The following is a 46,329-nucleotide window of genomic DNA, read 5'->3' as shown; positions in this document are numbered from 1 at the left end:
CGGCGGAATCATTCAATGCAAAAATAAAAGCTTTTAGAGCGCAATTCAGAGGAGTCAAAAACGTAGAATTCTTCCTTTATAGATTGACCACAATATTTGCATAAACACAACAATTGTTCTTGATCCGTACTTTTCGTAAAAGTAGGATAATATTGGACATAAAAAAAACGGATTGGGAGGACCCGATCCGTTGATTTTATTGGCCTTTCGGCTTAGTAGCGGGAACTGGACTCGAACCAGTGACCTTCGGGTTATGAGCCCGACGAGCTACCTACTGCTCTATCCCGCGATGTGCGTTTCCAAAACAATCAACTTGGCTTTTAACCTTCAGTTCATAATGCTGACTGAATTATTTCGGACTGCAAAGATACATCCTTTTTATGATTTCCCAAATCTATTTTAAATTAAATATTAAAAATGAGCATAAATTTTTATCAAATATTTAAAAATGCCCAGTTGTAGTCTTCCTTGTCCAAAATCTTTCTATTTTGTATCGATTTTAATTAAAATCCGTCACCTTTAATTCGCCCGTTCATTTATGGATAACTATGGTTTTCTCTCAATCTTACCGCCTATCATTGCTATTGTATTGGCACTCAGAACAAAACAAGTTTATATAGCCTTACTATTTGGAATATGGTTTTCATGGGTCATCATCAATGACTGGAATTTTCTTACCGGTACTCTAGCGGCCATAGAGGGGATGGTAAATGTTTTTAAATCCCCAGGTAATACAAGGACCATTATGTTTAGTGCTCTTGTGGGGGCTTTGCTGCTGTTTATTCAATACTCCAAAGGGGTGGAGGGATTTATAAACCAGATCAATAAGGTCATAATCTATTTTGAGAAAAAACAGAGTGGCTATAGTAGGGTAGTGGTGCAGCTTATGGCTTTGCTTACTGGAATTTTACTCTTTGTGGAGACCAGTATTAGTTCCTTAACCGTAGGTACTCTTTATCGGCCAGTTTTTGATAAACTAAAGATTCCGAGGGAAAAACTGGCCTATATCGCCGATTCCAGTTCTGCCCCTTCCTCCATTTTAATACCCTTTAATGCCTGGGGGGCATTTATAATGGGATTATTGCTTACACAGGGAATAGAAAATCCGTTTGGAACCATGCTGGCTTCCATAGCTTATAATTTTTATCCCATCCTGGCTATAGTTATTGTATTCGTGGTAATTATTAGCAAAAAGGATATAGGTCCTATGGGGAAGGCCGAAAAACGTACCAGGGAAACAGGGAAATTGTTAAGTGATACTGCCAAACCCATGTTGTCCAGTGAGGTGACCTCTTTTGCGTCCAAAGAAGGGATTGAGGCCAAGGCCTATAATATGATTGTGCCCTTGGCGACCATGGTATTCATGATGCCCATTAATTTGGCATATACAGGTTGGGATGCTGTGGAGGACGCCACTTCATTTTCGGATCATCTTTTTAAGGCTATAGGCAATGGCTCTGGCTCTTCATCCGTGCTATATGCAGTACTCACAGCAATTTTAGTCGCCATGGTATTGTATAGGTCGCAGAAAATTATGAAAACCAAGGAAATGATCGATCTCACCCTGAAGGGAATCAGCGAATTAATGCCCTTGGCTTTACTGATGTTATTGGCCTTTGCCATAGGGGATGCATGTAATGCCTTGGGAACAGGAGAGTTTGTGGCCAATTGGTCCAAAGGATGGTTATCGCCCGCTTTTTTACCGGCAGTTATTTTTGTTATCAGTTCCTTTATTGCGTTTTCGACGGGGACTTCATGGGGTACTTTTGCTATAATGATGGCGATTTCCATGCCCATGGCCGAAATCCATGGTGCACCACTACCTTTAATTGTTGCTGCTACCTTGGGTGGTGGGGTTTTTGGAGATCACTGTTCCCCCATTTCGGACACCTCCATTATCTCTTCCATGGCCTCCGCCAGTGATCATATAGATCATATAAATACACAGCTACCCTATGCCTTGATCGGTGGTTTGGTAACAGTGGTGCTATACATAATTTTAGGATTAATTATGATATAGATGGCTATATATAATTACCTTTGCCATTATAAAAGTTAAAAAGGGAAGATGTCGCATAAAGCCGGTTTTGTAAATATTATAGGAAATCCCAATGTGGGGAAATCCACGCTCATGAATGCCTTTGTAGGGGAAAAATTATCTATTATTACCTCGAAGGCTCAAACTACCCGGCACCGTATTTTGGGAATTGTCAATGGGGAAGATTTTCAAATGGTACTTTCCGACACTCCGGGTATTATAAAGCCCGCCTATGAATTGCAATCTTCTATGATGGACTTTGTGAAGTCCGCTTTTGAGGATGCCGATGTGTTGATTTATATGGTGGAGATAGGAGAAAAGGCCCTGAAAGACGAACGCTTTTTTGAAAAACTTAAAAATACCAAGATTCCGGTATTGCTCTTATTGAACAAAATTGATGTTTCTGAGCAGGGTATCTTGGAAGAACAGGTTCAGTATTGGCAGGAGCAATTGCCTACGGCCGAAATCCATCCTATATCAGCCTTACAGAATTTTAATGTGAAGGAGGTTTTTCTTCGCATTTTGGAATTGCTGCCCGAAGCACCACCTTATTATCCAAAGGACCAGTTGACAGACAAGCCGGAACGCTTTTTTGTAAACGAAACTATTCGGGAAAAAATTCTTCAATTCTACAAAAAGGAAATTCCATACTCTGTTGAGATAGATACTGAGGAATTTTTTGAAGATGAGGACATTATCCGCATGCGGTCCGTCATCATGGTGGAGCGCGATTCCCAAAAGGGGATTATCATTGGTCACAAAGGAAGCGCCCTTAAAAGAGTAGGTGTTGAAGCCCGTAAAGACCTGGAGAAATTCTTCGATAAACAAGTGCATTTGGAACTCTATGTAAAGGTCAACAAAAATTGGAGAAGCGATCCAAATCAATTGAAGCGCTTTGGTTACAATCAGGGTTAGATTCTTAACCGATTGTTCTTGAGGAGCTGCATTACCCTTAATTCCTTGGGTCTGCCACACTAAATGATAACGGCAAAGCAAGACCTCTCGACTGCGCTCGAGGTGACATTAGTACTGCACAAACATTATCCGGTAGAGCTTATGCCGATAGATTTCTTGAGAGACCTCAATAATATTCAATGAATTTTTTTCTTAGATGGAATATTAAATTTTTTCTTTCTACTGACTACTGCTAGTTTCCTTCTTTGGTATGCTTTAACATAAACTCATGCAATTGATGCATTTGGGGCTTGCCCTTTCTTTTTCCGATTCTTCCAAAGACATAAAGAACCACCCATGCAACTACCATTAAAGCCATTAATGCCAATTGGAGTCCAATCTCCTTGCCCAAGGCGTTATTGGAATAAGCCCAAACTCCAAAAAAGATGAACAATGTGGCCACTCCGAAATGCACGAACATAAAAAATGTCCATAGGGTAGGGTTGGGACCAAATAATCCATATATAATGCTATTTCCGTCCTCCTGGTCCACCACCTCGATCTGCAACTGAGGCGACCAAAAATGGGATTCCGATTTATTGAATTTTATAAAAACATGATGGTCGGATATCTTTACGATAAAATGTGAAGTGTCCGCATTTTGGAATAATTGCAATATGGATTTCGCAGGACCATTTAGATTAATTCGGAACCTTGGCCTTAGGATAATTTCGTTGGGTAATACTTTCAAACTAGATGGCTGATAATTAGGATAAAAGATACTGTTTTTTCTTCGAATATAAATAGTACTTTTGCAGCAAATTAAAAGTATGAGTGCTATTGTAGCCATTGTAGGAAGACCTAATGTAGGCAAATCAACCTTTTTCAATCGATTAATTCAGAGAAGAGAGGCTATTGTTGATGCCGTTAGTGGGGTTACCCGTGACCGTCATTATGGAAAGAGCGATTGGAACGGAGTGGAGTTTTCTTTGATCGATACCGGTGGATATGTATTGGGGAGCGATGATGTTTTTGAAAAAGAAATTGATAAGCAGGTAGAATTGGCCATAGACGAGGCCGATGCCATTATCTTTATGGTGGACGTGGAAGCCGGGGTTACAGGGATGGATGAGGATGTAGCCAATTTGTTGAGACGTGTAAATAAGCCTGTTTTCTTAGTAGTGAACAAGGTGGATAACGGTAAAAGAGCGGAAGATGCCGTGGAGTTTTATTCGTTGGGCTTAGGGGAGTATTATACCATTGCCAGTATAAATGGTAGTGGAACTGGCGACCTACTGGACGAATTGGTAAAGGTATTGCCGGAAAAGGAAAAGGAGAAGGACGACTTGCCTCGTTTTGCCGTGGTGGGAAGACCTAATGCAGGAAAATCATCATTTATCAATGCACTTATTGGGGAGGAAAGATATATAGTGACCGATATTGCGGGTACAACTAGAGATAGTATTGATACTAAATACAATAGATTTGGCTTTGAATTTAATCTGGTAGATACTGCCGGGATTCGTCGTAAGGCCAAGGTAAGGGAAGACCTGGAGTTCTATTCCGTAATGCGTTCGGTAAGGGCTATTGAGCATTCTGATGTCTGTATTCTTATGTTGGATGCTACCCGTGGTTTTGACGGACAGGTAGAAAATATTTTCTGGTTGGCTCAGCGCAACAACAAGGGAATCGTAATCTTGGTAAATAAATGGGATTTGATTGAAGACAAAGAGACCAATACCATTAAGCATTACACTCAGAAAATTAAAGAGGCCATATCACCCTTTACAGATGTGCCCATTCTTTTTATCTCCGTTTTAACAAAACAGCGAATTTTTAAGGCCATTGAAACTGCCGTTCAGGTGTATGAAAATAGGCAAAAAAAGGTGGTGACCAGAAAGCTGAACGACATCATGTTGCCTATTATTGAAAACTATCCTCCGCCGGCCTACAAGGATAAGTATGTAAAAATAAAATTCTGTACGCAATTGCCAACGCCTTATCCGCAGTTCGCATTTTTTTGTAACCTTCCACAATATGTCAGGGATCCTTATAAGCGATTTTTGGAGAATAAATTAAGGGAGCATTTCGATTTTACAGGGGTGCCTGTTTCGGTCTTTATGAGAAAAAAATAAGGAGCTCAATTTAAATTGGGTTATTTCTAAAGGCAGGGTCATAAAGTTCTGTTAACCATTTGGGTCGTAGTAGCTGTTGCTATATTTTTGGGGACTTACCAAATTACCAAGAATACAAGACACACTAACCAAATGCAGAAATTTTACTTTTCTCTCCTATTTTCCATTTTATTTTTTTGCCTTTCCTTTTCCCAAGATTTTGTTTTGAGTGGAAAAATTGTAGATGCTATTACCAAGGCTCCATTGGAGGCCTCCACTATTTATGCGGAGTCCTTAAAGGATAGTTCCTTGGTTTCCTATACTGTATCCGATCAAAAAGGGGTGTTTGAGCTGGAAGGCGATACCAGTCTTAAAGAAGTAAATGTTTTCTTCTCCTACAATGGCTATAAATCACATAAGGTAAAAGTTAAATTACAGCCCCAAGTAGATATGGGAAACGTGCAATTGGAAGAACAGGCCCAGGAACTGGACGGTGTTCTTATAGTGGGTGATCGCGTGCCGATTACCATTAAAAAGGATACGTTGGAATTTAATGCGGATTCCTTTAAAACAAAGCCGGATGCTACGGTGGAAGATGTCCTGAAAAAATTACCAGGGGTAGAGGTGGATAGTGATGGTAAGATCACCGTGAACGGTAAGGAGGTAAATCAGGTCCTGGTAAACGGGCAAGTGTTTTTTAGTAATGACCCCAAAGTAGCTACCAAAAGTTTACCTAAGGATATTATAAGTAAGATCCAAATTACCGATACCAAAACCAAGACCGAGGAGTTTACGGGTGAATCTGGCGATGGCGAAAATAAAACCATTAATTTAACCATAAAGGAAGATAAGAACAAGGGCTATTTGGGAAGATTGGCTGCCGGTTACGGTACCGATGAAAGATATCAATTAAACGGCTTGCTCAATTATTTTAGCGATAAGAAAAGGATAAGTTTTATTGCCAGCTCCAATAACATTAATAATTCAGGATTTTCCTTTGATGAGATCTATGATATGGTAGGAAATACTGATGGAGGTTATTCAGGGGCACGGGAATCTGGCCTAATCAATAATTTCGGCAATGGTATTACTACTTCCTCCAACCTTGGGACTAGTTACGCCAATTCTGAAAAGGGCGAGTATAAGATCGATGCCAATTACTTTTTTGGATATAGCGATTCCTATAATGACCAAAAGACAAGTAGGGAGAATATCTTGCCGGATAGTAGATATTTTACGGATAATATTTCCAATTTCGAGGGTTCTACGAATTCCAACCGTGGGGCGGCAAATATAGATTATGATGTAGATAAAACGCTTCGGGTTACGGTACAGCCTTCGTTGAGTATCAATAGGACCAATTCTGTAAATAGGAACAATAAGGTATCTACGGATGAGAGCGGAGATTTGATCAACAGTAATGAGCGTACCACCGTTAACGACGGATTTCAAAGAAATTTTTCCAATCGATTCGGTATTATGAAGAAACTGGATACCATTGGTAAAATGGTCAGTATTACCTTTTCCAATGACAATTCGGAAAACATAAATACATCCAACCTAAATTCGGTTCGGGAAATATTTGGGGATGATCCCAGCGTAGAAAACCTAAATCAACTGTCCGAAACCGACAATTCAAGAAATTCCTATGAATTGGAGGTAGATTATAGGCAGCCATTGACCAGTAAATTGTTTTTGGATTTTGGTTATGAATATAAAAATGATCAAACGGACAATGCCAAACAGGTAATGGATTTTGACCCTGGCAACAATGGCTACACCGATTTCAATACGGCTTTAAGTTCGGATTTTAACTTTAAAAACATTCAGCAGTCACCTTCCATTGGAATACGCAGTAATGGTGAGAAATTGAATTTCCGGGTCAACGCATCATATGTGATGACCGATCTTAAGAACCAAGATTTTCTTCAGAATACCTCATTTACCAATTCCTATGAGAATTTGTTGTTGAGGAGTAGTTTTCGATACAACATTGATAAAAACAAACGTGTGTACCTAAGGTATAATTCCAGGCTCAGCGTGCCTTCTGTAAATCAATTACAGCCGGTCCCTAACATTAATGATCCCTTAAACGTAGTTATTGGTAATCCCAATTTGTTGCCCAGTGTTAACCACGGCATAGATTTTAATTACAATAATTATGACTGGAAAAGTAGAACCGGGCTTTTTATATATGCGGGAATGGATATTCAAAAAGATAGGGTGTCCGCCATCTCTACCACGGATGACAATTTTTTAAGGACCACAAGATATACCAATATAGATGGGAATTATAGTGGTTACTCGGGAATAGGGTATTCCAAACAAATTAAAAAAGACAGTACCTATACCATTAAGTTTAATGTTAGGCCACGATTGAGTTTTGGGAGGCAGGTAAGTTTTACCAATGGCGTGGAGCTTAAAGCAAATAGTTTTGATGTTACCCCCTATTTCTCAACTACCTTTAATTATAAGGAAAAAATAGAAATCGAACCTGGCTATGGTATTGGGTTCAATAATACCACCTATAATTTGGATGGGTTGGATGATATTAAATTTACTTCGCAGAATGCCGAGTTAAAAGTGACTACCTATTGGCCGGAGAATTTAATATGGGGCAATGACTTGAGATACAGTTATAACGGTAATGTGGGTCCTGGGTTTAAAAAAGATGCCCTTTTTTGGAATATGAGTCTCGGACTTCAAATGCTGCAGGATAAAGGCACCTTTAAGGTCTTGGCCTATGATCTATTGGATCAAAACATAAATACCAGAAGAACCACTGGAGAAGATTATATACAGGATTTTCAAGGTACCGTACTCCAACAATATTTTATGGCCAGCTTTACCTATAAGTTTGACCAATTTGGAGGCAAAAAACCAAATGTTAGGGGCGGAAGACGTTATTACAATTAGTGCTTTTGTTTGAGTTGTTCCTGGTTTGAAGGGTTTCAAATCATCACCTTGCCTAATTGTTGAATTCTTTTGGATATTGCTCTTACGTCTTTTTTCTTTCTTCTAGTCTCTAGTTTAGAAGGGTTTCAGGTTTGAAGTATTTTCAAATTGACCAATCTTCAAATTAACACATTGGTACATTAACACATTGCTAGATTAGCACTACCACCCTCCAGAAGATCCGCCTCCTCCAAAGCCTCCACCGCCAAAACCGCCACCGAAACCTCCTCCGCCTAAGCCGCCTCCACTGCCGAAGCCACCACCGGATGACCCCGATCTATAACCGCCTCGCCCCATATTGCTAAGGATAATAATGTCCCATAGGTCCATTCCTTTACGGTTACCTCCCTTACCGCCCCCTCTTCTTCCCTTGTTGGAAAGAATGATTAGTATTACAATGAAAATGATGAAGGGCAATATGGTCTGAAATGGGAATCCTGGGGTTTTGTCAAAACTGCGGTCTTCTTTAAACTCCCCATTCAGGACATTAAAAATAGCATCCGCTCCTTTGTTGAGTCCGTCGTAATATTTATCCTGCTTAAATTCTGGGATGATTACTGTTTCTATAATCCGTTTGGATAGTGCATCTGTCAATAGTGGCTCAATGCCATAACCCGTATTAATGGCAATTTTACGGTCGTCCCTGGCCAATAAAATTAAAATACCATTGTCCTCCTTGGCTTGTCCAATACCCCAGGCATGTCCCCAATTGGCGCCTAAAAAGTTTATATTCTCCCCGTCAGTAGTTGAAATAATAGCCAACACAATCTGTGTGGAAGTACTATCCGAATAACGGATCAATTTTTGTTCCAGACTTTTAGTTTCCTGGGGAGAAAGTAGGTTTATATAATCATAAACACTTGTCTGTTCCTCAAGTTTTGGCTTTTCGGGAATTTTAAATTGGGCAACAGATATGGAGAAGCTGCATAATACCAGGAATAAGAGACTACCCTTTAGATACTTCATTGCTTAATTCATTGGGATTGTTATGCCGCCAGGGGAAATGGGTTTCCAATTCTTTGCCGGCCATGAGTATTCCTTCTATGATGCCTTGCTTAAAATGCCCTTTTTTAAAATGATTTTCCAAGGCCGTTTTGGTAGTGTCCCAAAAATTATCGGGGACCACTTTGTTTATTCCCTTGTCACCGTAAATCACAAATTTTTTGTCATTTACTGCGATGTATATAAGGACCCCGTTTTCTTCTTTGGTATTATCCATTTTTAGGTAGTGGAATACCTCTTGGGCACGTTCAAAATGGGGTTTTTTGGATTGCGGCTCAATATGCACCCTAATTTCCCCCGAAGTATTTTTTTCGGCCTCAACAATGGCATTCACTATTTCCAATTCCTCATCGGCCGTTAAAAAATCTTCTACTTTGGACATACAATTTTAATTGAATTCGAAATTCACATCAGGAGCCTGCTCTGCACCGGCTTCCGATTTAAAATATGCCAATTCATCAAAATTAAAAAGACCTGCCAATACAGAGTTGGGGAAGGTTTTTATATGATTGTTGTAGGGCAATACGCTTTCGTTAAATCGATTACGTTCTATGTTTATTCTGTTTTCCGTGCCTTCCAATTGTGACTGTAGTTCCAGGAAATTTTGATTTGCCTTCAGGTCCGGGTAACGTTCCACGGTGACCAAAAGACTTTTCAAAGCACCACTTAATCCTCCTTGTACCTCATTGAATTTTGCGAGTTGCTCCGGCGTAATATTGGTGGGGTCAATGCTTACCGAGGTAGCCTTGGCCCTTGCTTCTATAACCGCTGTAAGTGTTCCTTTTTCAAAGTCTGCTGCACCCTGTACTGTTTTAACAAGGTTGCCAATAAGATCGTTCCTCCTTTGGTAGGCGCTCTCCACATTGGCCCAAGTCTGGGTAGAGGCTTCTTTAAGTTTAACAGCGGTATTGTTGAAGCCTACAGCCCATTGGTATAGGCCAATGCCTAAAACGACAAGGATAATTACTGGAATTAACCATTTTTTCATGATCAGAGTATTTAGAGTTATTTATAGTTGATTTTTAATTTTGATCAGCTCGGCTTTAACCTTTTCCAATTTCTGGATAACATCAAAAGTTGACAAGGTCTTTAACTTATCTTCCTTTAAATGGATTTTGGCCCCTTCCAGGGTAAAACCGCGTTCTTTTACCAAATGGTAGATCAATTGGAGATTTTTAATGTCCTGGGGCGTAAACTTTCTATTGCCCTTGGCATTTTTTTTAGGCTTCAGGACATCGAACTCCTTCTCCCAAAAACGGATAAGGGAGGCGTTCACATCAAAAGCATCGGCGACTTCACCAATACCATAATATCGTTTTTCCGGAAGATCTATATGCATTAATCCAGGGATTGGTTTTCTTGGGTTGCGTATTTCAACATATTTTCGAATTCTTCCGCAGTTAAACTGCCGTAATAGAAGTTGATCGGGTTAATGCGTTCATCATCTTTCCATACCTCATAATGTAGGTGTGGTGCTTCGGAACGCCCAGTGCTACCCACGAAGCCAATAAGGTCGCCTCTTTTTACCTTTTGACGCGCTTTAACATTGTATTGACTTAAATGACCATATAAACTCATATATCCGTAGCCATGATCTATTCTTATATGTTTCCCGTAACCCGATGCGTTGTTGTCCGCACGAATAACTGTTCCGTCTCCAGACGCATAAATCGGAGTTCCCTTCGGTGAGGTAAAATCCATTCCCCAGTGCATTTTCCTTGCCTTGGTAAAGGGGTCGGAACGCCAACCGTAACCAGAGGCCATACGTGCAAGATCTTCGTTCTTTATGGGTTGTATTGCGGGAATTGCCGCTAATAATTTTTCTTTTTCTTCGGCCAGTTTCGTAATCTCATCCAAGGATTTGGATTGTATTACCATTTGTTTTTGGATAATATCCAGCCTTTTGGTAGTGCTAATGATCATTTCGGAATTGTTGAAGCCTTCCAGGGCTTTATATCTGTTAACCCCTCCAAATCCTGCTCTTCTCTGTTCTTCAGGAATGGGATTTGCTTCAAAATACAATCTATAGATATTGTTGTCCCGGTCTTCAATATTGGCCAATACATTTTCTATCTGCTCCATTTTTTTGCCCAACAATTCGAACTGAAGTTCATAATTTTTTACCTCCCTGGCCAAGGAAAGTTCCCGTGGGGTGTTTACCAAATTGGTATTTAAAAGTAAAATGAGACCTAAGAATCCAAAAAGAAAAGACCCTAGAAAAAATAGCGCTATATTTCTATATCTTCTGGATTTTCTGGGTTCTATCTTCCGATATGATAGAGTGTCCGGATCGTAATAGTATTTTACCTTAGACATGTATCTAATTTATTCTATTTTTGTGGTTGTGTTTATAGATAACTTGCAAAGTTGCAAAATGTTTTCTACCAACCGTTAAATATATAAAAAGCTTACCAATTTACATGAGATCCCAAGAAATTAGAGCCAAATTTTTAGAATTTTTTAAGGAAAAAAACCATAAAATTGTTCCATCTGCGCCTATGGTGATCAAAGATGATCCAACTTTGATGTTTACCAATGCAGGAATGAATCAGTTTAAAGAGTTCTTCCTGGGCAACTCTGTTCCAAAGTCCACACGGGTAGCCGATACCCAAAAATGCCTAAGGGTAAGCGGCAAGCACAACGACTTGGAAGAAGTAGGAAAGGATACCTATCACCACACCATGTTTGAAATGTTGGGAAACTGGAGTTTCGGTGATTATTTTAAAGCCGAGGCCATTGCTTGGGCCTGGGAGTTTTTAACCGATGTGTGCAAAATTGATAAGGATAGCCTTTATGTAACCGTTTTTGAGGGAAGTAAGGATGCAGATCAGTTGGAGCAGGATTCTGAAGCATTGGACCTATGGAGTAAAATAGTGGCCAAGGATAGAATTCTTTTTGGAAATAAGAAGGATAATTTTTGGGAAATGGGAGACCAAGGGCCCTGTGGACCTTGTTCCGAAATACATGTAGATATTCGTTCCGCTGAAGAAAAGGCAAAGGTTTCAGGTGCCTCTTTGGTAAACCAAGATCATCCCCAAGTGGTGGAGATATGGAACTTGGTTTTTATGCAGTACAACAGGAAGGCCAACGGACAATTGGAATCCTTGCCTGCCAAGCATGTGGATACCGGTATGGGCTTTGAGCGTTTATGTATGGTAATGCAAGGGGTGCAATCCAATTATGATACAGACGTGTTTACGCCTATTATCAGGGAGATAGAAACCATAACCAATTCCAAGTATGGAAAGGACGAGGAGATAAATATAGCCATTAGGGTAATTGCCGATCACATACGGGCAGTATCCTTTTCTATTGCGGACGGACAATTGCCCAGTAATACAGGTGCAGGCTACGTAATCCGTAGAATTTTGAGGAGGGCCATACGATACGGATTTACCTTTTTAAATACCAAGGAACCCTTTATGTTCCGTTTGGTGAAGGTCCTTTCCGATACCATGGGAAAATCCTTCCCAGAGCTTAAGGATCAACGTCAGTTAATAGAAAATGTAGTCAAGGAAGAGGAACATTCCTTTTTAAAGACCCTGGACCAAGGGTTATTATTGTTGGATAATATTGTTGGAGAAAACAAGGATAAAAAAATAGACGGTAGAAAGGCTTTTGAACTTTACGATACTTTCGGATTTCCGATAGACCTTACAGCTCTCATTCTAAGTGAAAGAGGTTATGAATTGGATGAAAAGGGTTTCGATATTGCCATGCAAGAGCAAAAAGATCGGTCACGATCGGCATCGGAAGTTTCCAAGGATGATTGGGTAATTTTATCCAATGATGAAGTAGAGGAATTTGTGGGATATGACGTCTTGGACACCACGGTAAAAATAGTAAAGTATAGAAAAGTAACTTCCAAAAAAGAGGGAGAGCAATATCAATTAGTGTTCAACCTTACCCCATTTTATCCTGAAGGGGGAGGTCAAGTAGGGGATAAGGGATATTTGGAAGCCCCTAATGGTGATGTGGTATATGTTTTGGATACCAAAAAAGAAAATAACGAGATTATCCATTTTGCAAAAAACCTACCAAAGGATACCGGAGAAAAATTTAAGGCTGTGGTCGATGCAAAACAGCGTAAAAGAACGGAATGTAACCATACAGCTACCCATTTGTTGCACCAGGCATTACGTGAAATTTTGGGAACCCATGTGGAACAAAAAGGTTCGGCGGTACACTCCAAATACCTGCGATTCGATTTTTCCCATTTTGCCAAACTGAGTGCAGATGAACTGAGGGCTATTGAAAGTTTTGTAAATGCTAGGATAAGTAATGGACTACCTTTGGAAGAACAGCGAAACGTGCCTATGGAAAAGGCTTTGGAGCAAGGAGCTATGGCCCTGTTTGGAGAAAAATATGGGGATGCGGTACGAACAATTCGCTTTGGGCAATCAATAGAACTTTGCGGTGGGACCCATGTGCAGAATACGGCAGATATCTGGCATTTTAAAATTAAGTCGGAAGGGGCAGTTGCTGCGGGAATCCGCCGAATAGAAGCTATAACTTCAGATGCAGTAAAGGACTTTTATTCCGAAAGCAATAACACCCTTTTGGAATTAAAAGAGCTTTTAAACAATCCCCAGGAGCCCGTTAAAGCATTAACGGCCTTGCAGGAGGAGAATGTAAGGTTGAAAAAAGAGGTGGAAAACCTGTTGAAGGACAAAGCCAAAAATTTGAAAGGTGAATTGTTGAATGAACTTACGGATGTAAACGGAATCCAATATTTGGCCAAAAAAGTTGATTTGGATGCCGCCGGAATTAAGGATATCTCATTTGAATTGGGCCAGAATAAGAAGGACCTATTTTTGTTATTTGCATCGGAAAAAGATGGGAAGGCAATTTTGTCCTGCTATATTTCCAAGGAATTGGCCAACGATAGAAAATTAAATGCAGGTACCATTGTGCGCGAACTTGGAAAATATATCCAAGGTGGTGGTGGGGGACAGCCCTTTTTCGCGACTGCCGGAGGTAAAAATCCAGCCGGAATCCCAGAAGCATTGGAAAAGGCCAAAAGTTATTTGATGTAGACCTTGTAGGTTTAATGTCAACTATGAAAAATGAAATTACAAACCCAAATATCCATATCGCGAGCCAGTGATTGCATAGACTACGATAGTCGATTGCTATTATTGGGGTCTTGTTTTGCGGAAAACATTGGGGATAAATTTGGGTATTACAAGTTTCAGTCGCTTGTAAATCCGGTTGGAATACTTTATCAATCCATGGCAATTCAAAATTTTACCAAGAAGGTGGTGTCCGGCCAAGGGTTTTTGGATGATCACATGGTATCATCAAGTGACCAATGGCAGTGCTTGGATGTTCATTCCGATTTGGGACGATCTTCAAAAAAAGAGACTTTGGAGGCTATTGAAAACGCCACCAAAAAGACGGATAATTGGCTACATGGGCTTACCCATGTAGTAATTACCTTGGGAACGGCCTGGGCCTACGAGTACAAATCTACCAACAGTATTGTTGCCAATTGCCATAAATTGCCCCAAAGTAACTTTAATAAAGTACTATTGGATCCGGTATCGATAGTGGCTTCACTTTTGGAGACTATATCGTTATTAAAAAAGAGGTCTCCAGAAGTGAAAGTTATTTTGACCATTTCCCCTGTTCGACATTTAAAGGACGGATTTTTGGAAAATCAGCGCAGTAAGGCCAACTTAATTACCGCTGTCCATAATGTGCTGGAAAAATCACCTGAGGTGGCCTATTTTCCGGCTTATGAAATCATGATGGATGAATTGCGCGACTATCGTTTTTATGATACGGATATGGTGCATCCCAATCAATTGGCCATAGATTATATCTGGGAAAAATTTACCTCTGTATGGATTGCTAAAGAATCAATGGCTGTTATGGATAAGGTGGTAGCCGTTCAGAATGGTTTAAACCATAGACCATTTAATCCTGAATCGCTAAAGCACCATGAATTCCTTAAGTCACTTGATCAAAAAATTACGTACCTTCAAAAGGAGTATCCTTTTATGAAATTTTAGTGCATGAAGAAAATATTGATCGGAGTAATCCTAACCTTGGCAGCGGTACTGATTTTTCGCTCCTGTGCGGAGGAGAAAGAAAAAAAGTCCATTTTAAAAGAGAATTCCATGCTCATTCAAGAGCAGATCAATAATGTTTCCAAACTTATAGTTACTGAGGGGCACTTTGCGGAAGTATACAATTATAAGGATTCCCAACAGTTGTTCGGGCCATTGATTACGGCCCATAAAAAGGCTTTGGTAGTAGTAAATGCTGAGGTAACGGTGGGTTACGATTTAAGTTTGATAAAATTTGAAATAGACGAGGCTACCAAGACCCTTCGAATAATTGATATCCCTGCACCGGAAATTAAGATAAACCCCGATTTTGAGTATTACGATGTTACTTCGGATTATCTGAACCAGTTCAATGCTGAAGACTACAACAAAATTAAGCGCAATGTTAATGCATCCCTTTTGAAAAAAATAGAAGCCTCCACTTTAAAATCCAATGCGGAAAACCGACTCTTAAGTGAGCTTTCCAAATTCCTGATGCTTACCAATTCTATGGGGTGGACACTGGTGTATGGGGATAGGAACATCGAAAATTTAGATGAGCTAAGGTTGTTGGATTAAATGTCTCTGGATTAGCCTAAATCTTCCACTATTTCACAAAGGCATTTGCCCATTTAATATAATTTTCCCAATCGTAATCAGTAACATCATGTTTGCCAGTTCTAATGTGATAGGCTACAGTGTTTTGGATGGGTTCGTTTACCTTGGGCATTTCCATGGTGCCTATACCTTTCTTGCCGTATAGTTCATAAACAGAAGATGCGTAATAAGAAGAAAGGAACTCGCCCTTGGGGTCGGCCCATTCATCCTCTTGGGCACTAGCTACATAAAGTGGTCTTGGCGCAATAAGGGCCAATAATTGGTGCTGATCTACCGGTAAGGCTTCTTCATTATCGCTGTACTGATCGAAATTGTCGCAAAACCAATGCGGGAAACTAGTATTGATGCGGCCTACGGTTTCACCAAATTTACGCTTGGAAAGGGCGGCACCCCCACATCCGGAGTTGTTTGAAATTACCCCGGCGAATCTTACATCGGTGGCCCCTGCCCATAGAGATGTCTTTCCCAAACGTGAATGGCCAAAAGATATGACCTTTGTGGCGTCAATTTCAGGATCTTTTTCAAAATAATCCAGAGCCCTCACCATACCCCAACTCCATGCCGCAATACTGCCCCATTCGTCCGGTTTTGGTTGCCTTTGGGTTTGTTGATACAATAGATTATGGACTCCGTCTGAAAAATCATTTTTATCCGGGTCAACCTCACCGTAATAAATAGTTGCCAATCCATAACCGGCATCCAATATTTTTTCCACGGCCCAGCGATGCGTTCTTTTGCCTCGGGATTCCTCGATTAATGTATGGTTTTCAATGCCAAAGTCCTCATTATTATTGGCCCAGGCTGTTGAGATTAAGACCGCTTTGTCCTCTGTAATGGTATGGTTTCCATAAAAATTATATCCCAAAAATACTGGTGCTTTGTCCAAATTCTTTGGAAGATAGAGTAAAATGGTAAAACTCAATATTTTGTCGTTATTCTTAAAAGTGAGTTGAACCTGTTTGCGTTTGGCTTTTCCATTGAGCGCATTGTTGTCCTGTTCCAAAATGGTATAAGAATCTATCTTTAGGGCTTTGGGTAGCTTTCCGTATACGTTGTTTTCAAAAAATTTAAGCAGCTCTGGTCTTCTTACTTTTTCCCATTTCCGAACGGAGTTTATTTTTTCACCACCAAAGGTCACCAAGGGATCAGGCACTTCAAAAGTGGGGACCTTACTTTCGTCATAAATGGTTTGGGATGTTACAATGGACATAGATAGCATTAAAAAAGAAAAAACGTAATAAGTAAATAATTTCATTTCAGGTCTATTAAAGGTAGTGCCATAAATATAGGGAATCCATTTGAAAATATGATGAAGGCTATATTACCAAGCTTTTATCTACCAAACCTAGGCCGTCGTCTATAAGATGACCTAATTGCGGTTTATGTTGTTTAAGGGTTTCCAGGTATGATTTTAAGTCTTTGGCAAAATGTTCATCTCCATTGTTTTTTGCCAATTCGTAAAGTTCAACAGCAAGTAACCAATCTTTTGGGTGATTGGCTTTTATTTCATGAAAAACCTTGTTTCTGGAAATAGTAACATTTTTACCTTCCCTAAATTCCCTTACTTGCTTGTACAACTGCTCTAATTGTTTTCTTTTTTGAGTTTTGGCCGATTTTATAGTGGTATCCGTAACCTTATGGGTCACCAAATCAAAACTTTTTAAATCCGCAGGACCATTGAAAACGGAAACGATATTTTCTCCAACCGCCATATGGTATAATCCCATATTGGGATGAAAGAGTATTTTTTCATTATGGGTAACCGTGCAATTGGCCAGTGTGATCAGTATTATTTCCCCTTTTAGGTTTCTAGTACCTGTAATAATTTCCCCGGAAACTTTTATGTCGCCGATAAATTCAAGGGACACAAATTCACCTTCATAAATATTATAGGCTTTCAGGTCACGGGGGCTCATATCCTCAATGGCTAGATTTATGCCCTTTAATTTTCCTATTGGCGATCCAAAGCCATTGGGGTGCTGTATAATTCCATGTCCGATCAATTCCTTTTCTCGATAGGCAAGCGCCGTATTTCCAATGGTCTGTAGATAGACCGGTTTTCCTTCATGGGAAATGACACTATCAAAATTACCGGATATTTGTAGGCCGGTACTTAGTTCCACGGTCCCCAATTCTTTAGAGTTTATAAGTTTCTCCAATCCACTTAATCCGCCCTTTCTAAGGGACATGGTATTGGCAAACTCCTCCAAAACTTGGTTGAGGTAGGCAAAATCCCGAGTAACAAACAGTTGTGGCTGTGGCTGTGTAATATCAAAGGAAGTATGTGCTGCTTCAATGGAATAGGGTATTTTTTTAACCTTGTCCGTCATGCACCAAGCACTTTCCCCAATGGAAGAAAGTAGGCCTGCCCCGTATATTTTAGGTTCGTCCAGAGTGCCGATTAGGCCATATTCAACGGTCCACCAATGAAGGTTCCTTATAAGTGCTATTTCACTGGGCTCCCCCATGTTCTCCTGTAAGTCCTCAATTTTCTTTCGGGCCTTATCTATATCAGCTTGCGGGGTGCCTTCGGCTTCCTTTATAATGGACAAATGTCTTACGGCTTCATAAAGTTCATAATCCTTGGCACTGGAAATGGCTTTGGATCCAATTTCCCCAAACCGCCGTAGGTATTCCGCGTATTCGGGATTGGCTATGATGGGAGCGTGGCCGGCCCCTTCATGTATTATATCTGGTGCAGGGGTATATTCAATATGTTCCAATTGTCGTATGTCCGATGCTATGACCAAGACATTGTAGGCCTGGAATTCCATAAAGGCCGATGGGGGAATAAAGCCGTCTACAGCTACGGCAGCCCACCCTATTTCCTTCAAAATTCGGTTCATGCCATACATATTGGGAATATGATCTATGGAAATGCCCGTTTTTTTTAATCCCTCCAGATAACTTTTATGGGCAACCTTGCTTAAATAATCCACATTTTTGCGCATTACATATCGCCACACCGCCTGATCGATCGGCGAGTAATCCTCATAATCTTGAGGTTTTATATACTGCTTCAAATGCTTGGGAAGCTTATCCAGTATGTAGTTGCTTTCGTAGGACATACAATGGGTTTTAATCCTCTTAAAGGTACAAAATGCCCTCATGTCCCCCAAGGAAGATGTTATATTATTGTGTGGGTATTTATCTTGCTCGGTAGCGTTGGAAAGTGGCTAAAGTTGTTGGTTTTTAACCATACTCGCTTAGTTTTAAGTAACTACCAATAAAAAATTCCCTTCCACAAAAAGGGGAAGGGAATCAAGGGTAATTTAATCCAATACATTGCTTTAGGGCCACTTAATTGTTTAATGACCAAAAGGTGTTGATGAGGGAGATTTTATTAGTTCACAACTGTCCCGGGAGGATAGGCTTCCAAAATTTCAGAAACAAACTCTTTTATCCTTGCTTCCTTCTTCTCCATATTTCGAATGTTGTTCAAGGTTCCAATACCTCGTCCCTGCCAGACCAATTCCTTGTTTTTGGCGTCGATGATGTCTATATACAAAGAGCCTTCGGTCCTTGTGCTAACATTGTTTCCACCGTAATAGGGAGATCCCCAGTAAAAAGGAGACCAGCCCCAGCCATAGTAGCCAGCGCCCCAATAGTTATTGTACACATCTACCTGTTGTTTCTCCTTGGTAAATATGCTCAATAAAATATCAGGATTTTCGGATTTCACAAAACCTCGAGAGCTCATCTCATCATCTATGGCATGTAATATTCTCTTTTTATCCAAATCCGATATTTGGGCCTTGTCTATACCAGTCTTGTAAAAAGCATAGGTTTTAAATGAATTAAAATTTGCTTCTTTATCATAATCTGATAATACGCGTACCGAAGTGCAGGAACTTGCGAAAAGCAGCACCAAGATCGGAACGACTAAAAATCTAATTTTTTTCATAGCTATTTTATTTGAATTAGTACTCATGATATTCCACTTAAATATTCGCAAAAATCATGCCGAAGACCTTAGTTGTGGCGCTGTGCATTCGTTTTTTGATTGTAACCGTAAGGACAATGTCTGCAGCCACTTTCACAACAATATCCCCTTTTTAGATGATATTGTTGGGTGAAAACTTTGTATCCCTCCTCTGAAAGGTAAAAATCCCCTTCCTCCAATGGTATAAATTTCTTCATTGATGTAAATTTATGGGATTTATACCAATTATTTTTAGGAGAGAAGCTTAGGGTGTTTATTTTAACAGAGTTTAGTATACTTTTTGCACTTTAACCTATTTTGTTCGTAGTAAGCCGATTATGGAAAATTTTTTTGATAATACCCTCTTATATTTGGTAAGCGCGTTATTTAGCCTAGTAAATGATAGTAGTATTTAAACATTTGTTTTATAAGAACTACGTTGGACTGTCTCTCTGGCCCTTCATTATTTTAAAGAACTCTTCTTTAAAAAAGGATGCTACGCTGCTTAATCACGAAAGAATACATTTAAGACAGCAGCAGGAATTATTAATAGTCCCTTTTTATTTCTTGTATTTATTGGAGGGTCTTATTCGGTTTCTAATTTATTTTGACGCCTATAAAGCATACCAAAATATAAGCTTTGAACGTGAGGCTTATGATAATGAATCCAATTTATATTATCTACAAGAAAGAAGGCCGTATAGCTTTATTAAATATCTTTGGGGCGAAAAGCCTTCAACGTGCAGGGAATAAATCAAAAAGTAGATCTTTCTATTTTAATTGAAAAACAAGTCGCTCTATCAGTGAAAAGAGAAGACCTGATTCATCCGTTCATCTCTGGCAATAAGTACCGAAAACTTAAGTACAATATATTGGAAGCAAAACAAAAGGGCTTGGACACCATTCTTACCTTCGGAGGTGCTTATTCCAATCATATTGCTGCTACGGCCTATGCCGGAAAATTAAACGGGATAAGAACCATTGGGGTAATTAGGGGTGAAGAGCTCAGTCGGAATTGGATGCATAACCCTACTCTGGCCCAGGCCCATGAGCATGGGATGAATTTTAAATTTGTTTCAAGAACGGCCTATAGGGAAAGGGCGGATAGGTCCTTTTTAGAGGTGTTGGAAAGGGAATTTGGTCAGTATTATTTGATCCCCGAAGGGGGTACAAATTTGTTGGCCGTTAAAGGTTGTGAGGAAATATTGACTCCGGAAGATAAGGGTTTTAACGTCATATGTTCTAGTGTTGGTACAGGTGGTACCTTGGCCGGAATTATCAATTCTTCACTTAATTATCAGAGAATTATAGGGTTTCCATCCTTAAAAGGTGATTTTCTAAAAAAAGATATTTGTAATTTTACGGCCAAAGAAAACTGGGAAATCAATTCCGATTATCATTTTGGGGGGTATGCAAAGGTTTCAGAAGAGCTTATAACATTTATTAATTATTTTAAGGAAAAGACCAATGTACCAACAGATCCTGTTTATACAGGAAAATTATTATTTGGTATTTTAGATTTGGTAAAGAATGATTATTTTAAACCGGGAACCAAAATTTTAGCAATACACAGTGGTGGTTTACAGGGAATTACAGGAATGAATTTAGTGTTAAAAAAGAAGAATCTTCCATTAATAAAAGTATGATAAAAAGAATAGCAATAACAATGTTTTTGGGTATCTTTCTAGTTAGCTGTGGTGTTAAAAAGAAAACTACCTATGCTAAAAAACCTAATGTTAGGACTACTACAGCCTCCACAAAGGCCGCACCCAAACCATTGGGCGAATCCAAAAATGAAGGAGCTTATGCCTTACCGGAGGACAATGGTAATTTTGTTAAATTTACAGTAAACTCCACAGAGGAATATATAGAAACATTTGCTGAAATTGCCCAATTTGAGATGAAGGCATATGGCATCCCGGCCAGCATTACCCTAGCCCAGGGCATTTTGGAAAGTGGTGCGGGCAGAGGGGTGCTAGGAGCCAAGACCAATAATCATTTTGGTATAAAGTGTCATACAGATTGGGATGGGGATTATGATTTTCATGATGATGATGCAAAAGGGGAATGTTTTAGGAAATATAATCATCCCATGTACTCTTTCAGGGACCACAGTGTATTTTTATCCTCTCGTGCACGCTATGCCTTTTTATTCGATTTGGAACATGACGATTATAAAGGATGGGCCTATGGCTTAAGGGAAGCCGGTTATGCAACGGACCGTAAATATCCCCATAAGTTGATTGCCCTTATAGAGCGCTATGAATTGGACAAATATGACAGGAAAGTAGTTGGGTCTGGTGCAATAGTCAAAAGAGAGCCAAAGCAGTACGATTACAAAATTCATGTAGTACAAAGGGGAGATACCTTATATTCCATTTCCAAACGGTATTTTGTTTCCATTCCGGAATTGATGAAGCTGAATAATATGACGAACAGTAATTTGGCAGAGGGCCAAAAATTGACCGTAAAATCCGAAAAAATTAGATAATTTATGATTTATAGAAGAAGCAGTGCTTTATTTGCTGAAGCACAGCGTTATATTCCTGGCGGGGTGAATTCTCCCGTAAGGGCGTTTAAGGCAGTTGGTGGTAATCCTATATTTGTGAAGGAAGCCAAAGGGGCTTATTTGTACGATGAGGATGGCAACCGTTTGATAGATTATATAGCATCATGGGGACCTTTAATTTTGGGGCATGCCCATGAGCCTGTGATCAATGCGGTTATTGAGAAGGCAAAAAAGGGTACGTCGTTCGGAATGCCTACGGAAATAGAAACCCAGCTGGCGAAATTAGCGGTTTCAATGGTTCCCAATATTGATAAGATACGTTTTGTAAATAGTGGTACCGAAGCCTGTATGAGTGCGGTTCGTTTGGCCAGGGGATTTACGGGAAAGGATAAATTAATAAAATTTGCGGGATGTTACCACGGTCATTCCGATTCATTTTTAATTCAAGCTGGTAGTGGAGCTGTTACTTTTGGCAGTCCCAACAGTCCAGGAGTTACCCAAGGAACGGCCAAGGATACCCTTTTGGCAGCCTATAACAACCTAGAAAGTGTAAAGGCTTTGGCTGCGGCCAACAAAGGTGAAATTGCGGCCATTATAATTGAGCCTGTAGCAGGAAATATGGGCTGTATTATACCTGAAGAAAGTTTTATTAAGGGACTTCGTGAACTTTGTGACCAAGAAGGTATCTTATTGATTTTTGATGAGGTGATGACCGGATTCAGATTGGCAAAAGGTGGTGCCCAAGAAGTATTGGGAATAAAGGCGGATATAGTAACTTTTGGAAAAGTAATTGGAGGAGGACTGCCCGTTGGTGCCTTTGCGGCAAGAGACGAAATTATGGGGTATTTAGCTCCGGATGGACCGGTTTACCAAGCAGGAACCCTGAGTGGAAATCCTTTGGCCATGAGTGCCGGTTTGGCAATGCTGACCGAATTGAACAATAATCCGGAAATTTTCAGGAGTTTGGCCGATAAGACCAAGTACTTGGGAGAGGGTTTGGCAAAAGTATTGAGCGATAACAATATTCCTTTTCAGATGAACAGGTTCGGTTCCATGATTTCCATTCATTTCACGGACCAACCGGTGACAGATTTTGAATCTTCAGCTAAAGGTAACAATGGCATATTTAAGAAATATTTCCACGGGATGCTTAGCCAAGGAATATACCTACCACCGAGTGCATTTGAGAGTTACTTTTTGAACGATGCCCTGAGTTATCAGGATTTGGATGAGACCATTTCGGCGCTCTCCAATATTGCTAAAGATCTGCAATAATAAAATTAAGAAGGCTAAATAGACATCACTTTGTCCATTTAGCCTTCCAAATTTATAGGGGGGAGGTATTTATTTGCCGTTAGCTCTTTCTTGGTGGCCTTTCATTCCTTTGCCTCTTCTATGGCCTTCTCTGTCCATTTTCATTTTCTCCCATTTTTCATACTGTTCATTATTCAGTATTTTATTCATCTTTTCCTTTTGTGCAATTTGACGGTCCAACATGGCCGTTTTCATGGCATAACGCTCTTCCGAAGTTAATTTTTTAGCCTCGCCGCTTTCCCTTTTAGCTTTCATTTCTTTCATTTTCTCTGCACGGTTCTTGGCATTATCCAGGTTTAAACTTTGAATTTGCTTTTGTTGGGCATCGGTAAGGTCCAGGGCCAAGGTCATCTGCTTCGTTTGTAGAGTGGCCATTTGTTCCGGGGTCATGTCTTTCATATCGCCCCTATGACCTCTTTCTCGCTCTGGTTTTTGTGCCATGGCGGTTATACCGGCCATTAATACTACTAATACAATTAATTGTTTCATCTGTTTATATTTATTTGTTATTAAAAGGTCATATGTAATTCGCCATTAAACATCTCAGCTCATTTCATCTTATTTATTATTTACTGTTATGTGTTTAGGACAATACAATGACAGATTAGTTTAAGGAGAATTGTGGATTTAGCGCAATTTTAACAGAATAGAATAAAGGAAAATGGGAAACAATAATCGGTACCCTTAGAGAAATTAACCAATAAAAAAGGGCATAAACCTAGGTTTATGCCCTTTTTCAAAACAAATTATTGGATTGTTATTGTATATTCAAGAATTGATTTCCTGAGTTGTCAGCCAAGGCTTCAATATTGACTTTTGATTTTTCAGTTGAGATTATTTCGTTTTCTGTTGTGGTATCATTGGATAGATTATTGTAAACCAGTGCTGATACTAAAAAACATATAAAATATAAAAGACTTTTTATTTTGTAGGACATAGATTTGGGGTTTTAATTATACCTCTAAGATAAATAATCTATGACCTCGAATTTGGGCAATGTTGTGAAACGCACCTAAAATTGTTGTAAAAGTCCAATTTAATGTGGTGGAAATTTTGATATAAAAGTGAATATCGTTTTATTCCAGTATTTTGTCCAGTTTTGCTATTTTAGAGTCTATATCCAAATTATTGGATTGTAGTTGAATGATTTCGGCAGAATTACGATTATTTTTGTTGTCAAATTCTGGCTCCATTGCGTAGTACAAAACAGCCGATGCTACAAAAGTGACAAAATACAATAAGCTTTTAATTTTATAAGACATAGATAAGGGGGGTGTTAAACAAGGCCTCAAAGTAGAAAAAATATTAAATAGCAAGAAATAAATTATGTTAAAATTTGCGTTTTATCGATGAAAGGCATCCATTCAACGGAAAAATCTTAGTTTGGGCCATGAAAAAAGGCTACCTGAAATAAGTAGCCCTGTTCAATGCATTCAATATGAACATTATATAATTTAAGATGGCCTTTTAAGTAATGTTCAATTTAACTATTTGGATCCAATATTAAATTTATACGTTCCACAGCATCCTGTAAATGATATTTGCTCATTGTATCGGTTGTTCTAGAAATGGCATTTTTTAGGTCCTTTCTGAGGATATTCAATTCCGCTCTTGCAATTGATCTAATATCCGATTGTCCTGTGTTAATTGGGGTGGATTTTCGGTATCCGCCTGAATTTTCCTTTTGAGTTTCGCTTTCAGCGGTCATCAAGTAGGCCAATCTTTCAATATGTGCTTTTTGAAGGTTTCTTCTATAGGTGTCAATTTTATTCCCATTCCGTGTTTCGGACCATAGGCCTTTTCTTAGATCGGTCATCATTTCCAGTATGGAATAGGCGTCCTTGCCGTTGGCAGTTTCGTTCTCAATTAATCTAGCCAGTTTGCCTAAACTCAAAATATTGTCCAAGGTTCTAACCTGCAGGCTTCTTATGCGCTCCACAGAACCTGAATATTCAATTTTATTAAATATGTCTGGGACAATCAACCATTCAGGAGTTTGGAATAATTGCTCCTGGACAAAAAGCAAGCAATTTTTTTGGTGCTCTTTGTCTACCGGGGTATAAACGGCCCCTTCTTGGTCATAGGTTTTATACAGCTCATATACCCCGCCTATGTTATTGCTTACATGGCCCATATAGCGGTTGAATTGAGAAATTACCTGACCGTAAAGGGTGTTTAGATCATCGTATTCCTTACCTTTTTCCGCGGTCCATTCTAGGAGCTTTGGGGTAATTCTTTTTAAATTTTCAATACCGTAGGCACTGGCCTTAATGGCATCGTCTCCCAAATCTTCGGTCTGGGAACTTGGATCAACTACATCTCCTACCTGCTGATGTCCAAAACGGTATAGCGGATCTCCTGAATGTTTTAAAATCCAACTATCCAAGGTTTCTTTTTCTTCTTTATCGGATTTGTCCAATATGGGACGGTAACCCCAGCTAATGGCGTATTTGTCGTATATCCCAATATCTGGCATTAGTGCAACGCCGTCGTCTTCTGGTTGGGCTATGTAGTTAAATCGGGCATAATCCATGATGGATGGTGCCGTGCCATATTTTTTGGTGAAGGAAGCGGAGCGAAGCGAATCCACTGGATAAGCCACACTGCTGCCCATATTGTGGGGCAGGCCAAGGGTGTGTCCAACTTCATGCGAAGATACAAATCTAATTAAGCGGCCCATTACTTCTTCCTTAAAGGCAACGCCCCTGGCCTCAGGATTGATGGCGGCCGTTTGCACAAAAAACCAGTTTCTTAACAAAGACATTACGTTGTGGTACCAGTTGATATCCGATTCCAATATTTCACCGGTTCTAGGGTCGCTAACATGAGGGCCGTTGGCATTTGGTATTGGTGATGCCAAATAACGAACTACGGAATAACGCACATCCTCAGGTGACCATTCCGGGTCCTCCTCGGGAGAAGGAGGGTCTTTGGCCAAAATGGCATTTTTAAAACCTGCAGCCTCAAAGGCTACCTGCCAATCCTCTATACCTTGCTTTATAAAGGGAACCCAACTTTTTGGTGTAGCCCTATCCACATAATAAACAATAGGCTTTTTGGGTTCTACAAGTTCTCCATTTTTAAATTTTTCAATATCCTCGTCCTTCACTTCCAGTCGCCAACGGTCAAGAAAACGCACAGTCTTACTTTCCTGGGCATCCAGACCATAATCTACCTGGCCACGGGCAAACCAACCAACACGCTTGTCAAAATACCGGCGTTTCATAGGTTCGTCCGGCAGTAATATCATGGAATTATTTATTTCAATGGAAATAGACCCCAAACTTTCATTGGAAGGAGCATTGCTGGCCACATAGGTCTTTACATGTCTTGCTTCTATATTTAGGGGGTAACTTTTAAGGGAGTTTATGTAACTTCTTGATTCATCCAGACGTGAAACCTTATATTCCTTCCTATAATATTCTGGCATTCCAAGAGCATTTACATCTTTCTCAAAAAGATCGTTGACTTGGATAACTGTTGCGGGCTTTAAGCTATCTTTTTTAAATGCCTTGATATCAAATGTATATAAGACCGGTTCAAAATTGGAATTTACCACGGCTTCACTTACTGGAAGCGAATCTGCGGCAACAATATCGTAGCTTACTACCCTTAGTAAAACCTTTTTTGGCAACTTTTCCCATTTAAGGACCTTGGTGTTTATTTTTCCCCCTCCAAATCCAATACCGGTAGCGGTTTTGGAAATTCGGCTTACCATTAGCATTTCCTTGTTGAATAGGGAGTCCGGTATTTCGTAATAGTGATTGTCGTCTACGACATGGACATCAAAAAGGCCTTTATCCGTTTTTGCTTCTTTAGTAATTACTTTTTCATAGGATTCTATTTTTCCTTTTTTGGATTTTTCTTTAGAATCGGTCTCTTCTGATTTTTTGTCCTTCTTTTTAAAGATTTGAGCTTCTGCAGTATGGAAGCTTCCTAATAATAAAAATGCAAATAACGCTTTCGCGAGTAAACTTTTAAACATATTTCACTCTTTTTTGATGAATTCATGGATTCTTTCAAAGAACTAAAAAATATTTAAATTTTGGAAGTGGATTGGCATTATTGCCCAATTGCAATATTATTAACGGAATTGTATGCCTTTGTGAATCTTAAGGGGGTAATTTTTGAATATATAGTGGGAAAGAATAAATTTTCCCAAATAATCTGTAACATTTTCACTTTTTAAAAGTCTATTTAGATAGAGAATTTCTTTTTATAGATTATTTGAATGAGGCAAGTGTAGAGCCTTTGTGATAGCAAAGGCTCTACTTTTGTTAGACCATTTCCAGCATGTATATTCTTTATTCAATTAATAAATTAGAAGAGTAGGGGAATTACGAATTGGAACAACAGGATCAACAGAACTACCGAGATTAGATTAAGAATTATTCCTACCCTTGCCATTTGATATACCTTTATATAACCACTTGCAAAAACTATGGCATTGGGAGGGGTGGCCATGGGCAGCATAAAGGCACAGCTACTGGCGATGGTAACGGGAATCAATAAATAAAGTATAGGAACTCCAAGTCCTATGGCTATTCCTGCCACCACTGGAGCCAGTACTGCGACCAAAGCAACATTACTCATCAATTCTGTCATGAAGAGCATTAATGTTATTAACAGGGCTACTGTAAAAAATATACTGATATCGCTGGTGGAAATCGTGTTTGCCACCATATCTACAATGCCGCTGGTAGACATACCTTCGGCCAAGGCCAGTCCGCCACCAAATAATATTAGGATTCCCCAGGCCAATTTTTCAGTATCGTTCCAACCAATTATAAAATCACCCTTTTTAAGATTAAAGGGAATCGCGAACAGGGCAATAGCAGCCACCATACTAATGATGGTATCCGATAATCCTAAAAGAGGAAATATTTCATTTATGAGCGTTCTAAAAATCCATAGGAAAACAGTAATACCGAAGATTACGAGTACCATTTTCTCTTTCCCACTGGTAGGGCCCAACTTTATTAATTCTTCCTGAATAATTTGTTTGGAGCCCGTAAATTTCAATTGTTTATTGGGAAATAACCATTTTACAAGGACCAGATAGCTAATGGTTACCATGACAATTGAAAATGGTAATCCAATAACCATCCATTTAAGAAAGGAGATTTCAATGTTGTATTCGTTTTCGAGCAAACCAATTAAAATTGAATTGGGTGGGGTACCGATAACAGTGGCTATACCTCCAGCATTGGCAGAAAAAGCAATCCCCAACATAACGTTTAGGGCAAAATTGCGATCATCTTTGGTAAAACCATCGGCATCATTCACCAATAATCCAATAACGGACATGGCAATCGGAAGCATAACAACCGTGCTGGCCGTATTACTGATCCACATACTCAAGGCCGCCGTTGCAATCATAAATCCCAATATCACTTTGTTCGGCGTTGTTCCCGTAATTTTTATAATGTTTAGGGCAATACGTTTATGTAAATTCACTTTTTCCAAGGCAAGAGCCATAACAAAACCACCAAAAAACAGAAAAATGATTGGGCTACCATAATTGGCACCTACCTCGCTGATCGGCATAATCTTAAGTAAGGGGAATAGAATTAGAGGCAATAGTGCAGCCACTGAGATGGAAACGGCTTCCGTTATCCACCAAACCACCATCCAAACCGCTACGGCTATTACGGCATCACCTTTTTCGGAAACTAGGGTAGTGGGTAAGTTTAAAAGAATAAAAAAGAATAGTGGACCTAATATTAGTCCCAATTTTTTGCTTAAATCCATACGGGAGGTTTATGGTCTTCTAAACTAGGTTATTTCCCGCAGTTATAAAAATCAAAATTAAAGAGTCACTTAAGGTTTTGTCACTACTATTCCAATTAATTAAAAATCGACTCCAAGGATATCAAATTTAAGTCTTTATCCACAGCGCCATATAAAATTTTCACAACGGATAAATCTCCTAAATTGACGATCTTATCCGTGGTTCGGTATCCAGCAACGAAGAAGAGATTATTATTTATTTCCAATAAATCCGGTATAAAATTTCCATTGTACTTCAGCTTTCCAATCTCTGTTCCGTTGGGGTCATATTTGCGTAAATAACCATCCCCGGTTGAGATTACAAAGGTATCTCCCAAAGAAATCATGGCCTGGATGTCATTATGGATACTAAAATAATGGGAGGTGATAAGCCCTCCATCGGGCTTTGAAACGGTTAGTTCCCCATTGCCATAAGTGGCTAAATTTCCATTGGACAGTTGTATTATGTGGTAAGCCCCATTTAAATGGTTGGCTTCAGTGATATGTGTGCCCAACACGGTATGGCCATATGCCACTGTTTTGGTGACGGCTAAATTAGTGTCAAAGAATATAAGTGTTGGACTGTAGTTTGTGATATGTGGTGTTGTAATATTCTTGTCGAACGTTCCTCCAAATGCCACATAGCCATTTTCAGTCTTTATCATATCGGCCAGCATGGCATTATTAGACCCTATAGTTTTGAATTGAACATCAAAGGCGTCACCATTGGCATTTCTTTTTTCAATTACGGCCTTATAAATCCCGTTATCCTTTTGTGTGCCATAAAATATAGAATTCACATCTTCTTTCAAGGTTCCGTAAAGATATTTGGTGGCAGAATTTACAGTGGACATTAATAGCCAGGTGCTCTTTAGGGTAATTTCTTGAGATCCGTATAATTCTGGTAAGGTTCGGGAAAAATGGATGTTCTTATTTCCATTGCCCAGAAAATTTATAAAGCCATGTCCAGAATTAAATTGCATATCTGCAATGTAATTGGTAGTAGGTATGAAATTATTATTTAACTCTTTGTAATAGAATTTAGGTAAAGTGAGGCCAACCAGGTCTTCAGACTTCTCCAAATAGTAAATATTACCATTGTGGGGGTTTATGCCTATCCCTATAGGTAGACCATTTAATCCATGAGAAATGTCAGGGAAGTGATAATAGGAATCTACAGGGGTCTCTACAAAAACGGTATGGCTAGAGGTTTCACTATGTCTTTGGTCGTCATATGTTACCAGGGTTATGGTGAAATTTCCTCCTTCCTTAAAGGTTATAGAGGGGCTTTCCTGATTACTGGTTTCATTATTGCCAAAATCATAGGAGTAAATCACAGCATCTTTTGAGCAATTGATCAATTGTAAGGATTCTCCAAGGGTTAAAGTATCCTTGCTTACAGAAAAACAAGCGGTTAAGTTTGTTTCAAGCTCGGGATCCATGCCATCGGCCTTTTCATCCTTGGTACAGGAAACCACAAAAATCAACATTAAAATAAGCGAGTATTTTTTTTCATACTATTAAGATTTGGGATCCTAATAGTCTTAACGTCCTACTGTTGCCGTTGTTTCAATATTTCGTTGTAATCAGGGGTTTAAACGGTGAAAACTACAAATTGATTGCCAAATCAATAAATAATTGAATCGGCCGCTATTTGGGGCAACTCATAACCCCCAAAATCAAAATACAATTCCCCAGGTTTTGGTCTGTCGATTTGATCAGGTTTCGAAATTGGGGTGTTGTACAAATATACGATCTGTAATTTTTTGAACCTTTTTAAATGTTCAAGGTGGGCCTCCTCAAAATTTGTCCCCACAAGATTCAGGTTTTTTAGGTATTCAAGCTTTTCCAAGCTTTCAATATTTTCACCCGTTATTTCGGTATTGTCCATTTTTAGAATGGTTAGGTTGGGAAGAGTACTTAATTTTTCAAAAATGCCATCCGTAATCTGGGTTTCCCCAAGATCTAGGTATACGATCTGATTCTTTACAGAGGACAGAAAGTTAAAATCCTTATCCGAAAAAGTGGGTTTATTGATACAGGACACCCGTATAAAATTACTGTTTTCACTTACCCGTTCTACATGGAAACCTTTTTTCTTTATGGCAGAGATAGTATCTTTTGGGACTTCGGCAACCTCTACATCAGGATAGGTATCATCTTTTTTCTTTGGAAAAAACGCATAGAACAATTCCTTTTTTAGGCCTAGTTCCCCTATGGTCTTATCAAAAGAATTCTTATTGGCTATCCATGTCTTAATAATTTCTATTTCCTCTATAGAGGGCTGTGTCTTATCTTTTGGGGGCATGTGGTCTTCATGTTCCAAAGGCAAAATTAATCTGGCATATAGGGCACTGTTTTCAGGGTCGTTAGCCTCTATCACTTCTCCGTCTTCCCCGCCCTTCAGTATTCCATTTTCTTCCTGCAATTGTAATTCGCCTTTTTCTTTTTTGGAATTATGGCAGCTGACACATCTAGTGTTCAGAATGGGTTGGACCAGATCTGTATAGAGAACGGCTTCTTCCCAATTATTTTCGTCCAAAGTAGGCATTTCGTATACTTCTGGACCAACACCTAATAATGTTTTTATGTTGTTAGGTAGGGGCTCAATGAGGTAATCGGACCCATGGGTGATATTCCCTCCAAGATGCCCGGTAAACGATATTAGAAAAAATAGAGAGAACGATAAAAGCACTATGGGCAATCGCTTTATAAAATCTATTCTTAAGGGTTCAGCCAATCGCAGATACATCAACAAAGAAAACAGGGCGGTAACAATGCCCATCCATAAATGAAATTTTATGGTGTCAAAGGAATAACCTTCGCTTTGATAAAGCAGGAAGCCGCTCACGCATGCTACTGTTGCGAAAATAAATCCCCATTTAAATATGATACCAATTATTTTGGACCATTCATTGTTCTTTCTGTCATACCATTGCAAAAGTAATCCTGCAATTATGAACCCTATCGGCAAATGCACTACAACGGGGTGCAAGCGCCCTATTAGTTGTTGAATAACTTCCATTAATTAACTATTTATTCAATGTTAGGCGTTCTTTTAAGACTTCCTTTATGGTAGGACCAGAAAACATCCTTAATTCCACACCGTCATAGCTTTGCGTGTTTGGCGGTTTGAAAAAGTTATCCCAAGTGAATTGGTTTCCCCAGTCTTTTTGAAAAAATAGGATTGCTAATTGGCAAAGGGAAAAGAGTAAAGATCCAAAAAGTATGATAAATAATAGCATTGTGTTGGTTTGGTTGGTTTCTTAGGCAAGTATTTCCTGTATTACATGTCCTTCTACATCGGTAAGGCGGAAGGGTCTTCCTTGAAAATCAAAAGTAAACTGTTCGTGGTCAAAGCCCATTAAGTGCATCATGGTGGCATGTACATCATGTACCGAGACCTGGCCCTCCAATGCCGAGAAGCCTATTTCATCGGTCAGCCCCCAGCTGGCACCTTTTTTTATGCCGCCGCCTGCCATCCACATGGTAAAGGCATCCCCATGATGGTCTCTCCCTTTAAATGCCATTTCCTGTCCTTCCCTGTTTTCCTGCATGGGAGTACGGCCGAACTCGCTTCCCCATACTACCAAGGTCTCTTCCAATAGCCCCCTTTGTTTTAGATCTAGGAGCAGGGCGGAAATGGGCCGGTCTATTTGGGTACACTTGTTTCTTAACCCTAGATCAACGGCATTTGCATGACTGTCACCATGGCTATCCCAACCCCAATCGAACAATTGTACAAAGCGTACCCCGTCCTCTACGAGCTTTCTGGCCAAAAGGCAATTGTTGGCAAAGGATTCCTTGCCCGGTTCCACCCCGTACATTTCCTTGATATGCTCGGGTTCATTATTGATGTTCATGACCTCTGGCACCGCGGTCTGCATGCGGTAGGCCATCTCGTACTGATTGATCCTCGCCAAAATCTCGGGATCCGAGTATTCGTTGAATTCCTCTTTATTGATGGTGTTTATAGCGTCAATCGTACTTTTCTTAAGATTCCGGGTTATGCCTTTGGGGTCTTCAATATATAGCACCGGATCACCTTTAGATCTGCACTGTACCCCTTGGTATACCGAGGGTAAGAAACCACTTCCCCAAACACTCTTTCCCGCATCCGGGGTTTTGCCGCCCGAGGTAAGTACCACAAAACCGGGCAAATTCTGATTTTCGGATCCCAAGCCATAGGTAACCCAAGACCCTATACTTGGTCTGCCCAACCTCGGGCTTCCGGTGTGCATTAACAATTGTGCCGGCCCATGATTGAATTGGTCCGTATTTACCGCTTTTAGGAAGGCCACTTCATCCACCACCTTGGAAAAGTGGGGCAGGAAGTTGGAGACCCAATTCCCGGATTCCCCATGTTGCTTAAATTCTGCCTGGGGCCCCAAAAGTTTGGGAACTCCCCTGATGAACGCAAATTTTTTCCCTTCCAATAAGGATTGGGGGCATGGCTGATTGTTCAGTTTATGCAGGGTAGGCTTGTAATCGAACATTTCCAATTGGGAGGGGGCACCGGCCATGTGCAGGTAAATAACCGATTTTACCTTCGCGGGAAAGGGAGGAGCCATGGAGGCCAATGGGTTGATGTCCCTTTCCGTTAGGGCAATCTTGGCTTTTTCGTTGTTGCCGAGAAAGGAATTACAGGACATAAAAAAAGAGCCCAGGGCCAAACCGCCCATTCCGGTAACGCAATCCTTGATGAAATGCCTTCGGGTCTTAGCCTGCAGCTCACGCTGTATCTTTTCTTTTATTAATCGGTCCAAACTGTTCATAACTACGATTTTGTTAAAAACTCATCCAAGTTCATTATGGCATTGGCCACTACGGTCAATGCGGCTAAATTGGCATTTGTATCGGTTTCAAAAGGAATGAATTCCTTAATGTTCTTAGGTTTATCCTCGAAATCAGCAACAGAAGTATTGTACAATTCTTTTAAAACCGCTAGTTTTCTCTCACTGATGTCTTCCAAGACAGCTTTCCTATACCCTTCCCGTATACTGGTGTCCACATTATTGCTTTTGCCCATAAATTTGGCCAAATGATAGGCGGTTTCCAGATAAACCGGATCGTTAAGGGTAACCAAGGCCTGTAATGGGGTATTGGTTACCGTTCGTCTTACCGTGGAAACTTCCCGACTTCCAGCGTCAAAAGTCAGGAAGGAGGGGTAGGGGCTGGTTCTTTTTAAATAAGTATAGATTGCTTTTCTATATTTGTCCTCCCCTTGGCTTTCCACCCAATTGCCACCGTTATATACGGTTTGCCATATGCCATCGGGTTGTGGCGGCATTACACTGGGGCCATACATTTTTGTGCTCAGCAGTCCAGAAACGGCCAAGGCCTGATCTCTAATTTGTTCTGCACCTAAGCGAATTCTAGGCCCTCGCGCATAGAGTCGGTTTTCCGGATCTAGATTGTACAATTTGGCGTTATTCTTGGAACTCTGCCTATAGGTGCCAGACATCACAATGTCTTTTACCAAAGCCTTTATGCTCCAATTGTGCTCGTTCATAAACCTTAGGGCCAGCCAGTCCAATAATTCCGGGTGAGAAGGCGGATCGGATTGAGACCCCATATCCTCCAGGGAGGCCACTATGCCACGGCCATAGATCTGCTGCCAGACCCTATTTACAAGGGTACGTGCCGTTAAGGGATTCTCTTTGCTCACCATCCACTTGGACAGCCCCAGCCTATTTTTTGGCCAGGCATCGTTCCATGCATTGAGGCTTTTGGGCGTTGCAGGTTCCACGGTATCTGTTTTCATTAACCAATTGCCTCTTTCAAAAACTTGGGTAGTCCTATTTCTATAATCGGGGTTTTCGACCATTATAGGTAGGGAAGGGGTATTGGTATTTAGTAATTGCAATATTGAGTCCTTGATGCCCATATATTCTGCTGAAGGATGTTCTGGTATATCCGGAAGAAATGCAAACCAGGTAAAATATCCCAGGGCAGATTTAGGCGAGATATTATTATTGTCAGCTTCGATATAAAGGTTTAGTTTTTCGTTAATTTTTTTAAATGGTATCTTTCTTACTATAGTGCTAGAGGTTTTATTGATGACAAATTGGGATAAAATTTCGCCATCAGCATCGTCTTTTTTTATCGTCATAGTGGTCCCGTCTATTCCGGAAGAATATTTTAAATACATATATCCAGCACCTTGGGTATATACATTATTTAAAAAGCAGAAACCATTATCCCTTAAGGAAAGTCTTCCTTCTACATTGCCATTTTCGAATTTTTTTATTAAATGTGAATGGTATATTGGCTCGGTGTAAGTGAGAAAGTTTTTATATTTCTCGGCAACTTCCTGACTCTCATTTTTTGCGATCCATTCATAAATCTTGGTGACTTCCTTTTGTTGCTCTTCGTTATAAAATTTTAGATTGGGCTCATCCTCGGAAGTGTCTTCATCCCTAGAATTGTTAAAAAATGCCATAAGGTTGTAATATTCCCTGTTTTTAAAGGGGTCGTAGGTGTGGCTATGGCATTGAACGCAACCAATAGTGGTGCTCTGCCATACCTCAAAGGTGGTGTTCACCCTATCTACTACTGCAGCTACCCTAAATTCCTCATCATCTGTTCCTCCCTCACCGTTATTCATGGTGTTTCTGTGGAAAGCGGTTGCGATAAGGTGGTCGGCCGAAGGGTTGGGCAAAAGATCACCCGCTAACTGCTCAATGGTAAATTGGTCATAGGGCATATCTTTGTTAAAGGCCTTTATTACCCAATCGCGATATTGCCACATAGTCCTGCCCATATCACTTTCATAGCCTTTGGTATCCGCATAGCGGGCCTGGTCCAGCCACCAACTGGCCCATTTTTCCCCATAGGCATCTTGGGACAAAAGCTCGTCCACCATATTTTCGTAGGTAATTTTTCCAGCGGTAAAATCACTGAATAAGGAATCGTTCGGTGGAAGTCCGGTAATATCCATGGCAAGCCTTCTTGCGATTACATTGGGCTCTGCAGGGAGACTTGGTTCTAAGTCGTTATTTTTCAAGGTCCTTAAAATAAAGTGGTCAATATCATTTTGAATAAACCCCTCCGAATCACCAGAAGAAATACCCGCTGATTGTGTGGCTTCCGGAATTTCCACTTTTTCGGGTAAGGTATAGGCCCAATGCTTGCCCCATTTGGCGCCCTGGTCCACCCACTTGGTCAATAGTTCTATTTCCTCTTTTGAAAGTTTCGACTTCTTATAGGGCATTCGCAATTCCGGGTCATCTTCCTTTAAACGCTGAATGAAAGGGCTTTTGGCCGCGTTGCCCGGAATAATGGCGGGAACTCCCGATTCGGTATTGGCGAAAGCCTCCTCTTCAAATAATAGACTGAAACCTCCACTTTTTTTAACCCCACCATGACAGGTAATACAATTCTTGTTCAAAATTGGTTTTATATCCGCACTAAAATCAACCGTATCGGATGGTTGAAGCATTTTCCAAACAAAAATGACGAGTAAGAAGATGCTTATAAGTAAAATGCCATATGATACTTTCTTTTTCACGCTATTTTTTTTAAGTGTCTCTGTGGTCACTATATTTCTAAATTCGAACAAGTATTGTTTATAAGTGGTTAAATTCTATTAGATGGTTAATTTGGTTGATGTTAAGGTAGTAATAATACTGCCATATAACCATATTTGCAAGCAACATAATGACGATTAGTAATACTTTTTTGTCCAAGACGGTATCACATTTCGGAATTGTTTCCTTTAGATTAGCCCCATAAATGGAACCATATACTGGAACCGACTATTTTACTATTATACAATTCAAATTAATGTTGGGAGCTATATAATTGGTTTGCTTCGGTTACTGCAAAATTGGCATTGGAGAATGTAAGTACCAGTTAGTAATTTTAATTAACGGTAAGGCATTCAATCAATAAATAATGGAATCGGTGGCTATTTTGGGCAATTCATAACCTCCATAATCGAAGAACACTTCCCCTTCTTTTGGTCTGTTAATTTGATCAGGTTTCGTGATAGGGGTGTTTAAGAGATAGACTTTTTGCAATTTTTTAAAACCTTTTAGATCGGCTATATATGGTTCCTCAAACTTGGTCCCCATAAGGTTCAGGTTTTTGAGGTATCCCAATTTTTCCAGGGCTATTATGTTTTTGCCCGTTATGCCGGTATTGTCCATTTTTAATACGGTGAGGTTGGGCAGGCTGGTTATTTTTTCAAAAATGGCATCTGTAATTTGGGTTTCACCCAGGTCAAGGTATACGATCTGATTTTTGACCGAAGAAAGCAGGTCAAAATCCCCATCCGCAAAAGAAGGTTTGTTGATACAGGACACTTTGATGAAATTACTTTCCTCGCTGATTTTTTCTACATGGAAGCCATTTTTCTTAATGGCTGCAATGGTATCCGCCGAAACTTCGGCAACCGTTACGTCTGGGTAGGTATCGTCTTTTTTCTTAGGGAAGAACGAGTAGAACAATTCCTTTTTTAGGCCCAGTTCACCAAGGCTCTTGTCAAATGAATTCTTATTGGCTATCCAGGTTTTTATAATTTCTATTTCCTCAATGGAAGGCTGGGTCTTGTCTTTTGGGGGCATGTGGTCCTCATGTTCCAAGGGCAATATCATTCTGGCGTAGAGGGCACTGTTTTCTGGGTCGTTAGGCTCTATCACTTCTCCGTCTTCCCCGCCCTTCAATATCCCATTTTCCTCCTCCAATTGCAATTCCCCTTTTTCCTTTTTGGCATTGTGGCAGCTTACGCATCTATTGTTGAGGATGGGTTGCACCAGATCCGTATAGAGCACCGCTTCTTCCCAATGATCTTCGTCCAGGGTAGGCATTTCGTATACTTCTGGCCCAATACCCAATACCGTTTTTATGCTACTTGGCAGCGGTTCAATGAGGTAATCGGACCCATGGGTGATATTGCCCCCAAGGTGCCCGGTAAATGATATTAGAAATAACAACGAGAACGATAAAAGCACCAAGGGCAATCGCTCTCTGAAGTCGATTTTAAAAGGTGCCACCAATCGCAAATACATCAACAAAGAAAACAGGGCGGTAACAATGCCCAGCCATAGATGAAATTTTACCGTGTCAAAGGAATATCCTTCGCTTTTGTAGAGCAGGTAGCCGCTAACACAGGCTACTGTTGCAAAAATAAATCCCCATTGAAATATTAAACCAATTATTTTGGACCATTCATTGTTCTTTCTATCGTACCACTGCAGAAGAAGTCCTGCAATGATGAATCCTATCGGCAAATGCACTACAACGGTGTGCAAGCGCCCTATTAGTTGTTGGATAACTTCCATGGATCTACTGTTTCTTCAATTCTGGGCGATTATTATGTAAATCTTCCGGACAATTGGAAAATAATAATGATTCAAAAAGTATGATAGATAATAGCATTATGTTGGTTTGGTAGGTTTGTTTTTTAGGCAAGTATTTCGTGTATTACATGTCCCTCCACATCTGTAAGGCGGAAGGGCCTTCCTTGAAAATCAAAAGTAAACTGTTCGTGGTCAAAGCCCATTAAGTGCATCATGGTGGCATGTACATCATGTACCGAGACCTGGCCCTCCAATGCCGAGAAGCCTATTTCATCTGTCAGGCCCCAGCTGGCACCTTTTTTTATGCCGCCACCGGCCATCCACATGGTAAAGGCATCCCCATGATGGTCACGACCCTTAAATGCATTTTCTTGTCCTTCCCTGTTTTCCTGCATAGGGGTCCTTCCAAATTCGCCCCCCCATACTACCAAGGTCTCTTCCAATAGCCCCCTTTGTTTTAGATCTAGGAGCAGGGCGGAAATGGGCCGGTCTATTTGGGTACACTTGTTTCTGAAGCCAAGATTCAACGCGGTATCGTGCGCTGTTCCATGGCTGTCCCAGCCCCAATCGAACAATTGAACATAGCGTACCCCGTCCTCTATGAGCTTTCTGGCCAAAAGGCAATTGTTGGCAAAGGATTCCTTGCCCGGTTCCACCCCGTACATTTCCTTGATATGCTCGGGTTCATTATTGATGTTCATGACCTCTGGCACCGCGGTCTGCATGCGGTAGGCCATCTCGTACTGATTGATCCTCGCCAAAATCTCGGGATCCGAATATTGGTTGAATTCTTTTTTGTTGATGTTGTTTATGGCATCAATGGTACTTTTCTTAAGATTCCGGGTTATGCCTTTTGGGTCGTCTATATAAAGCACAGGATCTCCTTTGGATCTGCACTGTACCCCTTGGTATACCGAGGGTAAGAAACCACTACCCCAAACACTCTTTCCCGCATCCGGGGTTTTGCCGCCCGAGGTAAGTACCACAAAACCGGGCAAATTCTGATTTTCGGATCCCAAGCCATAGGTAACCCAAGACCCTATACTTGGTCTGCCCAACCTCGGGCTTCCGGTGTGCATTAACAATTGTGCCGGCCCATGATTGAATTGGTCCGTATTTACCGCTTTTAGGAAGGCCACTTCATCCACCACCTTGGAAAAGTGGGGCAGGAAGTTGGAGACCCAATTCCCGGATTCCCCATGTTGCTTAAATTCTGCCTGGGGCCCCAAAAGTTTGGGAACTCCCCTGATGAACGCAAATTTTTTCCCTTCCAATAAGGATTGGGGGCATGGCTGATTGTTCAGTTTATGCAGGGTAGGCTTGTAATCGAACATTTCCAATTGGGAGGGGGCACCGGCCATGTGCAGGTAAATAACCGATTTTACCTTGGGCGGTAGAGGTGGTGCCATGGAGGCCAATGGGTTGATGTCCCTTTCCGTTAGTTTAATCTTGGCTTTTTCGTTGTTGCCGAGAAAGGAGTTACAGGACATAAAAAAAGAGCCCAGGGCCAAACCGCCCATTCCGGTAACGCAATCCTTGATGAAATGCCGACGGGTCTTAGCCTGTATCTCACGCTGTAACTTTTCTTTTATTAATCGGTCCAAACTGTTCATAACTACGATTTTGTTAAAAACTCATCCAAGTTCATTATGGCATTGGCCACTACGGTCAATGCGGCTAAATTGGCATTTGCATCGGTTTCAAAAGGAATGAATTCCTTAATGTTCTTAGGTTTATCCTCGAAATCAGCAACAGAAGTATTGTACAATTCTTTTAAAAAGATCAGTTTTTCTTCACTGATGTCGGTCAAAACAGCTTTCCTATACCCTTCCCGTATACTGGTGTCCACATTATTGCTCTCACCCATAAATTTGGCCAAATGATAGGCGGTTTCCAGATAAACCGGATCGTTAAGGGTAACCAAGGCCTGTAATGGGGTATTGGTTACCGTTCGTCTTACCGTGGAAACTTCCCGACTTCCAGCGTCAAAAGTCAGGAAGGAGGGGTAGGGGCTGGTTCTTTTTAAATAAGTATAGATTGCTTTTCTATATTTGTCCTCCCCTTGGCTTTCCACCCAATTGCCACCGTTATATACGGTTTGCCATATGCCATCGGGTTGTGGCGGCATTACACTGGGGCCATACATTTTTGTGCTCAGCAGTCCAGAAACGGCCAAGGCCTGATCTCTAATTTGTTCTGCACCTAAGCGAATTCTAGGCCCTCGCGCATAGAGTCGGTTTTCCGGATCTAGATTGTACAATTTGGCGTTATTCTTGGAACTCTGCCTATAGGTGCCAGACATCACAATGTCTTTTACCAAGGCCTTTATACTCCAATTGTGCTCGTTCATAAACCTTAGGGCCAGCCAGTCCAATAATTCCGGGTGGGAAGGCGGGTCGGCCTGTGATCCCATATCCTCCAAGGAGGCCACTATGCCACGGCCATAGATCTGCTGCCAGACCCTATTTACAAGGGTACGTGCCGTTAAGGGATTCTCTTTGCTCACCATCCACTTGGACAGCCCCAGCCTATTTTTTGGCCATGCATCGTTCCAGGCATTGAGGCTTTTGGGCGTTGCAGGTTCCACGGTATCTGTTTTCATTAACCAATTGCCTCTTTCAAAAACCTGTGTGGTCCTTTTTAGATAATCCGGATTTTCCACGATTATGGGCAGTGTAGGGGTGCTGCTGTTCAGCAGTTTCATAAAACTGTCATCCATTTGGGAATAGCCGGCATTTTTATCCGCCTTTATTTCTGGAAGAAATGCAAACCACGAAATATAACTGGTAGGACTTCTAGGAGAAATTTTATCATTGTTGGCCTCAATGTAGAGGTTTAATTTTTCGGTACTTTTTTTGAAAGGGATTTTTTGGATTTCCCTACCGTTCGTTTTGTTGGTTGTAAATTGGGCCAATATATCGCCATCTTCATTATCTTTTCTGATGGTTACTTTGGTTCCATCTATTCCAGAGGAATATTTCAGGTACATATAATCGGCATCCTGAGTATAAACATCTGATAGGTAGCAGGAGCCATTGTCCCTTAAGGCCAGCCATTTTGTGTCCGCCAAATTGCCATTGGTGTAATTCTTTGCCGAATGGGCATGGTATACCGGTTCTGAATATTGCAGGAAATTATTATAGGCTTCGGCTACCTCCTTGTTCTCATTTTTAGCGATCCAATCATAAATTTCAGTGACTTTCTTTTGTTGCTCCTCGTTATAAAATTTCAAATTAGGTTCATCTTCTGAGGTGTCTTCATCTCTGGTATTGTTGAAAAATGCCATTAGATTGTAGTATTCCCTGTTCTTAAAGGGGTCATAGGTATGGCTATGGCATTGTACGCATCCGATTGTGGTGCTCTGCCATACTTCAAAGGTAGTGTTCACCCTGTCAATTAGGGAAGCTACCCTAAATTCCTCGTCATCCGTTCCTCCCTCATCGTTGTTCATGGTGTTTCTATGGAAGGCAGTTGCGATAAGTTGATCCGCAGATGGGTTGGGCAACAGGTCGCCTGCCAATTGCTCAATGGTAAATTGGTCATATGGCATATCGTTGTTTAGGGCTTTTATGACCCAATCGCGATACTGCCACATAGACCTTCCCATATCTTTTTCATAGCCCTTGGTGTCCGCATAGCGGGCATGGTCCAACCACCAACTGGCCCATTTTTCACCGTATGCATCTCGGGACAACAACTCGTCTACCATATTTTCATAGGTAATTTTGCCTGTAGTAAAATCACTGAATAAGGAATCGTTCGGTGGAAGTCCGGTAATATCCATGGCAAGCCTTCTTGCGATTACATTGGGCTCTGCAGGGAGACTTGGTTCCAAGTCGTTATTTTCCATAGTTCTTAAAATAAAGTGGTCAATATCATTTTGAATAAACCCCTCCGATTCGCCAGAAGAAATACCCGCTGATTGTGTGGCTTCCGGAATTTCCACTTTTTCGGGTAAGGTATAGGCCCAATGCTTGCCCCATTTGGCGCCCTGGTCCACCCACTTGGTCAATAGTTCTATTTCCTCTTTTGAAAGTTTCGACTTCTTATAGGGCATTCGCAATTCCGGGTCATCTTCCTTTAAACGCTGAATGAAAGGGCTTTTGGCCGCGTTGCCCGGAATAATGGCGGGAACTCCCGATTCGGTATTGGCGAAAGCCTCCTCTTCAAATAATAGACTGAAACCTCCACTTTTTTTAACCCCGCCGTGGCAGGTAATACAATTTTTGTTAAGAATAGGTTTTATATCGGCACTAAAATCTACAGTATCCGAAGGTTTAAGAAGGCTCCAAACGGAAATAACAAGTATAATGATACCGATAAATAATAGGCCAAATGATACTTTCTTTTTCACGGTAGTATTTTTAAATGTAGTTCTATATCAATGTTTTCAAATCCGTACCACTTATCCTTATTTGATGCAAGGTAACACTAAGTAGTTCGGTTGTTTGTTCTAAAAATTATAATAATACTGCTTAATAAATTATGTCGACTGCTAACACTTTATGCTTCCACCATGGCGGAAATGTGTTCATTAGTCCCCCAATATTCACTCCGTTTTAAAAGAATCCAATCTTTCCAACATGCAAATTGCACTTATTTAGGGTGATATAACGGGGGTATTTTCAGCAATTATATGGGAAATAAATCCCATTCGCTATCAAATAGCTATTATTTTTGGATAATTTCTATTAATACCTCAAGTTATTCGACCTAAATTTAATTTATATCATAATAATACCCTCATAAAAGTATGAAATTGCAAAGGCATTGTCAACACAAAATTATCCTAACGGAAGATGATTGTTATAGGGTACAAGAATTTAAGCGATTCTACCCTCAGGATAGAATCGCTTAAAAATATTGGAAGTTATTGTTGGTTTCCTTGGAAATTATTTCTTTAGAAGCACCACTTTAATGTCGCCTTCAGTCGTAACCTTAATCAACTCGTGCTTGGAAAGGGCCTTCATTGATTTATCCCATTTTTTTCCGCTTAGTCCCGCTTTGGTTTTAAGCTCATCCAATGCTAGCTTGCCTTCTGGTTTTAATAGGGCAAGGATTTCTTTTTCTTCCTCGCTAAGCTCCAATTGTTTCTTTTCCGGTCTCATTTGAGGGAAGAACAGAACTTCCTGGATGGAAGCATTGTTGGTCATTAGCATAACCAAGCGGTCAATGCCAATACCAATACCACTTGTAGGTGGCATTCCATACTCAAGTGCCCTTAGGAAATCTTGGTCAATGAACATGGCTTCGTCGTCCCCTTTTTCAGAAAGTTGAAGTTGGTCCTCAAACCTTTCACGCTGGTCAATGGGATCGTTCAACTCGGAATAGGCATTGGCCAATTCCTTACCGTTTACCATTAACTCAAAACGTTCCGTTAAAGCTGGATTGTCCCTGTGTTCCTTGCACAAAGGACTCATTTCCTTGGGGTAATCTGTGATAAAGGTGGGCTGCACGTAGTGATGTTCGCATTTTTCACCGAAAATTTCATCAATAAGTTTGCCAACTCCCATACTATCATCGGCCTCAATATTTAATTTTTTGGCAACTTCCCTAAGTTCCACCTCGTTCATCCCAGCAACATCAAAACCGGTATGGATTTTTATAGCTTCCAAAATAGGCACTCTAGGGTAAGGGGCCTTAAATTCTATTTCATTTTTACCAACGGTTACTTTGGAAGTGCCGTTGGAATCGATAGCCACCTTTTCCAAAAGCTTTTCGGTCATGTCCATCATCCAATTGTAATCCTTGTAGGCCACATAAAGTTCCATGACCGTAAATTCAGGGTTATGGGTACGATCCATACCTTCGTTTCTAAAATCCTTAGCAAATTCGTAAACCCCGTCAAAGCCACCAACAATTAATCTTTTTAAGTATAGCTCATTGGCTACCCTTAAATATAAGGGAATGTTCAATGCGTTGTGGTGCGTCATAAACGGACGTGCTGCGGCACCTCCGGGAATGGGTTGTAGAATAGGGGTCTCAACCTCCAAATAGCCAGCATCGTTAAAAAACTGACGCATACTATTGGTAATTTTGGTACGCTTTATAAAATTTTTCTTAACGCTCGGGTTTACTACCAAATCCACGTATCGTTGGCGATAGCGTAATTCGGGGTCGTTGAATTCATCAAAAACCTTACCTTCTGCATCTACCTTTGGCAATGGTAATGGCCGCAAGGATTTACTTAGTAAGGTAAAATTCTTTACCATTACGGTTTTCTCCCCTACTTGAGTGGTGAAAAGCTCCCCTTCAATGCCAATGATATCACCAATGTCCAACAATTTCTTATACACATCCTTGTACAAGGTTTTATCTTCTCCCGTACAAATTTCGTCCCTGTTAAAATAGACCTGTATACGGCCTTCGCTGTCCTGTAGTTCGGCAAAAGAAGCCTTACCTTGGATTCTTCTGGACATGAGTCTTCCGGAAAGAACAACCTTTTTTCCTTCTTCATAATTCTCCTTGGCCTTTTTAGAAGTGCTGTCTACTGGGTATAGAGCGGCGGGGTAGGGATCGATGCCCATTTCCCTTAACTTGCCAAGTTTTTCCCTTCTAATTACTTCTTGTTCCGAAAGTTGCATATTCTTATAAATTAAGGCTGCAAATATAGGCACTCTCCGTTAATCTATCAATCCAAAAATTGGAATTGATTGTTTTCAAAATAGCGTATCCAAATTATTTCCATTTTCCTGTAACAAACTGACCGCTTTTTAGTCTTATTAGTACACTTGTCCCGCAATGGGGCGGGATCAATTAAATATACCTGTTCCGCCTAGGGGCAGGATCAATTAAAATTCTAAAAAATGGGCTGTTTTAGGGTCATATTGGCCATTGTTTTTCCGCCCTTGGCCGTAATAGGCAAGGGGTGCGGTTCCTTTATAATAGTTTTTCTGCTTACTCTTTGTGGATGGGTACCCGGTGTAATTGCCGCGCTGATTATCCTTAACAATCCAAACTAGGGTTTTGAGGTTTGGTTTATGGGTGGAGTTTGTATCTTTGCAGCATGAACAAAAGTATTCTCTTAGAAGATTTGGGACTTAAAGATTACAAGGATACTTGGGATTACCAAGAGCAATTGTTCAAATCTATTATTGATTTAAAAATAAAGAATAGGAGGGAGGGTTCCCAATTGGAAACACCCAATCATTTTTTGTTTGTAGAGCATCCGCATGTTTACACTTTGGGTAAAAGCGGTGATATGGGTAATCTGTTGGTGGATGAAAACGTACTTACCGAGAAAGGCGCAAAATTCTACAAGATAAACCGTGGCGGGGATATAACCTATCATGGCCCGGGACAGATTGTTGGTTATCCTATCCTGGATCTCGATAATTTCTTTACCGATATTCATAAATATCTGAGGTTTTTAGAGGAGATGGTTATTTTGACCCTGGCGGACTACGGTCTTAATGCGGAGCGATCTAAAGGAGAAACAGGTGTTTGGTTGGATGTGGGCACACCGTTTGCCCGAAAAATATGTGCCATGGGGGTACGAGCAAGTCGATGGGTAACCATGCACGGTTTTGCATTGAATGTGAATGCCGATCTGGGCTATTTTGATCTGATGATTCCCTGTGGTATCAAAGGTAAGGCCGTTACTTCCTTAAATGTGGAACTTGGCCAAAAGGAAGTGGATATGGCAGAGGTGAAGCAGAGACTATTGAAGCATTTTATTAATTTATTTGAAGCTGAATTTCATAGTAGTGACATACATTGTCTAGTCCTAAATAACCGTTACGGTTTATAGGATTAAAAATAGTTAATTAAGCTCAACGGCCATAGTGCCGTTGAGCTTTTGTGATTTATATGTTCTCATTGTTATCTCTTGTTGGCCGTGCA

35 protein-coding genes and 1 tRNA gene are annotated in these 46,329 nt (G+C 40.4%); 13 read left to right on the top strand and 23 right to left on the bottom strand.

All coding sequences use genetic code 11. The features are described from left to right. Positions 1-216 precede the first annotated feature (216 nt). A tRNA-Met gene (locus H4O18_RS20540) sits at positions 217-289 on the bottom strand. A gap of 249 nt (positions 290-538) precedes the next feature. Here H4O18_RS20540 and H4O18_RS20535 point away from each other — a divergent pair. Together H4O18_RS20535 and era are read left to right on the top strand one after the other, a co-directional pair. Next, positions 539-2,020: a Na+/H+ antiporter NhaC family protein gene (locus tag H4O18_RS20535; protein ID WP_187588170.1), complete on the top strand. Its 1,482-nt coding sequence runs from the start codon at positions 539-541 to the stop codon at positions 2,018-2,020. A 48-nt stretch (positions 2,021-2,068) separates the two neighbouring features. Further along, positions 2,069-2,953: a GTPase Era gene (gene era, locus H4O18_RS20530; RefSeq protein WP_187588168.1), complete on the top strand. Its 885-nt coding sequence runs from the start codon at positions 2,069-2,071 to the stop codon at positions 2,951-2,953. 232 nt (positions 2,954-3,185) lie between these two features. Here era and H4O18_RS20525 read toward each other — a convergent pair whose 3' ends face one another. Beyond that, positions 3,186-3,683 carry a GTP-binding protein gene (locus H4O18_RS20525; RefSeq protein WP_187588166.1) on the bottom strand — a complete coding sequence of 166 codons (498 nt, stop codon included), beginning with the start codon at positions 3,681-3,683 and terminating at the stop codon, positions 3,186-3,188. 79 nt (positions 3,684-3,762) lie between these two features. Between H4O18_RS20525 and der the strand changes: the two genes are divergently transcribed. Further along, positions 3,763-5,067 carry a ribosome biogenesis GTPase Der gene (gene der, locus H4O18_RS20520; RefSeq protein ID WP_187588164.1) on the top strand — a complete coding sequence of 435 codons (1,305 nt, stop codon included), beginning with the start codon at positions 3,763-3,765 and terminating at the stop codon, positions 5,065-5,067. A gap of 204 nt (positions 5,068-5,271) precedes the next feature. Then, positions 5,272-7,962 (top strand): outer membrane beta-barrel protein, encoded by a 2,691-nt coding sequence (locus tag H4O18_RS20515; protein ID WP_246474501.1) that lies wholly within the window; start codon positions 5,272-5,274, stop codon positions 7,960-7,962. Positions 7,963-8,163: 201 nt separating this feature from the next. Here the strand turns inward: H4O18_RS20515 and H4O18_RS20510 are convergent, their stop codons facing one another. The 5 genes from H4O18_RS20510 to H4O18_RS20490 are packed head-to-tail and all read right to left on the bottom strand — an operon-like array spanning position 8,164 to position 11,319. Continuing rightward, positions 8,164-8,967, bottom strand: a complete 804-nt coding sequence (locus tag H4O18_RS20510; RefSeq protein WP_187588160.1) for a TPM domain-containing protein — start codon at positions 8,965-8,967, stop codon at positions 8,164-8,166. Then, a complete protein-coding gene (locus H4O18_RS20505) occupies positions 8,948-9,385 on the bottom strand; it encodes a TPM domain-containing protein (RefSeq protein WP_187588158.1) in 438 nt (145 codons plus the stop codon). The genes H4O18_RS20510 and H4O18_RS20505 overlap by 20 nt, the downstream gene beginning before the upstream one ends. A 6-nt stretch (positions 9,386-9,391) precedes the next feature. Then, positions 9,392-9,991 (bottom strand): LemA family protein, encoded by a 600-nt coding sequence (locus H4O18_RS20500; protein ID WP_187588156.1) that lies wholly within the window; start codon positions 9,989-9,991, stop codon positions 9,392-9,394. Between the two features lie 21 nt (positions 9,992-10,012). Further along, positions 10,013-10,342 (bottom strand): MerR family transcriptional regulator, encoded by a 330-nt coding sequence (locus H4O18_RS20495; protein ID WP_126160946.1) that lies wholly within the window; start codon positions 10,340-10,342, stop codon positions 10,013-10,015. Next, a complete protein-coding gene (locus tag H4O18_RS20490; RefSeq protein WP_187588154.1) occupies positions 10,342-11,319 on the bottom strand; it encodes a M23 family metallopeptidase in 978 nt (325 codons plus the stop codon). Before H4O18_RS20490 ends, H4O18_RS20495 begins: the two co-directional genes overlap by 1 nt. A gap of 104 nt (positions 11,320-11,423) precedes the next feature. Here H4O18_RS20490 and alaS point away from each other — a divergent pair, with 104 nt between their 5' ends. From alaS to H4O18_RS20475, 3 genes are read left to right on the top strand one after another with little or no spacing between them, the layout of a single operon-like run. Further along, a complete protein-coding gene (gene alaS / locus H4O18_RS20485; RefSeq protein ID WP_187588152.1) occupies positions 11,424-14,039 on the top strand; it encodes an alanine--tRNA ligase in 2,616 nt (871 codons plus the stop codon). A gap of 30 nt (positions 14,040-14,069) precedes the next feature. Continuing rightward, positions 14,070-15,017: a GSCFA domain-containing protein gene (locus tag H4O18_RS20480; RefSeq protein WP_187588150.1), complete on the top strand. Its 948-nt coding sequence runs from the start codon at positions 14,070-14,072 to the stop codon at positions 15,015-15,017. Between the two features lie 3 nt (positions 15,018-15,020). After that, on the top strand, positions 15,021-15,632 hold the full coding sequence (locus H4O18_RS20475) for a DUF4230 domain-containing protein (protein ID WP_187588148.1): 612 nt from the start codon (positions 15,021-15,023) through the stop codon (positions 15,630-15,632). 28 nt (positions 15,633-15,660) lie between these two features. On the opposite strand, the gene H4O18_RS20470 is transcribed toward H4O18_RS20475, so the two are convergent. From H4O18_RS20470 to H4O18_RS20455, 4 genes are all read right to left on the bottom strand, one after another. After that, a complete protein-coding gene (locus tag H4O18_RS20470; protein ID WP_246474499.1) occupies positions 15,661-16,926 on the bottom strand; it encodes a glucuronyl esterase domain-containing protein in 1,266 nt (421 codons plus the stop codon). A gap of 61 nt (positions 16,927-16,987) precedes the next feature. Continuing rightward, a complete protein-coding gene (locus H4O18_RS20465) occupies positions 16,988-18,739 on the bottom strand; it encodes an aromatic amino acid hydroxylase (protein ID WP_187588146.1) in 1,752 nt (583 codons plus the stop codon). Between the two features lie 275 nt (positions 18,740-19,014). Continuing rightward, positions 19,015-19,575 (bottom strand): DUF4136 domain-containing protein, encoded by a 561-nt coding sequence (locus H4O18_RS20460; protein ID WP_187588144.1) that lies wholly within the window; start codon positions 19,573-19,575, stop codon positions 19,015-19,017. A gap of 68 nt (positions 19,576-19,643) precedes the next feature. Beyond that, on the bottom strand, positions 19,644-19,811 hold the full coding sequence (locus tag H4O18_RS20455) for a C1orf53 family protein (RefSeq protein WP_187588142.1): 168 nt from the start codon (positions 19,809-19,811) through the stop codon (positions 19,644-19,646). Positions 19,812-19,992: 181 nt separating this feature from the next. Here H4O18_RS20455 and H4O18_RS20450 point away from each other — a divergent pair, with 181 nt between their 5' ends. Genes H4O18_RS20450 through hemL form a run of 4 tightly spaced genes read left to right on the top strand, consistent with a single transcriptional unit; the run spans position 19,993 to position 23,377 of the window. Then, positions 19,993-20,346: a hypothetical protein gene (locus tag H4O18_RS20450; RefSeq protein ID WP_187588140.1), complete on the top strand. Its 354-nt coding sequence runs from the start codon at positions 19,993-19,995 to the stop codon at positions 20,344-20,346. Continuing rightward, positions 20,343-21,239, top strand: coding sequence for a 1-aminocyclopropane-1-carboxylate deaminase/D-cysteine desulfhydrase (locus H4O18_RS20445; RefSeq protein WP_425489142.1), 897 nt, complete (start codon positions 20,343-20,345; stop codon positions 21,237-21,239). Before H4O18_RS20450 ends, H4O18_RS20445 begins: the two co-directional genes overlap by 4 nt. Further along, complete coding sequence (locus H4O18_RS20440; protein ID WP_187588136.1) at positions 21,236-22,084, top strand: glucosaminidase domain-containing protein; 849 nt, start codon at positions 21,236-21,238, stop codon at positions 22,082-22,084. The genes H4O18_RS20445 and H4O18_RS20440 overlap by 4 nt, the downstream gene beginning before the upstream one ends. Before the next feature lie 3 nt (positions 22,085-22,087). Further along, positions 22,088-23,377, top strand: a complete 1,290-nt coding sequence (hemL, locus tag H4O18_RS20435) for a glutamate-1-semialdehyde 2,1-aminomutase (protein WP_187588134.1) — start codon at positions 22,088-22,090, stop codon at positions 23,375-23,377. Positions 23,378-23,446: 69 nt separating this feature from the next. Here the strand turns inward: hemL and H4O18_RS20430 are convergent, their stop codons facing one another. The 12 genes from H4O18_RS20430 to lysS form a co-directional block, all read right to left on the bottom strand. After that, positions 23,447-23,905 (bottom strand): hypothetical protein, encoded by a 459-nt coding sequence (locus H4O18_RS20430; protein ID WP_187588132.1) that lies wholly within the window; start codon positions 23,903-23,905, stop codon positions 23,447-23,449. A gap of 587 nt (positions 23,906-24,492) precedes the next feature. Next, entirely contained in the window at positions 24,493-24,678 is a 186-nt protein-coding gene (locus H4O18_RS20425) for a hypothetical protein (RefSeq protein WP_187588130.1), read from the bottom strand. Positions 24,679-24,899: 221 nt separating this feature from the next. Beyond that, positions 24,900-27,401: a zinc-dependent metalloprotease gene (locus H4O18_RS20420; protein ID WP_187588128.1), complete on the bottom strand. Its 2,502-nt coding sequence runs from the start codon at positions 27,399-27,401 to the stop codon at positions 24,900-24,902. Positions 27,402-27,736: 335 nt separating this feature from the next. Next, positions 27,737-29,167, bottom strand: a complete 1,431-nt coding sequence (locus tag H4O18_RS20415; RefSeq protein ID WP_187588126.1) for an SLC13 family permease — start codon at positions 29,165-29,167, stop codon at positions 27,737-27,739. 95 nt (positions 29,168-29,262) lie between these two features. Continuing rightward, positions 29,263-30,675, bottom strand: a complete 1,413-nt coding sequence (locus tag H4O18_RS20410) for a PKD domain-containing protein (RefSeq protein WP_187588124.1) — start codon at positions 30,673-30,675, stop codon at positions 29,263-29,265. A 137-nt stretch (positions 30,676-30,812) separates the two neighbouring features. After that, entirely contained in the window at positions 30,813-32,210 is a 1,398-nt protein-coding gene (locus tag H4O18_RS20405) for a c-type cytochrome domain-containing protein (RefSeq protein WP_187588122.1), read from the bottom strand. Between the two features lie 241 nt (positions 32,211-32,451). Then, positions 32,452-33,960 (bottom strand): DUF1501 domain-containing protein, encoded by a 1,509-nt coding sequence (locus tag H4O18_RS20400; RefSeq protein ID WP_187588120.1) that lies wholly within the window; start codon positions 33,958-33,960, stop codon positions 32,452-32,454. A gap of 2 nt (positions 33,961-33,962) precedes the next feature. After that, positions 33,963-36,695, bottom strand: coding sequence for a PSD1 and planctomycete cytochrome C domain-containing protein (locus H4O18_RS20395; protein WP_343065481.1), 2,733 nt, complete (start codon positions 36,693-36,695; stop codon positions 33,963-33,965). Positions 36,696-37,071: 376 nt separating this feature from the next. Continuing rightward, positions 37,072-38,469 (bottom strand): c-type cytochrome domain-containing protein, encoded by a 1,398-nt coding sequence (locus H4O18_RS20390; RefSeq protein WP_187588118.1) that lies wholly within the window; start codon positions 38,467-38,469, stop codon positions 37,072-37,074. 122 nt (positions 38,470-38,591) lie between these two features. Further along, a complete protein-coding gene (locus H4O18_RS20385; RefSeq protein WP_187588116.1) occupies positions 38,592-40,100 on the bottom strand; it encodes a DUF1501 domain-containing protein in 1,509 nt (502 codons plus the stop codon). 2 nt (positions 40,101-40,102) lie between these two features. Further along, the gene (locus H4O18_RS22545; protein WP_187588114.1) at positions 40,103-42,841 is read right to left on the bottom strand and encodes a DUF1553 domain-containing protein; all 2,739 of its coding nucleotides are present in this window, start codon (positions 42,839-42,841) and stop codon (positions 40,103-40,105) included. Between the two features lie 538 nt (positions 42,842-43,379). Beyond that, positions 43,380-45,071, bottom strand: a complete 1,692-nt coding sequence (gene lysS / locus H4O18_RS20375; protein WP_187588112.1) for a lysine--tRNA ligase — start codon at positions 45,069-45,071, stop codon at positions 43,380-43,382. A 222-nt stretch (positions 45,072-45,293) separates the two neighbouring features. On the opposite strand from lysS, the gene H4O18_RS20370 reads away from it, so the two are divergent. Together H4O18_RS20370 and lipB are read left to right on the top strand one after the other, a co-directional pair. Continuing rightward, positions 45,294-45,449 (top strand): YqaE/Pmp3 family membrane protein, encoded by a 156-nt coding sequence (locus H4O18_RS20370; RefSeq protein ID WP_187588110.1) that lies wholly within the window; start codon positions 45,294-45,296, stop codon positions 45,447-45,449. A 44-nt stretch (positions 45,450-45,493) separates the two neighbouring features. Further along, a complete protein-coding gene (lipB, locus tag H4O18_RS20365; protein WP_187588108.1) occupies positions 45,494-46,237 on the top strand; it encodes a lipoyl(octanoyl) transferase LipB in 744 nt (247 codons plus the stop codon). Positions 46,238-46,329: the final 92 nt, after the last annotated feature.

The sequence above is a fragment of the Arenibacter arenosicollis genome, assembly GCF_014397245.1.
Lineage (GTDB): Bacteria > Bacteroidota > Bacteroidia > Flavobacteriales > Flavobacteriaceae > Arenibacter > Arenibacter arenosicollis.
The sequence above is the reverse complement of the archived record's forward strand: the minus strand, read 5'-3'. Positions and strand labels throughout refer to the sequence as shown.

Bases quoted from the DNA above. Each gene is read 5' to 3' on its own strand.
- H4O18_RS20535 (WP_187588170.1), top strand. From the start codon at position 539: ATGGATAACTATGGTTTTCTCTCAATCTTACCGCCTATCATTGCTATT.
- era (WP_187588168.1), top strand. From the start codon at position 2,069: ATGTCGCATAAAGCCGGTTTTGTAAATATTATAGGAAATCCCAATGTG.
- der (WP_187588164.1), top strand. From the start codon at position 3,763: ATGAGTGCTATTGTAGCCATTGTAGGAAGACCTAATGTAGGCAAATCA.
- H4O18_RS20510 (WP_187588160.1), bottom strand. From the start codon at position 8,967: ATGAAGTATCTAAAGGGTAGTCTCTTATTCCTGGTATTATGCAGCTTC.
- H4O18_RS20505 (WP_187588158.1), bottom strand. From the start codon at position 9,385: ATGTCCAAAGTAGAAGATTTTTTAACGGCCGATGAGGAATTGGAAATA.
- H4O18_RS20500 (WP_187588156.1), bottom strand. From the start codon at position 9,991: ATGAAAAAATGGTTAATTCCAGTAATTATCCTTGTCGTTTTAGGCATT.
- H4O18_RS20495 (WP_126160946.1), bottom strand. From the start codon at position 10,342: ATGCATATAGATCTTCCGGAAAAACGATATTATGGTATTGGTGAAGTC.
- H4O18_RS20490 (WP_187588154.1), bottom strand. From the start codon at position 11,319: ATGTCTAAGGTAAAATACTATTACGATCCGGACACTCTATCATATCGG.
- alaS (WP_187588152.1), top strand. From the start codon at position 11,424: ATGAGATCCCAAGAAATTAGAGCCAAATTTTTAGAATTTTTTAAGGAA.
- H4O18_RS20480 (WP_187588150.1), top strand. From the start codon at position 14,070: ATGAAATTACAAACCCAAATATCCATATCGCGAGCCAGTGATTGCATA.
- H4O18_RS20475 (WP_187588148.1), top strand. From the start codon at position 15,021: ATGAAGAAAATATTGATCGGAGTAATCCTAACCTTGGCAGCGGTACTG.
- H4O18_RS20470 (WP_246474499.1), bottom strand. From the start codon at position 16,926: ATGAAATTATTTACTTATTACGTTTTTTCTTTTTTAATGCTATCTATG.
- H4O18_RS20465 (WP_187588146.1), bottom strand. From the start codon at position 18,739: ATGTCCTACGAAAGCAACTACATACTGGATAAGCTTCCCAAGCATTTG.
- H4O18_RS20460 (WP_187588144.1), bottom strand. From the start codon at position 19,575: ATGAAAAAAATTAGATTTTTAGTCGTTCCGATCTTGGTGCTGCTTTTC.
- H4O18_RS20455 (WP_187588142.1), bottom strand. From the start codon at position 19,811: ATGAAGAAATTTATACCATTGGAGGAAGGGGATTTTTACCTTTCAGAG.
- H4O18_RS20450 (WP_187588140.1), top strand. From the start codon at position 19,993: ATGATAGTAGTATTTAAACATTTGTTTTATAAGAACTACGTTGGACTG.
- H4O18_RS20440 (WP_187588136.1), top strand. From the start codon at position 21,236: ATGATAAAAAGAATAGCAATAACAATGTTTTTGGGTATCTTTCTAGTT.
- hemL (WP_187588134.1), top strand. From the start codon at position 22,088: ATGATTTATAGAAGAAGCAGTGCTTTATTTGCTGAAGCACAGCGTTAT.
- H4O18_RS20430 (WP_187588132.1), bottom strand. From the start codon at position 23,905: ATGAAACAATTAATTGTATTAGTAGTATTAATGGCCGGTATAACCGCC.
- H4O18_RS20425 (WP_187588130.1), bottom strand. From the start codon at position 24,678: ATGTCTTATAAAATTAAAAGCTTATTGTATTTTGTCACTTTTGTAGCA.
- H4O18_RS20420 (WP_187588128.1), bottom strand. From the start codon at position 27,401: ATGTTTAAAAGTTTACTCGCGAAAGCGTTATTTGCATTTTTATTATTA.
- H4O18_RS20415 (WP_187588126.1), bottom strand. From the start codon at position 29,167: ATGGATTTAAGCAAAAAATTGGGACTAATATTAGGTCCACTATTCTTT.
- H4O18_RS20410 (WP_187588124.1), bottom strand. From the start codon at position 30,675: ATGTTGATTTTTGTGGTTTCCTGTACCAAGGATGAAAAGGCCGATGGC.
- H4O18_RS20405 (WP_187588122.1), bottom strand. From the start codon at position 32,210: ATGGAAGTTATTCAACAACTAATAGGGCGCTTGCACCCCGTTGTAGTG.
- H4O18_RS20400 (WP_187588120.1), bottom strand. From the start codon at position 33,960: ATGAACAGTTTGGACCGATTAATAAAAGAAAAGATACAGCGTGAGCTG.
- H4O18_RS20390 (WP_187588118.1), bottom strand. From the start codon at position 38,469: ATGGAAGTTATCCAACAACTAATAGGGCGCTTGCACACCGTTGTAGTG.
- H4O18_RS20385 (WP_187588116.1), bottom strand. From the start codon at position 40,100: ATGAACAGTTTGGACCGATTAATAAAAGAAAAGTTACAGCGTGAGATA.
- lysS (WP_187588112.1), bottom strand. From the start codon at position 45,071: ATGCAACTTTCGGAACAAGAAGTAATTAGAAGGGAAAAACTTGGCAAG.
- H4O18_RS20370 (WP_187588110.1), top strand. From the start codon at position 45,294: ATGGGCTGTTTTAGGGTCATATTGGCCATTGTTTTTCCGCCCTTGGCC.
- lipB (WP_187588108.1), top strand. From the start codon at position 45,494: ATGAACAAAAGTATTCTCTTAGAAGATTTGGGACTTAAAGATTACAAG.